Annotated in this window: 46 protein-coding genes, 2 tRNA genes and 1 pseudogene (2 of these 49 cut by a window edge); 26 read left to right on the plus strand and 23 right to left on the minus strand. The window is 62.9% G+C overall.

Features of this window, described 5'->3' with window-relative positions:
* Positions 1 to 2,582 carry the 3' portion of a proline dehydrogenase family protein gene (locus FW756_RS06295; protein WP_446429312.1) on the plus strand. It extends 1,060 nt beyond the left edge of the window, so only the last 2,582 of its 3,642 coding nucleotides appear in the window; the start codon falls outside the window, past its left edge; the stop codon is at positions 2,580 to 2,582.
* 32 nt (positions 2,583 to 2,614) lie between these two features.
* Here the strand turns inward: FW756_RS06295 and FW756_RS06300 are convergent, their stop codons facing one another.
* The gene (locus FW756_RS06300) at positions 2,615 to 2,986 is read right to left on the minus strand and encodes a winged helix-turn-helix transcriptional regulator (RefSeq protein WP_446429313.1); all 372 of its coding nucleotides are present in this window, start codon (positions 2,984 to 2,986) and stop codon (positions 2,615 to 2,617) included.
* Between the two features lie 152 nt (positions 2,987 to 3,138).
* On the opposite strand from FW756_RS06300, the gene FW756_RS06305 reads away from it, so the two are divergent.
* Positions 3,139 to 3,804, plus strand: coding sequence for an NADPH-dependent F420 reductase (locus FW756_RS06305; protein ID WP_446429314.1), 666 nt, complete (start codon positions 3,139 to 3,141; stop codon positions 3,802 to 3,804).
* A gap of 55 nt (positions 3,805 to 3,859) precedes the next feature.
* Positions 3,860 to 4,903 carry an LLM class flavin-dependent oxidoreductase gene (locus tag FW756_RS06310; RefSeq protein WP_446429315.1) on the plus strand — a complete coding sequence of 348 codons (1,044 nt, stop codon included), beginning with the start codon at positions 3,860 to 3,862 and terminating at the stop codon, positions 4,901 to 4,903.
* A gap of 122 nt (positions 4,904 to 5,025) precedes the next feature.
* On the opposite strand, the gene FW756_RS06315 is transcribed toward FW756_RS06310, so the two are convergent.
* Positions 5,026 to 5,673: a lipase gene (locus FW756_RS06315; RefSeq protein WP_446429316.1), complete on the minus strand. Its 648-nt coding sequence runs from the start codon at positions 5,671 to 5,673 to the stop codon at positions 5,026 to 5,028.
* A gap of 197 nt (positions 5,674 to 5,870) precedes the next feature.
* On the opposite strand from FW756_RS06315, the gene FW756_RS06320 reads away from it, so the two are divergent.
* The 4 genes from FW756_RS06320 to FW756_RS06335 all read left to right on the plus strand — a co-directional run bounded on the left by FW756_RS06320 (position 5,871) and on the right by FW756_RS06335 (position 7,751).
* Positions 5,871 to 5,958 (plus strand) — tRNA-Ser (locus FW756_RS06320).
* A 126-nt stretch (positions 5,959 to 6,084) separates the two neighbouring features.
* Positions 6,085 to 6,657 carry a GNAT family N-acetyltransferase gene (locus FW756_RS06325; protein ID WP_446429317.1) on the plus strand — a complete coding sequence of 191 codons (573 nt, stop codon included), beginning with the start codon at positions 6,085 to 6,087 and terminating at the stop codon, positions 6,655 to 6,657.
* A 192-nt stretch (positions 6,658 to 6,849) separates the two neighbouring features.
* Positions 6,850 to 7,338 carry a YajQ family cyclic di-GMP-binding protein gene (locus tag FW756_RS06330; RefSeq protein WP_446429318.1) on the plus strand — a complete coding sequence of 163 codons (489 nt, stop codon included), beginning with the start codon at positions 6,850 to 6,852 and terminating at the stop codon, positions 7,336 to 7,338.
* Complete coding sequence (locus FW756_RS06335) at positions 7,338 to 7,751, plus strand: DUF3151 domain-containing protein (RefSeq protein WP_446429319.1); 414 nt, start codon at positions 7,338 to 7,340, stop codon at positions 7,749 to 7,751. The genes FW756_RS06330 and FW756_RS06335 overlap by 1 nt, the downstream gene beginning before the upstream one ends.
* A gap of 73 nt (positions 7,752 to 7,824) precedes the next feature.
* Here FW756_RS06335 and selB read toward each other — a convergent pair whose 3' ends face one another.
* The 3 genes from selB to FW756_RS06350 all read right to left on the minus strand — a co-directional run bounded on the left by selB (position 7,825) and on the right by FW756_RS06350 (position 11,403).
* A complete protein-coding gene (gene selB, locus FW756_RS06340; protein ID WP_446429320.1) occupies positions 7,825 to 9,687 on the minus strand; it encodes a selenocysteine-specific translation elongation factor in 1,863 nt (620 codons plus the stop codon).
* A 2-nt stretch (positions 9,688 to 9,689) separates the two neighbouring features.
* Entirely contained in the window at positions 9,690 to 11,243 is a 1,554-nt protein-coding gene (selA, locus tag FW756_RS06345; RefSeq protein ID WP_446429321.1) for an L-seryl-tRNA(Sec) selenium transferase, read from the minus strand.
* 65 nt (positions 11,244 to 11,308) lie between these two features.
* Positions 11,309 to 11,403, minus strand: a tRNA-Sec gene (locus tag FW756_RS06350).
* 55 nt (positions 11,404 to 11,458) lie between these two features.
* Here FW756_RS06350 and selD point away from each other — a divergent pair.
* Positions 11,459 to 12,451 (plus strand): selenide, water dikinase SelD, encoded by a 993-nt coding sequence (gene selD, locus FW756_RS06355; RefSeq protein ID WP_446429322.1) that lies wholly within the window; start codon positions 11,459 to 11,461, stop codon positions 12,449 to 12,451.
* A 192-nt stretch (positions 12,452 to 12,643) separates the two neighbouring features.
* Here selD and FW756_RS06360 read toward each other — a convergent pair whose 3' ends face one another.
* The 9 genes from FW756_RS06360 to FW756_RS06400 all read right to left on the minus strand — a co-directional run bounded on the left by FW756_RS06360 (position 12,644) and on the right by FW756_RS06400 (position 25,126).
* Positions 12,644 to 13,786 carry a hypothetical protein gene (locus FW756_RS06360; RefSeq protein ID WP_446429323.1) on the minus strand — a complete coding sequence of 381 codons (1,143 nt, stop codon included), beginning with the start codon at positions 13,784 to 13,786 and terminating at the stop codon, positions 12,644 to 12,646.
* The gene (locus tag FW756_RS06365; RefSeq protein ID WP_446429324.1) at positions 13,783 to 14,430 is read right to left on the minus strand and encodes an ABC transporter ATP-binding protein; all 648 of its coding nucleotides are present in this window, start codon (positions 14,428 to 14,430) and stop codon (positions 13,783 to 13,785) included. Before FW756_RS06365 ends, FW756_RS06360 begins: the two co-directional genes overlap by 4 nt.
* Positions 14,431 to 14,447: 17 nt before the next feature.
* Positions 14,448 to 15,539, minus strand: a complete 1,092-nt coding sequence (locus tag FW756_RS06370; RefSeq protein WP_446429325.1) for a hypothetical protein — start codon at positions 15,537 to 15,539, stop codon at positions 14,448 to 14,450.
* A complete protein-coding gene (locus tag FW756_RS06375) occupies positions 15,532 to 16,167 on the minus strand; it encodes a hypothetical protein (RefSeq protein WP_446429326.1) in 636 nt (211 codons plus the stop codon). The genes FW756_RS06370 and FW756_RS06375 overlap by 8 nt, the downstream gene beginning before the upstream one ends.
* A gap of 236 nt (positions 16,168 to 16,403) precedes the next feature.
* Positions 16,404 to 16,727: a lactococcin 972 family bacteriocin gene (locus tag FW756_RS06380; protein WP_446429327.1), complete on the minus strand. Its 324-nt coding sequence runs from the start codon at positions 16,725 to 16,727 to the stop codon at positions 16,404 to 16,406.
* A 377-nt stretch (positions 16,728 to 17,104) separates the two neighbouring features.
* On the minus strand, positions 17,105 to 18,223 hold the full coding sequence (nrfD, locus tag FW756_RS06385; protein WP_446429328.1) for an NrfD/PsrC family molybdoenzyme membrane anchor subunit: 1,119 nt from the start codon (positions 18,221 to 18,223) through the stop codon (positions 17,105 to 17,107).
* Positions 18,220 to 19,251 (minus strand): 4Fe-4S dicluster domain-containing protein, encoded by a 1,032-nt coding sequence (locus FW756_RS06390; RefSeq protein ID WP_446429329.1) that lies wholly within the window; start codon positions 19,249 to 19,251, stop codon positions 18,220 to 18,222. The genes nrfD and FW756_RS06390 overlap by 4 nt, the downstream gene beginning before the upstream one ends.
* The gene (gene fdh, locus FW756_RS06395; protein WP_446429330.1) at positions 19,248 to 22,490 is read right to left on the minus strand and encodes a formate dehydrogenase; all 3,243 of its coding nucleotides are present in this window, start codon (positions 22,488 to 22,490) and stop codon (positions 19,248 to 19,250) included. The genes FW756_RS06390 and fdh overlap by 4 nt, the downstream gene beginning before the upstream one ends.
* A 224-nt stretch (positions 22,491 to 22,714) precedes the next feature.
* Entirely contained in the window at positions 22,715 to 25,126 is a 2,412-nt protein-coding gene (locus tag FW756_RS06400; RefSeq protein WP_446429331.1) for a choice-of-anchor Q domain-containing protein, read from the minus strand.
* Positions 25,127 to 25,403: 277 nt separating this feature from the next.
* On the opposite strand from FW756_RS06400, the gene FW756_RS06405 reads away from it, so the two are divergent.
* The 6 genes and pseudogenes from FW756_RS06405 (at position 25,404) to FW756_RS06430 (ending at position 31,278) form a co-directional block, all read left to right on the plus strand.
* Complete coding sequence (locus FW756_RS06405; protein WP_446429332.1) at positions 25,404 to 26,690, plus strand: adenylosuccinate synthase; 1,287 nt, start codon at positions 25,404 to 25,406, stop codon at positions 26,688 to 26,690.
* Between the two features lie 16 nt (positions 26,691 to 26,706).
* Entirely contained in the window at positions 26,707 to 27,018 is a 312-nt protein-coding gene (locus tag FW756_RS06410) for a chorismate mutase (protein ID WP_446429333.1), read from the plus strand.
* A 437-nt stretch (positions 27,019 to 27,455) separates the two neighbouring features.
* A pseudogene (locus FW756_RS06415) lies at positions 27,456 to 27,557 on the plus strand (type IV toxin-antitoxin system AbiEi family antitoxin domain-containing protein); the annotation flags it as partial.
* Between the two features lie 288 nt (positions 27,558 to 27,845).
* Positions 27,846 to 28,262 (plus strand): endonuclease domain-containing protein, encoded by a 417-nt coding sequence (locus FW756_RS06420; RefSeq protein WP_446429662.1) that lies wholly within the window; start codon positions 27,846 to 27,848, stop codon positions 28,260 to 28,262.
* 368 nt (positions 28,263 to 28,630) lie between these two features.
* Positions 28,631 to 30,514 carry a heavy metal translocating P-type ATPase gene (locus tag FW756_RS06425; RefSeq protein WP_446429334.1) on the plus strand — a complete coding sequence of 628 codons (1,884 nt, stop codon included), beginning with the start codon at positions 28,631 to 28,633 and terminating at the stop codon, positions 30,512 to 30,514.
* A 155-nt stretch (positions 30,515 to 30,669) separates the two neighbouring features.
* Complete coding sequence (locus tag FW756_RS06430) at positions 30,670 to 31,278, plus strand: hypothetical protein (RefSeq protein WP_446429335.1); 609 nt, start codon at positions 30,670 to 30,672, stop codon at positions 31,276 to 31,278.
* A gap of 120 nt (positions 31,279 to 31,398) precedes the next feature.
* On the opposite strand, the gene FW756_RS06435 is transcribed toward FW756_RS06430, so the two are convergent.
* The 4 genes from FW756_RS06435 to FW756_RS06450 all read right to left on the minus strand — a co-directional run bounded on the left by FW756_RS06435 (position 31,399) and on the right by FW756_RS06450 (position 36,147).
* On the minus strand, positions 31,399 to 32,676 hold the full coding sequence (locus FW756_RS06435) for a M20 family metallo-hydrolase (protein ID WP_446429336.1): 1,278 nt from the start codon (positions 32,674 to 32,676) through the stop codon (positions 31,399 to 31,401).
* Positions 32,677 to 32,744: 68 nt separating this feature from the next.
* Positions 32,745 to 34,400 carry an amidohydrolase gene (locus FW756_RS06440; RefSeq protein ID WP_446429337.1) on the minus strand — a complete coding sequence of 552 codons (1,656 nt, stop codon included), beginning with the start codon at positions 34,398 to 34,400 and terminating at the stop codon, positions 32,745 to 32,747.
* Between the two features lie 80 nt (positions 34,401 to 34,480).
* Entirely contained in the window at positions 34,481 to 35,836 is a 1,356-nt protein-coding gene (locus tag FW756_RS06445; protein WP_446429338.1) for an MFS transporter, read from the minus strand.
* 50 nt (positions 35,837 to 35,886) lie between these two features.
* Positions 35,887 to 36,147 carry a hypothetical protein gene (locus FW756_RS06450; protein WP_446429339.1) on the minus strand — a complete coding sequence of 87 codons (261 nt, stop codon included), beginning with the start codon at positions 36,145 to 36,147 and terminating at the stop codon, positions 35,887 to 35,889.
* Between the two features lie 26 nt (positions 36,148 to 36,173).
* On the opposite strand from FW756_RS06450, the gene FW756_RS06455 reads away from it, so the two are divergent.
* The 4 genes from FW756_RS06455 (at position 36,174) to FW756_RS06470 (ending at position 41,099) form a co-directional block, all read left to right on the plus strand.
* Entirely contained in the window at positions 36,174 to 37,124 is a 951-nt protein-coding gene (locus tag FW756_RS06455; protein WP_446429340.1) for a C-terminal binding protein, read from the plus strand.
* A gap of 85 nt (positions 37,125 to 37,209) precedes the next feature.
* Positions 37,210 to 38,424, plus strand: coding sequence for a helix-turn-helix domain-containing protein (locus FW756_RS06460; protein WP_446429341.1), 1,215 nt, complete (start codon positions 37,210 to 37,212; stop codon positions 38,422 to 38,424).
* 265 nt (positions 38,425 to 38,689) lie between these two features.
* Positions 38,690 to 40,315 carry a thiamine pyrophosphate-dependent enzyme gene (locus FW756_RS06465; protein WP_446429342.1) on the plus strand — a complete coding sequence of 542 codons (1,626 nt, stop codon included), beginning with the start codon at positions 38,690 to 38,692 and terminating at the stop codon, positions 40,313 to 40,315.
* 286 nt (positions 40,316 to 40,601) lie between these two features.
* Positions 40,602 to 41,099, plus strand: a complete 498-nt coding sequence (locus FW756_RS06470; RefSeq protein WP_446429343.1) for a hypothetical protein — start codon at positions 40,602 to 40,604, stop codon at positions 41,097 to 41,099.
* Positions 41,100 to 41,369: 270 nt separating this feature from the next.
* Here FW756_RS06470 and FW756_RS06475 read toward each other — a convergent pair whose 3' ends face one another.
* Entirely contained in the window at positions 41,370 to 42,581 is a 1,212-nt protein-coding gene (locus tag FW756_RS06475; protein WP_446429344.1) for a PucR family transcriptional regulator, read from the minus strand.
* Between the two features lie 193 nt (positions 42,582 to 42,774).
* On the opposite strand from FW756_RS06475, the gene FW756_RS06480 reads away from it, so the two are divergent.
* Positions 42,775 to 44,475: an amidase gene (locus tag FW756_RS06480; protein ID WP_446429345.1), complete on the plus strand. Its 1,701-nt coding sequence runs from the start codon at positions 42,775 to 42,777 to the stop codon at positions 44,473 to 44,475.
* A gap of 9 nt (positions 44,476 to 44,484) precedes the next feature.
* Here the strand turns inward: FW756_RS06480 and FW756_RS06485 are convergent, their stop codons facing one another.
* Positions 44,485 to 45,330 carry a Sir2 family NAD-dependent protein deacetylase gene (locus FW756_RS06485; RefSeq protein ID WP_446429346.1) on the minus strand — a complete coding sequence of 282 codons (846 nt, stop codon included), beginning with the start codon at positions 45,328 to 45,330 and terminating at the stop codon, positions 44,485 to 44,487.
* A gap of 297 nt (positions 45,331 to 45,627) precedes the next feature.
* Positions 45,628 to 47,340 (minus strand): PucR family transcriptional regulator, encoded by a 1,713-nt coding sequence (locus FW756_RS06490; RefSeq protein WP_446429347.1) that lies wholly within the window; start codon positions 47,338 to 47,340, stop codon positions 45,628 to 45,630.
* Positions 47,341 to 47,432: 92 nt separating this feature from the next.
* Here FW756_RS06490 and lysA point away from each other — a divergent pair, with 92 nt between their 5' ends.
* The 4 genes from lysA (at position 47,433) to FW756_RS06510 (ending at position 51,747) form a co-directional block, all read left to right on the plus strand.
* Positions 47,433 to 48,734 (plus strand): diaminopimelate decarboxylase, encoded by a 1,302-nt coding sequence (gene lysA, locus FW756_RS06495; protein ID WP_446429348.1) that lies wholly within the window; start codon positions 47,433 to 47,435, stop codon positions 48,732 to 48,734.
* Between the two features lie 261 nt (positions 48,735 to 48,995).
* Complete coding sequence (locus FW756_RS06500) at positions 48,996 to 49,925, plus strand: ABC transporter substrate-binding protein (RefSeq protein ID WP_446429349.1); 930 nt, start codon at positions 48,996 to 48,998, stop codon at positions 49,923 to 49,925.
* Positions 49,925 to 50,914 (plus strand): amino acid ABC transporter permease, encoded by a 990-nt coding sequence (locus tag FW756_RS06505; RefSeq protein ID WP_446429350.1) that lies wholly within the window; start codon positions 49,925 to 49,927, stop codon positions 50,912 to 50,914. Before FW756_RS06500 ends, FW756_RS06505 begins: the two co-directional genes overlap by 1 nt.
* The gene (locus tag FW756_RS06510) at positions 50,911 to 51,747 is read left to right on the plus strand and encodes an amino acid ABC transporter ATP-binding protein (RefSeq protein ID WP_446429351.1); all 837 of its coding nucleotides are present in this window, start codon (positions 50,911 to 50,913) and stop codon (positions 51,745 to 51,747) included. Before FW756_RS06505 ends, FW756_RS06510 begins: the two co-directional genes overlap by 4 nt.
* 577 nt (positions 51,748 to 52,324) lie before the next feature.
* Here FW756_RS06510 and FW756_RS06515 read toward each other — a convergent pair.
* The gene (locus FW756_RS06515; protein WP_446429352.1) at positions 52,325 to 53,560 is read right to left on the minus strand and encodes an MFS transporter; all 1,236 of its coding nucleotides are present in this window, start codon (positions 53,558 to 53,560) and stop codon (positions 52,325 to 52,327) included.
* The gene (locus tag FW756_RS06520) at positions 53,547 to 54,230 is read right to left on the minus strand and encodes a FadR/GntR family transcriptional regulator (protein ID WP_446429353.1); all 684 of its coding nucleotides are present in this window, start codon (positions 54,228 to 54,230) and stop codon (positions 53,547 to 53,549) included. Before FW756_RS06520 ends, FW756_RS06515 begins: the two co-directional genes overlap by 14 nt.
* 112 nt (positions 54,231 to 54,342) lie before the next feature.
* Between FW756_RS06520 and FW756_RS06525 the strand changes: the two genes are divergently transcribed.
* The 3 genes from FW756_RS06525 to FW756_RS06535 all read left to right on the plus strand — a co-directional run.
* Positions 54,343 to 55,401, plus strand: a complete 1,059-nt coding sequence (locus FW756_RS06525; RefSeq protein WP_446429354.1) for a cytosine deaminase — start codon at positions 54,343 to 54,345, stop codon at positions 55,399 to 55,401.
* A 120-nt stretch (positions 55,402 to 55,521) separates the two neighbouring features.
* Positions 55,522 to 57,168, plus strand: a complete 1,647-nt coding sequence (locus FW756_RS06530; RefSeq protein WP_446429355.1) for an ABC transporter substrate-binding protein — start codon at positions 55,522 to 55,524, stop codon at positions 57,166 to 57,168.
* Positions 57,169 to 57,170: 2 nt separating this feature from the next.
* On the plus strand, positions 57,171 to 57,671 hold the 5' portion of the coding sequence (locus tag FW756_RS06535; RefSeq protein ID WP_446429356.1) for an ABC transporter permease. 450 nt of this gene lie beyond the right edge of the window; 501 of the gene's 951 nt are visible here — the first part of the coding sequence; its start codon is at positions 57,171 to 57,173; its stop codon lies beyond the right edge, outside the window.

The following is a 57,671-nucleotide window of genomic DNA, read 5'->3' on the forward strand; positions in this document are numbered from 1 at the left end:
CGACGGAAGAGCCGCGCATTGCTGCGGCGGTGGTCGAGGTCGCCGAGGTGCTGGAGTCGACCGCGCTCTACAGCTTCCGGTTGCGCAGCGGCGTGAGCCCGCAGCTTGCCCAGGCACTCCGCGCCCACGCTGAAGTGCAGGTCGTGCTGCCCCTATTGCCGCGCGACGAGCATGCCGGAGCCGTCGAAACCCTCGTCGGCTACATCGCTGAGTTTGCGGCGGCGGATCTCGACCCAGATCCAGACGCAACATTCATGGAGTCCGCAGGTCTCGCGCAGATGCCTGCACCGACGTCGCATCGCACGCAGCATCGCGCGCGTGAGTGGGATCCGAGCGAGCGTGACAGTGCGCTCTTCTACAAGGCCCCCGATGAGACCACTCGCTTTGATACCGGCGGCCTGACCGCTGCCGTACTCGGACTCAACCAGCAGGAAACGGGCGAGGTCACCCTCGAAGAATTTGGCCCTGCACGCACCATTCCTGCAGTCTCGGCCTCCGGCTTCGCGAACGAACCACTGACGGACGCGAGCGTCACTGCCAACCGGGCCTGGGTACGGGAACTGCTCGTGCGATCCGCGACCCTGGCAGCCGGCTCAGATGCCGTCGACGCAACGATTGCGCTTTCAGCGGCGGATCTCGACCCTGCTGCAGCAGCTCAGGCCGCGCGCGAGGCCGCAGCAATGTGGGCGAGCCAGTCACACTCGATTCGTGCGGTGCGCCTGCGCCGAGCAGCGCTCGCGACCGCGGCCGCACGCGACCGTGTCTTTACCGAGCTTGCCGCTGCGACCGGCGCTCCCGCCCGCGTGCTCGACGCGCAGGTCAACCTCATCATTGACGCCGCAAGGTACGCGGCCCAGCTTGCCGAGGGCCTGCAAGCGATGCGCGGCGCAACCTTCGTACCTGACCGTCTCGTGCTCGTATTTGGTGACGAGCAGGCATCGCTCGGTGTGCAGTGCAGTGCGGTGCTTGCAGCGCTCGCCGCAGGCAGCGGCGTGTTGTGGGCGGTGCCCGCCGAACTCGTGTCCCCTGCACAGGCCTGCGTGGAGGAGTGGGAAGCTGGCGGCCTCACCCCGGGTGCAGTCAGGGTTGTTGGCTTGACGGTCGAAGATACGCTCGCCTCGCTCGGCGCGAGCCCCATGGTCGATCGGGCGGTCGTGTTTGGCCGTCGTTCGCTCGGTCGTTCGCTCGCGCGGCACCGCCCAGACCTACGGGTCGAAGGGCACTTTGTTTCTGGTTCTTCCATGTTGATCACGCCAACTGCCGAGGTTGAACGCGCGGTTGCTGACCTGATTGATTCCGCGTTCCGCTCCGACGGCAGCACCCTAGATTCCATGAACCGCGTGATCTTGCTGGGGAGCATGGGTCGCTCGAAGGTCTTCCGTGAGGGGCTCGCCGAGGCCGTTCGTGCGCTGCGGGTCGGCGACTCCGTGCGACCTGATGGTGGCGCGGATCCGCTTGCGTACGATGTCGGGCCGCTTCCAGCGCCGCCGTCTGCGGCTGGTCTGCGCGCACTGACGGAACTTGGCCGTGGTGAAGAGTGGCTCGTGCAGCCGCGCATGCTGAGCGAAGACGGCAGGCTGTGGAGCCCCGGCGTTCGGATGGGCGTATCGGCGAAGTCGCAGTTCTGGGATGACGCCGTTGGCATGCCAGTGGTTGGTCTCACCCACAGCGCTATGCTGTCTGACGCGATTGCACAGCAGAACGCGCTCGGCACCGGCGCTGCGGCTGGCCTGCAGTCGTGGGACGAGCGGGAGATCGAGACCTGGCTCGAAGACGTGAGCGCCGCGACACTGATGGTGAACAAGCCACTCGGCTCGCAGCTCATTGAGCGCCAACCGCGTGGCGGTTGGGACGACGCCGTGATGGGTCTGCCAGCACTGAGCGGCGGCCCGCACTGGCTCGTCGGGCAGGGGTCGTGGACGCGTCGCCGTGGCACCCGCAGCGACACCCTGCATCTGCGCGGGCTCGATCCTGAAATCGGTCGTCTCATCGAGATGCTCCAGGGTGACATCGCGTATGAGGAGTTCGATGAGCTTCGGCGTGCTGCCCTCGACGACCAGCTCACCTGGCGCACCGATCTTGGTGCTGTGCACGACGAGATCGGGCTCGGTATTGAACGCAACGTGCGCCGTGCATGGCCTGTTGCCGTGCAGGTGCGCCTAGCACAGGGTGGTTCCGTCGTTGGCCTCGCTCGTGTGCTCGTGGCTGCCTTCTTGACGCGTGCCCCCATCGAGGTGTCAACCGGCGAGGTGTTGCCGCCAGAGCTCACTGCGTTCTTGGGCGCTCAGCAGATCGACGTTTCCCGTGAAACTGATGACGACTGGCTTGCGCGCATTGCTGTCACTGGTCCGACTGCTGGTGAGGGGATTGTGGCGGATCGAGTTCGACTCATCGGAGGCGACCGTGTTCGCGTCGCAGAGTGGATGGGTGGTCTCGACCGCGCAGCACTCTGGGCCGAGCCAGTGACGATGGCCGGGCCGGTGGAGATGCTCGTGTTTCTGCGGGAGCAGTCGATTTCGGCTCGCGCCGAACGTCACGGACTCGCCTACGAGGTGCCTGGGCTCGACGAGCTGCTGGGCTAGAAAGCGCGCTACGCGGCGCGTTAGGAAGCGAGCTACGCAGCCGAGGTGACGGGCGTGACGTTTCGCGTGAGTGCTTCGGTGTGCTCACGACTCCAGTTCACGAGCGGGTGCAGTAGCGAGATGAGCTGCAGACCTGACTTCGTGAGCGTGTAAGTGATGGTCACGGGTGTGGTTGGCTGCACCTCGCGCAGTATGAGCCCTTCGCCTTCGAGCTCCTTCAGGCGTGCAGAAAGCAAGCGGTCAGAGATGCCGTTGATGAGGTGCTGGTATTCAGAGAAGCGCCGTGCACCGCGTGCGCCTGCGAGCAGGATCGCCGCATTCCACTTGCGACCTGCGAGCTCTGCTGCCGACTGAAAACGACGGCATTCTTCTTCGTTGATGTGCATCATGGTGTTCTCGGTCACGTCCAGCTCCTAACTATTAGTAAGTAGCTTACGTGACGTTCGCGCTTTTGTGAAGGCTGGGTCATTCTGGAGTGAGTCGTCAGCACCACTGACGACATAGACCGCTCGGCGAAGCCGAGCGAATGGTTCACAGACACGACGGAGCGTGAAACATGCAGCACAAGATCGGTATTCTCGGAGCGGGGCGCGTAGGCGCTGCCATTGCCAGGGTTGCGGTCGCCGCTGGGTACGATGTTGCGATTGCATCTTCCGGGTCGGCCGCCGACCTTGAGTTGCTTGCAGAGCTCGTGACCCCGGGTGCACGTGCCATGGACGCTCACGGAGCTGCGGAGCACGGCGACATCGTCGTCGTCGCTGTTCCGCTGCACAAGTACACGAGTGTGGATCCAGCGGCCCTACACGGCAAGATCGTTGTCGACGCGATGAACTACTGGGAACCCACCGACGGATCGCTCCCCGCCTTCGCCGCGGCTCACAGTGCAGGAGGAGCGGGCACGAGCTCGGTGGTCCATGAGCACTTCAGCGGATCCGCGCTCGTGAAAACCCTCAACCACATCGGCTATCACGACATCGAACTCGACGCGCGACCAGATGCGCCAACGGGCGACCCCGTGCGCAGGGCACTCGGCGTCGCGGGCGATGACGCAGGAGCTGTCAGTGCGGTCGCGAGCTTCATCGACGCGATTGGCTTCGACGCGGTGCCAACAGGGCCGCTCGCATCTGGGGTCTTGTTCGAGCCGGGATCGCCGCTCTTTGGCGCGCGTCATACGGGCCCAGAGATCCGCGCACAGGCCGATGATCTCTGTGCTGTGCACTGACCCCACACGCTCGGTGCAGCAAGCTCAACAACTCACTTCATACCGGGAGAACACCATGCAGATAGGCGCCTACAGTTTTGGCGACACCCAATTCACTGCCGATGGCGAGCAGGCTGACACCGCGGGTGCGATCCGCAATCTGTTCGATGCCATCGTGCATGCCGACAGCGTCGGACTCGACTACTTCGCGATCGGCGAGCACCACACGATGAGCATGCCAGCGTCATCGCCCGGCACGCTTATTGCGGCCGCCGCCGCCGCGACCAAGCAGATCATTCTTGGCAGCGGTGCGAGCATCATCAGCACGGACGACCCGGTGCGCGTGTACCAGCAGTTTGCGACCGCAGACGCGATCTCAGGCGGCGGACGTGTGGAGATCACTGCAGGGCGCGGATCCTCCGTCGAGACGTTCCCGCTCTTTGGCTACGACCTGGGAGACTACGACCGCCTGTACTCGGAAAAGCTCGACCTGCTGCTGAAGATCAACGAGAGCGAAGACGGGTACGTGTCCTGGCGCGGATCGGTGCGCCCGGAGCTCGATCACCTTGCCGTCGTCCCGCGGCCTGCATCGGGACGCCTCCCGATCTGGCTTGCGACAGGTGGCAACGCGCAGTCGTCAGCTCGGGCCGGTCGCCTTGGCATCCCCGTGGCGTACGGCATTATCGGCGGCGAACCGCACCGATTCGCGCCGCTTGCGAATCTCTACCGGAAGTCAGCCGAACAGGCTGGGCATGCGGGCGACCAGCTGCAGGTATCGGTCGGAGCCCTCGGCCTGATCGCGCCGACCAAGCAGGAAGCGCTGGATCGCTTCTACCCGGGTTGGCACAACCTGACGGTTGAAATGGGCAAGCTTCGAGGTTGGCCACCACAGCCGCGAAGTGCATTCGAGGCGCAGACTGGTCCGCTTGGCGGGTTCTACGTCGGCGCACCAGATGAGATCGCGGACCGCATCGTGGCGCTACACGGTCACATGGGCCACACGCGTCACTTCCTGCAGATGGATGTGGGTGGACTCCCGCAAGAGCACTTTATTGAGTCGCTGACGCTGCTTGCGACAGAAGTGGCACCGCGGGTGAAGAGGCTTCTCGCGAAAAAGTAATGCGGGTCGCGAGGGGAAAAAGAACGAGCCGCTCGGTTGGTGATGGCCGAGCGGCTCGTTTGCGTCTGCGTGCGTCCCGCAGCGACTGTGAACGCGTGCGTGACGCGTCTTGTTGTCTGGGCTTAGAAGCGCCAGGCGACCGCCTGGAAGCCCGCCGGGGGCTCAGGGGTCCAATTCTCGACCTTGGTGACAAGGCCTGATCCGCCAGGAACGTTCGACTGGATGATCGTGAAGGTGCCGTCGTCATTCACTCCGGTGATGAGCAGGGTGTGCACGCCAGATACCCACGAGGTGGGGGAGTCGATGCTCTCGTACTGGATGACGTCACCGGGCTGGGCATCTGACATGCCGAGGCGAACTGCGTCGCGGTAAGCGCTCACGGGGTCGCTGCCGCCATCCCAGTATGCGTTGCCTGCGAGCAGCCAGCGGCGAGCTGACTGAATGCACTCGCCTGGTGCGCTCCAGCCGGTAGCCCGGCTTGTGCCAATCTCTGACTCAGCGGCTGCAATGGCCTTGTCGACGTCGAAGTTGTGACCGGCGCTGCCGGAAATTGAGGTGAGCTCGAGAATCGAAGGCTGATCCGCCTCGAAATCAAACTGAGTGGTTTCAAACGTCTGAGTTGCAGGGGCTGCTGCGACCGTCGATGTGGGGATCGAAGCGTATTCTGCCGCTTCTGATGCGCCGGTCGTGCCGAAAGCTGGTGCTGCGCAGAGGGAGAAGGTGGTTACCGCGACTACTCCGACAATCAGCGGCTTAAACGGTGAACGCACCTGGTGGTCTCCTCAAGTTTTCGGTCCCCGCGGTCGCGGAAACAACTTGACTAGTATGCGTTACCTTTCTGTGATAATTCAAACTGAAATTTCAAAAAGGCCCGTGAGCAGGTACTTTGTGTTTTCTGTGACGGGCGATGTGCGCTGCTGGTGTGAGTTCAGGTAATGTGGTCTCCTGTTGGTGCACGCACCAGCAAGGAGGATTCGCATAGCGGCCTAGTGCGCACGCCTGGAACGCGTGTTGGGTTAACGCCCTCAGGGGTTCAAATCCCCTATCCTCCGCCACTGGGAAGAGCCCCTCGTTCGAAGTCTGACTTCTGCGAGGGGCTCTTATTGTGTTTGCGCGAGTGACCGCAACGGAAACGGTCCCGTTCTTGAACTACGTGACACCTGGCGAGTAGAAAGAGACGTATGTCTGCATCACCCAAGGCGATCCGAGAGGCCACGACGGCTGATATTCCCGCTGCTGCAGCGACACTGGCTGCTGCGTTTGCCGAGTACCCCTGGACTCGGTGGAGCATCCCAAGCGAGGGATACGAGTCTCGGTTGCGAGAGCTGCAGGCCGTCTATCTCGCGCACGCACTTGAGCACGGCACGGTGCTCGTGAGTGAAGATGTCTCTGGGGTCATTGCGGTGCTTCCTCCTGGCTGTCCCGAGCCGACGGAGGACAAGCAGTCTCGAGTCGCAGAGCTCATGGGGGACAAGCTCATGATGGTCTTCGGAACCGAGTTGCCCGCGCGGCTCCCAGACTCGTGGGACCTCGCGACCATCGGGGTGCATCCCGAGCACGCTGGCAAAGGCTTGGGGAGCGCCCTGCTTCTCGAAGCGCTGTCGCGGATCGCAGCGTCAGAGCATCCGCGAGTATCGCTTGAGACCTCAGCGGCGAGCAACGTTGCCCTCTACAAGCGGCACGGGTTCACCGTGACGCATCACACGCAGATCGCAGACGGTCCAGAGGTGCATACGATGGCCGCCGAACTGTGATGTAGAGACGCCAACGGGATCCTCTTTGGGTGGGGTGAGATCCGCGCCCGGATTTGCGACCCAGGACCGCGAAACAGCCGTTCCCTGCACAGAGGCCACTTTCATGCGCATGAACGGGTCGATCTCGGCAGAAACGGCTGATCTCGCGGGGTTACGGGGTGAGGCCGAGCCCAACAAGGTACAGTTTGAGACATGGCTGATTCTTCATTTGACGTAGTGAGCAAGATCGACTCGATGGAGGTCGAAAACGCTATCAACCAGGCCCGCAAGGAGGTCGAACAGCGTTACGACTTCAAGGGCGTTGGTGCTGACGTGTCGCTCTCGGGCGAGACGATCATGATCAAGGCAAACACCGAAGAGCGCGCAACCGCCGTGCTCGACGTGCTCCAGTCCAAGTTCATCAAGCGCGGACTCTCGCTCAAGGCACTCGACACCGGCGAGCCCTACCCGAGCGGCAAGGAATACCGCATTGAGTCGAAGCTCAAGGAAGGCATCGACCAGGCGACTGCGAAGAAGCTCAACAAGCTGATCCGCGACGAGGGTGCGAAGTCGGTCAAGAGCCAGATTCAGGGCGACGAGCTGCGCGTCTCCTCGAAGAGCCGTGATGACCTGCAGGACACCATCGCGCTCCTCAAGGGTGCAGATGTTGAGGTCGCGCTGCAGTTCGTGAACTTCCGCTAATGATCGGCCAGAACTTGCTCGGCCCTGAGCCGACGCTCCTCGCCGAAGACACCGCGGTGCAGACCGCGCTCGCGGCAGGCGATTCGCTCGAAGCAATCGTGCGCGCGCACCCCGAGTCACCCCTCGCATGGGCGCTGCTCGCTGACGAGGCATCGGCTGCTGGCCGCGAGATTGAGGCGTACGCGTTCGCCCGCGTCGGCTACCACCGCGGTCTCGACTCGCTGCGTAAGGCGGGCTGGCGCGGAGCCGGTCCCGTTCCCTGGTCGCACGAACCCAACCGTGGCGTGCTGCGTGCGCTGTACGCACTGCGTCGTGGCGCTGCTGCAATCGGTGAGACCGGCGAGGTCGACCGACTGACTGAGTTTTTGCATGGCGCGGATCCGGAAGCGATTGCCGCCATCGAAGCGCTCTAACGAGTTCAGCTCGTGCAGAAGCCCCCGGCGACAGCTATAGATGCTGTCTCCGGGGGCTTTTGTATACCTTGCACTAGCGCCGCACAATCTCGCGAAGCGTGCCATCGACGCGCTGTGTCCAGCCCTTCGCGTCGAGCAGTTCAAGCAGCGGGATCGCAACACGGCGTGTGGTGTCGAGGGTCTGTCTCGCTTCACTGGTCGTGAACGGCTGTGGCAGTGCTGAGAGGCGCTGCATCGCGAGCGCGGGAGCCTGAGGCAACAGAATGACCCCGTCAGCGAGTCGAATGAGTCGCCCTGCGCGTTCGGCTGTCGCGAGCTCCTTCGCGCCGAGCCGAAGTCGAGCGAGATCGTCGGCTTCTGGTGCCGCGAACGGTTGCGCACGAAGGCTGCGTTCCAGCGCCGCAACCCCCTGTTCTGCTGGACCAAGATCAATGGCGACCCCCGGCTCACGCAGCACGCCGCCTGCCGACTCGAGCTTCGCATGGTGCGCAACGACGGGGAGCAGCGAAGCATCAGGGAGCGGAGGCTGTGCGTCACGCATCAGCACATCGCGCGCCGCACCATGCGGCAGACCTTGACTCAGGGGATCGTTGCGCCGCTGCCGGGCCACAGCCTGCCGAAGTCGCGAAACCCAAGCGGTGAGTGCGGGGGCGTGGATCCACCAGCGAGTCTCGCCGATCCGCACCTCATGCATGCGTGATTCGGCCGGGGTATCGGCCGTGAGCTGTGGTGCGGCATCGAGCCCGGTATGTCCGAAGCGCCGCATGTCAGTGACACGCATGGCTCCGCGGCGGCGGACATCAGCGAGGGGCGATCCGCCCACCGGTAGCGCGGCGAGGGCCGTGGCTCGCGCGCGACCAGCTCCGCGGCGGCCGAGTGCCGGTGGGTCGAGGTCGAGCACGGCTGCCCCGGCAAACACCGATCGGCTGCCGGGTGCTCTGAGTACGAATCGGTCGCCCAGCTCGAGCGGGAGCGGACGCTCAAGCGTGAGCCGCGCATGATCGTCGTCGAATGGGCGCACGCGCGCGGTCACGGCGGCGGTGCCGATGTGGACGTTGAGTTCTTGCGGGCCGTCAGTAAACGGACGTCCCATGGTGCGGCGAACGTCGATCTGGTCGGTCAGGCACCAAGCGTCGGGGGTGATGAGCGCGTCACCGCGGCCCACTGAACCGGAACCCCCGTCTCGCAAGTTCACCGCGACGCGGGCGTACGGTGTGACGCATTCGGCCGCCGCGTTCTGGCTGTGGAGGCCGCGCACCGAGGAGTCTTGGATCCCAGACTCACTGCTCACGACACTCAGGCTGTCGCCTTTCGCGAGCGTGCCAGCGGTGAGGGTTCCGGTCACGACGGTGCCGGAGCCTTTGACCGTGAAGGCTCGATCAATCCAGAGACGTACGCGACTATCGGTGCGCGGCGCTGGGGCGTGAGCGAGCACATCGTCGAGCGTTGCTAACAGCTCAGTGAGGCCGGTCGGCTCGGTGCCGTTGGCAGGGATTCCAATTGGCAGGATCGGTGCGTCTGCCAGGGGAGTGCCCGCAAATTCGGCGCGGATCGCGAGCTCGACCTCGGGTACCTGGTCGGGCGCGCGGTCCGCTCTAGTAACCGCGAACACTGCCCGCGAGAGCCCGAGCGCGGCTACCGCATCGCGGTGATCGGAGGATTGTGCCTGCCAGCCCTTGTCAGCAGCGACAACGAACAACACCACGGGTGCCGGCCCAACTCCCGCGAGCATGTTGCCGAGAAATCGTTCGTGCCCGGGGACGTCGACGAATGCCAGATCGCGGCCGGAGGGCAGCGTTGTCCACGAGAAGCCGAGGTCAATGGTGAGCCCGCGACGCTGTTCTTCGGCCAGGCGGTCGGTCTGCATGCCGGTGAGGGCGTGCACGAGGGTGGACTTGCCGTGGTCGACGTGTCCAGCGGTGGCGACGACGTACATGGTTAGGCGGTGGGTGCGGCAGCGGTCTTGGAGGCGAGATCGGTTGTGGGGCCGGGCGCGGGCGCCGTCGCTGGCTCGACACCGTCGTGCGTGCCCAGGACTGCGATGATCGCCGCGGCGAGATCTGCGTCCTGATGCGGCGGGACACAGCGAACGTCAATGAGACAGTGGCCCTGTGCGGTGCGGGGAACTACTGCGGTAGCCCCAGCGCGGAGCGCTGCCGCACAGTGTTCGGGCAGCGCGAGCGCCCAACCGGGCAGTGGAACGCCCGGGGCGCCGCCGCCGCCAACTCGACCATCGTGCTCAACGATCTCAAAGCTGCGCCCGGTCACCTGAGTGATTGTTGTTGCTAGCGTCTCAAGTCGCGCACGCAGCTCGGAACGTTTCACGTGCAACGCTGCCTGGACTGGGGTTTCTGGCCCACGCAGTGTCGCTTCGAGCGCAGCGAGCGTGAGCTTGTCGACGCGCACTGCGCGCGCGAGAGGGTGCTTCGCAAGCCGCGCAATCGCTGCTTTCGTGCCGTACAGAATGCCTGCTTGCGGACCGCCGAGCAGCTTGTCTCCGCTTGCGATGACGATGTCGGCTCCGGCCTGGAGCGCTGCGGTGATGTCGGGCTCGTCCGGAATGACAGGCTCAGGATGGATGAGACCGCTGCCGAGGTCGACGATGAGGGGGATCCGCGCCGCGCCTGCCGCGTCGGTCCTTTCGGCGGCCGCATGCGTATCAAGCAGCGCACGCAGTTCAGCCACGCCGACCCCAGACGTGAAGCCTTCGACCTTGAAATTGCTCGGATGTACCTTCAAAACGCAGCCGACACCCGCGCCGAGTGCGCGTTCGTAGTCGGCAACATGGGTGCGGTTCGTCGCGCCGACCTCGCGCAGCCGCGCGCCCGTCGTCTCCATAAGATCAGGAAGCCGGAACCCCGCTCCAATCTCCACAAGCTCGCCGCGACTGACGACGATATCGCCGATAGCACCAGGGGAGCGCGGATCAGCCCCGCCTCCCAACGCCGTCACTGCCAGCAGCAGTGCTGCTGCACCGTTGTTCACAACCAGGGCGTCTTCCGCGGCTGGGCACGCCTCCAGCAGCGCGGATTTGGCACCGAGACCGCGCCCGCTACGCGAGCCTGTGCCAAGGTCCATCTCAATGTCGGCATAGCCGGCAGCCCGTGTGACCGCGCGGATCGCACCCGCTGAGAGTGGGGCGCGACCGAGATTCGTGTGAATGATCACCCCGGTCGCGTTGATGACCGGGGTGAGGGTCGCCGGTGAGGTTGCTGCAAGCGCCTCGTTGACAGCGTTGCTCACATCTTCTGGCGCAATTTCGCCCGTGCGGGCTCGTGCCTGAGCAGTGGTCACCACCGCGCGGATGGCCTGCTCGCCAAGCCACGCTCTGGCCTCGACGATCTCAGGCAGCGCAAGCAGTTGGTCCGTGCGCGGAATGCGACGGCGCGGGTCAATCTCGGCGTTCGCGTGAGCGCGCGCATCGGTGTCCGTGTCGGTATCCGCGTCGGTGCTCGCTCCAGTGCTCGACTCGGGGTTCGTCGTCGTGCTCATTCGGTCGCCACCTTGCGTACGATGATCCGCGCCCCGCGAAAGCGGCACCGGAACCGGGATAAAACTGGCGGAAGCGGACGGGAATCGAACCCGCCAAACCGAGATACTCGGTTTCACCGGTTTTGAAGACCGGGGGCACCACCAGGAACCAGACGCTTCCAATGAGGATCCTACACACCCTCGCGAGGTGCCGCGCCGCCCGATAAGGTCAGAGCATGACTGTTAATGGGGACAACATTCGACTGACCGGTTTTGCGCACGGAGGCGGTTGCGCCTGCAAGATTCCACCGGGAGAGCTCGAGAATGCGGTTCGCGGTCTGGTCGGCCAGACAGCGCCGAACGTTCTGGTCGGTCTCGATGACGGTGACGACGCTGCCGCCGTGCTCGTGCGCGAGGACCTCGCAGTGCTCTCGACCGCAGATTTCTTCACCCCTGTTGTGGACAACGCTTACGACTGGGGGCGGATCGCAGCAGCAAACGCGCTCTCAGACATCTACGCGATGGGCGGCACGCCGATCACCGCGATCAACCTCGTCGGCTGGCCCCGGGAGAAGCTCCCGATGGAACTCCTCACCGAGGTGCTTCGCGGCGGCCTCGACGTTGCCGCCGAGGCTGGCTGCCCCGTCACCGGTGGGCACTCGGTCGACGATCCCGAACCCAAGTACGGCATGGCGGTGACCGGTATCGCTGATCCGCGGAAACTCATGCGCAATGACGCAGCCGTCGCCGGGCTCCCGATCACGCTCACGAAGCCGATCGGCGTCGGCGTGCTGAACAACCGGCACAAGCAGACGGGCGAACGCTTCGAACACGCCATCACGAACATGACCCAGCTCAACCGCGATGCTGCTGCGGCTGCCGTCGCGGCAGGCGTGCGCGCTGCGACCGACGTCACTGGCTTCGGTCTGCTCGGCCACCTGTACAAGATGTGCCGCGCCTCGGGCGTCGGTGCGACCCTCGACATGAGCGCAATTCCGCTGCTCGATGGCGCACGGTCTTCCTTGGAAGAGGGCTTTGTGCCCGGCGGATCGCGTCGCAACCTCGACTGGGTTCGCCCCCATTTGACCGCTGATGCTGGCATCACCGAAGACGACCTCATCCTGCTCGCCGATGCGCAGACCTCGGGCGGCTTGCTCGTGGTTGGCGGGATTCCCGGGCACCCGGTGATTGGTGAGACGACGGCGGGGAGCGGGATCCGCGTTCGGTAGGACGCGCTGGCTGGGATGCATTGGCTAGGGCTGCGGCCCCTGCCCTGATCCTGCGGCTCCTTGCCCGCCCCTCTCCTGCGGCTCCTTGCCCCGCCCCTCGTCTGGACTTTTGACCTTCGTCTGCATGAATGCTGCCGAAAACGTCTTAACGATGGTCGATTTGCAGACGAGGCGCTCTGAACGCGCCCAACATCACTCGCGCTGCTTGAAGTACACGAAAAGCGCGCGCTCCCGGATCGTCACCGCCGCACCCACCACTCCTGCGAGCGCGCCAACAGCCCCCAAACCGATGACGCGTGCAGCGATCCCGAGTAGGCTGCCCGCGTCATCGGGATAGTAGCTCGCGAATACGGCGGTGGCAGCAAAAGTCACACCGCTTGCGAGCGCAATCCACACGCACTGCTGAAGGAGCTGCGTAAACGTGAGTGATCCGCGCCCCACCCCCGCGTGCAGAGCGGAAGCAAGCTCGAGTCGCCGCGAGCGCACCGCGAAGAAGCCGATCGTGGCACCCGTGAGGAGTGCGACGTACGTGTCGAACCTGCTCATCCGGTTGTTGAACATTGCTGCGCCATCAAAGGTGCGGCCGAGCGTGGTGTTGAGCTGACTGAGGTCGGGGGAAGCGGCATCGGATTTTTCCGAGGGAATGACCACCGAGTGCAGCAGGCCGTTGACCTCCGGAAGCTCTGGCCAAGACTTCACCCAGCACTCGTCGTACGGTTCTGAAGAGGTTGGCTCAGGAATCACCACCGCGAATCCGTACCCGGGTGTCCGACCATCGTCTGGGTAGGGATACACCCCAGCAATGGTGAGTTCCTCTGGATCGCCAGCGAGCATCCGTAGCCCCTCGCCAAATTGATCGAGCACTTGGCTGCCGACGAAGACACCGGTGTCTGATTCGCCATGCGCGCCAACCGCGCCGCCCGTGCCGCCCGGCACCCTGCTGCCCCGCACCCCGTCACCCGCGTCCCGCCGCTTCACACCGAGGACGCCCTCGATACTTGGTGTTGCAACGTACTGCGGCAGTGGCACTGAGCGCATTGTCGCCGCACGAAACTGCCCAGGTAGCTGCCGAACCGCAGCCGCAGACACGTCGTAATTGTCGGCAAGAGCAACGCAGGCGGCACCGTCAACCCTGCCGGCTGACGACACGATCCGCACATTGGCGCCAGCCTGTTGGAACTTCTGCGCCGAATCAATAGAAGCGGAAACCGATGTCACCTCGTGCGCAGTGAGTAGTCCAAGCAGCGCGAGATACACCAGGAAGTACAGCAGGAACTTTGAAGTTCCCGTACTGACATCGCGCGTGGCCTCGCGCAGTACGGCCTGGGGTCTCATGCAGACACCGCGGCGAACTCGGCAAGATCGATGATGCGGTCGCAGGCCGCCGCGGTGTCAGGATCGTGGGTCGCGATGAGCACGATCCCGCCCGCAGCCCCAATCGACGCAATCGCGGAGTTCACGGTTGCAGCACTCTGCCGGTCAAGCTGTGCGGTTGGCTCATCGACGAGCAGGAGATCTGGTTTCACCGCAAGAGCGCGGGCGAGCATGAGCCGTTGCGCCTCACCGCCAGACAGCATCGAGAACGGTCGCCGATCGGTGAGATGCGAGAGCCCCACAACGGCGCAGATCTCGGCGGCCTCGGCGTCGGCCGTTGCGATCCGCGCTCCGGCCGCGAGCAACGGCAGCGCAACGTGATCAATCGCGGCCCGCCGGGCCACCCCGTGCGGATTCTGGAATACCCACTGCACCCGCTCCAATCCCTCTTGCTCCACAGTCCCCTCAGTCGGATCGAGCCACCCGGCGACGATCGACAGCAGCGTGCTTTTCCCGCTCCCACTCGGGCCAACAATGGCGCAGCGCTCGCCGCCGAGAAACTTCGCCGAAAGCCCACGAAACAGCCAGGGGCTCGTGTCTCCAAACCGCTGCCCTAAGCCATCGAATTGCAGCGCCCGGATTGGCAGTGACTGTGCGGGCCTCATCCCCAGGAACTCCGACCTCACTGTGACGCGCATGTGCGATCCGTCGGCTTCGGCACGTCGACGCGAGCGGGCAGTGCTGTCCCGGCGTCTACCGGCGTGAAGTACGTCTTGCCGAGGCGCGAGCCAACGATGTTGATGGCGATGCTCACCCCCTGCGAGGTCAAGCACCCACCCGATTCGCTCACCCCAAACACCGCTGCTGGCGGCACTGCACTTACCGTGGAGTTTTCCACGAGCGCGAGCACGCCTGGGGCGCTCGGTTTCTTCGACTCATTCGAGTGGGCGGATCCTGACCCTGCGCCATCTGCCTCCTCTGTACCGCGCGAGTAGACACCCGAGAGCTCCTGCAGAGCGGCCGCATCTGTCACTGCGCCGGAACGATCGACCGGGACTGTCACTCCGGACAGCTTGAGGGTGCGGGCGCCGGGGGCGAGGTCGAGCGGAAGGGCGTCGATCCGCGCACTCGTCAGGTTGCCTGCGACCTTGCCGAATTCGGCGCCTGTCTCGACGGAGGCGCCGAGAGTGACGGCGCAGGTGCGCATGGTGACTTCAGGGGTGGGGAGCCACATGATCCGCGCGCTTGGTACCTCTGCGAACTCAGGGAGTTCGTCATCATCGACGTCTGGATAGAACTGCCGCGCGAGCGCTTCAAGCACAGCATCATTCACTTTCCCAGTTGCGTTGAGATCAGCGCCGAGTCGCGTCAATTCGACGCGGATCGCGTCAACATCAGCGCCCTCTGCTTCGGACGCGAGGTTCTGCCACAGCGGAATCGAAGTGTGCAGTGCGAGGACTGGCTGGCCATCAATGCTGGCAACGAGCTGGCCTGACCTGAGGGTGCCGTCGGCCGCACAGGCGCTGTGTGTGACGCGACCGCCACTGGGCAAGGTGAGCGAGGCGTCGTTGCCAGCCTCGAACGTAACCTGCACGGTGCGCGCATCGTCGAATGCTGCGGTCTCGACGGCGAAGGACTGTGCTGCGTTCGCTGGCTGCAGCGTCGCAGGTGGTCTTGGCGGGAGCAGGTATTGGCTGCCGATCGCGCCAGTGAGAAGGAGAAGAACTGCGCCGAGCGTCAGAGCAGTGAAGAGGCCGATTCGAGTTTCAGCCACGGAATGCTCCGTCCGGGTCATTGTTGCAGGTGTTCTCGGTTGTCTGGAGCTCATTCATCTCTACGAGTGCATACTCATCGATCCTGCCTTCCATGTGCCGTTCAACGGGGTAGCCCTGTGGGACCACCCCTGACCTGATGAGGCACGCCACGATTTCCGGAGTACGGTCTTCGTTGCTGGGATTGGCGCGTATCAAAAAGTACATCTGTACTACCTCGAAGACTCCAGTCTCGTTTTCGCAGTTGGTCGCAATCTCGTTAGCTTCATCTGCGCTGCTCACTGCTGCGATTCCGTACGTGTACCCTCCCCCGTCTTCGAAATCGTCGAAAGTGAGCCGGTGGGACACCATGCAGGTGCGGAACGCTTCGGTGACTTCTTGCTTCTCCGCTTCTGTGATCACCTCATCGCGAAGGTAGTCGCGAATCTGTTCAGTTGCGGCCCTGGCGTAGGCGTAACGGAACTCCTCTGCCCACGGGCCTGTGAAATGAGGCATGTCTGCGATGTCTGAGTAATCGACGTCGTCCGGAGCGTCTTGACCTGCGCCAGTTTCAGACCCGCTACATGCTGTCAGCGTGATTCCGATAGCCAGAAGTGTGATTGCCCCTAGTGCTTTGTGCACGCTAGCCACAGAGCAATCCCGCAGGGTCTTTCTTAGGCGCGCTTTCCGCCGACTTCGCTTCTTCAGGTTCATATTCGCCTGTTTCCACACTGGATAGTCCTCGTCATGTCCGAGGCTCTCCAAGGTGAGGTTCCGCGAGCAGTCCTTGCGGAAAACAACAGTCCCTGGTTTTGAGAAGTCGGACTTCATTTTGGATGCTTCTGTCTGGTGGCGTCCCTGCCGACCTGCCAGGCTGCCAATGCCATCTAATAGACGTAGTAGTAGGCGTAGTTGGTAGAACCGAAGCGCCAACCAGTCGCCTGAATCTCGGCCTTTGTCGTTACACCCGGGCCCGCCGTTCTCTGAACGCAGTCAAATCGGTTGCATGCTGTGGACCGGTGCGATCGTTTGGCATGGTCGAAGTATGAAAAGACAAAAATGGTGCTTGAGGGTTCGTAAAGCCCATAGCGCCACTTGCCGCCATCTACATAGACAGTGGCGGCCGAAGCCGCGGAGACGCCACCAAATACTGAGGTGCCAACGAGCACGAGACCTGCAGCGAGGGCCGCAGTTCGCCGTTTCTGTTTCATGAGTTCACTCCCTTGTAATCGTGTGGATGAAAGTTTCTAGGTCTGTCGATGTTCCTCCCATTTACACGCCTGATCAATGGGGTGACGCGCGATGAACGTCAGTTCGGTGTTGAGTGCCCCAAAACGACAAGAAGTGGCGCGGATCGCGGCAGCGAGGCGCCGATCCGCGCCCTGAAGTGGCCCTGAACCAGAGATTTGCCGTCGGTAAGACGTTTTTCGGCAAAAACGTCTTACCGACGGCCGATTTCAAGACGAGGGCAAATCGGTATGGGCCCGGGCCCGAGCCCAAGCGGGCAGACGCATGAACCCCCGAGGCCAAAGCCTCAGGGGTTCATGACGCAGGACGGCCCAGCAGCCGCAACTCCGCAGCTACCTAGCTACCCGGCGGTCGTGATCGAGTCGTCGACGATGCCGCGGCGGCGGCGCTCTTCGAGGCGGCGCTTCTGCGGCTCGATGACGTAGCGCGGATCCTTCGTTGACTCAAGGCCAGCCTCGAGCACGCCGAAGCGTGTCAACGCCGACGCTGCAAGCAGCGTCACGCCAGAGGCAACGGCGACTGCGCGGTTGCGTCCGCCGAGCAGGGTTCCGAGACCACCAGCCGCAGCGAGGTACTTACTCCACTTGAGCATCTTGCCAGGCGTGCCGTGGTGCAGGGGCTCAGCCGCGACGGGATCCATGCGGCGCTCCATGAGTTCTGAAGCGACGAGCTCTGCGGCAGAACCCGTAATGGCGAGCACGCGGGCAGGCTTCGCATCAGCGACAGGGGTTGTAATCATGCCGAGGCCACCAGACGCGAGGCTTGCCGAGCTCACGAAGACGAACGCGAGGTCTTCTTTTGCGGCGTTCCACGTCGGGTTCGCGGTGTCAGAGAGCAGTACGCCGGTATATGCAGCGAGGGGAGCGGCAAAGACGGCAGAAACGACGCCAGCAGGCTTCTCTGCAAACTTCAACAGCGGGCGCAGCGGGCCGAGCGGAAGCTTCCGCTTCGTCATGCGATCCACCTCGGCCACAGCGGCAACGCCAGCACCCGCGCTGAACGCGCCAAGAATCCATGAACCAACGCTCATGGGCGACGTCACCTTAAAGGTGCGGAACATATTGAGGAAGCGCTCCGGCCGACCAAGGTCGATGATGAGTGCGACAGCTCCGGCACCCGCTGCACCAATGGCGGCAAGACGGCTGTTCCGACGCAGTTTGTCATTCTTCGTGAACTGCGCACCGGCAGCGAGCAGTGAGGATCCGCCAGCCACGCCACCGAGGAATAGGTAGATGCCGATCGGCGCTTCCCACGGCGGAGCCTTGACGATCGGGCGATCGTAGTACGAGGTGAATTCGACCTCTGGCACCATGGCCATTTCGCGCGAACCGTCGAAACGACCGGCTCCGGTTCCCGCACCAAAACCGCCACTTCCCCCGCCAGCTCGCTGCTTCCGCTTGCCGCCGCGCTTGCGGGGTCCCTCGGGCGGACGATACGCGTCGTATTCAGAGATGCTCACTTACGTCCTCCCGCCATAAATGCCAGGGCGACAGCGCCCACCATACCGGCCGCAGCGATTGCAGCTCGCTTAAACATGCGCGGCAGATCGGCCGTCGCGACGCGCGGATCGGGCGGCAAGCCGTACACCTCTGGCTCATCGAGCAGCAGGAATACCGAGCCGGTTCCGCCAACGCCGTCCTGGGGATTCGCGCCGTACAGGCGGGCTTCGGTGAGGCCCTGCTTGTGGAGCTCGCGGACGCGAGCGCGCGCGATCTTCGCGAGGTCTTCCTTGCTGCCGAACTTGATCGATGTCGTTGGGCATGCCTGGGCGCACGCTGGCGTCTGATCGTCGGTCAGGCGGTCGTAACACAGGGTGCACTTCTGGGCGACGCCGACGTTTGGCGTCGCGACTTGCTCACCTGGTGTGAAGTCACGATTCGTCTTGGGCTGTGCGATGCCGTCCTTGCGACGTTCGATCACGCCGAAGGGGCAGCCAGCGACGCAGGTTCCACAGCCATTGCAGACGTCTTCTTGCACGACGACCGTGCCGAACTCTGTGCGATAGAGCGCGCCGGTGGGGCAGACATCGAGGCAGCCAGCGTTCGTACAGTGTTTGCAGACGTCAGAAGACATGAGCCAGCGGAAGTCAGGCGTATCGGGTGGCTTCGTGTCGAGACCGGAGAGGTCTCCTTCTCCGAGGTCGCCCCGTTCGAGAAACGCATTTGTGCCGCGCGGCTTCGGCCCACCGATGGAAGGCATGCCGAGGCCGATGAGCTTGCGGCCACTCTCGCGGGCGGCCTCGATTTTCTCTTTGCCCTGCTCGACAAACGCAACGTGACGCCACGTATCTGCGCCAAGCGAGCCGGTGTTGTCGTATGACGACTCTGACAGCTTCCAGTCGGAGTCTGCCGGGTTGCGGTTCCACTCTTTACACGCGACCTCGCAGGCCTTGCAGCCGATGCAGATCGAAGTATCGGTGAAGAAGCCCTTGTGGTTGTGCTCGTCACGGGTCTGATGGTTTGGCGACTCGGTGAGGTGTCCACTCATTCGCTGTCCCCTTCGACATCTGGCTCTTGCGGTTCAGCGTACGCCGCATCATCGTGCGGGCTGATCGCTGTCTCTACCGTAATACCTGCGCGCTGCTGATACTCGGCAACCAGGTCGAGCAGGGCTGCGCCGCGCGGTCGACGGCCAGGCACAATCGCGCACGCACCGACCTTCGACTCCTGGATGAGTACGTTCGGATCCATCGCGATGCCGAGCAGATCGTTCGCCGCGTCGCCCGTGACGACCGCGTCGTTGCCGACACCCCAGTGGTAGGGCAGGCCGATCTGGTGCACCGTTCGGCCACCAATCTCGAGCGCCTTCACGCGGTCGGTGACGAGTACCTTTGCCTCGATCGCGGCGCGCGGGGAGATCAGGGTCGCCCAGCCGTACGGCTCGAGACCGTATTCTTCTGCGAGCTCTGGTGAAACCTCACAGAACATCTCTGGCTGTAGCTCGGCAAGATACGGCAGCCAGCGGCTCATGCCACCAGCGGTGTGGTGCTCGGTGAGACGGTACGTCGTGAACGAGTGCGGGTAGACGTCAGCACCAGGCTCAATGTCACTCGGTGCGCTGAGGTTGTCAGAACGGTTCATCGTGACACGGGTCGGCGAACGTTGACGGTCATAGACCGGGTTCGCAACCTGCGACTCCTGCGGCTCGTAGTGCGCCGGAAGCGGACCATCTGCGAGCCCCTTCGGGGCGTACAGCCAACCCTTACCGTCAGACTGCATGATGAATGCGTCAGTGCCAGCCAAGCCTGCTGCGCCGGTCGCGCCAGGTTCTGGGCGCGCGTCGGGCGCGAGACCAACAGGGAAGTCAGGGTTATCGTGACCGACCCACTGCTGCGCGTCTTCGTCCCACCAGACGTACTTCTTACGCTCGCTCCACGGACGACCTTGCGGATCAGCCGAGGCACGGTTGTACAGCATTCGCCTATTTGCAGGCCAGACCCATGCCCAGTCGCCGCCGTCGGGTGACTGCTCGTTCTTCTGCGGGCGAAGAGCCGAATGGTTCACGCCGTCTGCGTACACGCCCGTGTAGATCCAGCAGCCGCCAGATGTCGAGCCGTCTGCGCGCATCTCGGTGTACGACGAGAGCGGCTTGCCAGCCTGCTCACCATCGATATGGAAGCCGTTAATTTCAGCGAGCACTGCCTCGGGATCCGGGTTGCCGTGTGCATCCGCCGGGTAATCCCAGGTGAGGTCAAGGAGCGGACGATCGCGCGGATCGGTGGAGTCTTTCAACCGCTCGCGGATCCGCACACCCAACTCATGGAAGAAATCAAGCTCGCTCTGCGCCTGCCCAGGCGGCTGAACTGCCTGGTGACGCCACTGCACCATGCGCTGCGTCTGCGTGAATGTGCCTGACTTCTCGACGTGGTTTGCGGCTGGCATGAAGAAGACCTCGGTCTCGATGTCTTCGGTGCGCAGCTCGCCCGATTCGATCTCTGGGCCGTCCTTCCACCACGTCGCAGACTCGATGAGGGCAAAATCGCGGACCACGAGCCATTTGAGGTGCGACATCGCCAAACGCTGCATGCGCCCGTGCGCCGAACCAACGGCCGGATTCTGCCCAAAGATGAAGTAGCCGTCAATCTCGTCAGCCATCATCTTCGCGACCGTCTGGTAGGTGCCGTGGGGGCCGTCGAGGCGCGGGAGATAGTCATACGCCCAGTCGTTCTCAGCGGTGGCCTTATCGCCCCACCACGACTTCATGAGGCTGACGGTGTACGCCTCGGCTTCGCTCCAGAACCCGACCTGATCGGGGGTGCGGATCGCGTCAACGTACTCAGTGAGCGACGTCTTCTCGACGGTCGGCATAGGGAGGTAGCCGGGAAGCAAGTTGAACAGCGTCGGAATATCGGTCGAGCCCTGGATACTCGCGTGACCACGTAGCGCCATGATGCCGCCGCCTGGACGACCCATATTGCCGAGCAGCAGCTGCAGGATCGCGGAGGTGCGGATGAACTGCGCACCCATGGTGTGCTGCGTCCAGCCGACTGCGTACGCGAAGCAAGTCGTGCGGTCGCGGCCAGAGTTTTCGGTGATGGACCGTGCGAGGTAGTCGAAGTCTGCCTCAGAGATGCCACAGGTCTCACGCACCATCTCTGGGGTATACCGAGCGAAGTGTCGCTTGAGAATCTGGAACACCGTGTGCGGGTGCTCAAGCGTCTCATCACGGAGGAACCGCTCGTCGCCAGGCAGCTCAGCCTCACCCTTTTTCTGGGTGCGCTGGTACGCCCAGGTCGACTGGTCATACTTGCCAGTCGTCTCGTCGTAGCCAGAGAACAAGCCATCAAGATCTTCCGTGTCACGGAAATCTGGGCTCACAATCGTCGCCGCGTTCGTGTACGCCACAACGTAGTCGTGCAGCCAGTGATCGCCTGCGATGACGTAGTTGATGAGCGCGCCGAGGAGCACGATGTCTGATCCTGCGCGGATCGACACGTGCTTGTCAGCCACTGCGGACGTTCGCGTGAAGCGCGGATCAATATGGATGATCTTGGCGCCACGAGCCTTCGCTTCAGTCACCCACTGGAAGCCAACGGGATGGCACTCGGCCATGTTGGAACCTTGGATGACGATGCAATCCGCATTGGCCATATCTTGCAGCGGCTGTGTAGCGCCGCCTCGGCCGAACGAAGCTCCCAAACTGGGAACTGTTGCGGAGTGTCAAATACGAGCCTGGTTCTCGATCTGGATCGCACCAGCCGCGGTGAAGAGCTTCTTAATGAGGTAGTTTTCCTCGTTATCGAGGGTTGCACCACCGAGGGCAGCAATGCCCATCGTGCGGCGAAGCGCCCGCCCCTTTTCGTCGACGTCTTGCCACCACTTCTTGCGGGCGTCGAGGAAGCGATCCGCGATCATGTCAATCGCAGTGTCGAGCGACAGTGGCTGCCACTCACGTGAGCGAGGCGCGCGGTACAGGATTTCGGTCTGCCTTGATGCGGAGTTTACGAGCTGCTCGCTCGCCGAACCCTTCGGACAGAGGCGGCCACGCGAGATCGGCGAATCAGGATCGCCCTCAATCTGAATGACCTTCTCGTCTTTCACGAACACTTTCTGGCCGCAACCAACGGCACAGAAAGGGCACACGCTCTGCACGACGCGGTCTGCGGTCGCTGTGCGCGGAGTCTTTTCGCGGGACTTTTGCGACATGACGGCGTCGCCCCGCCCGAACTTATCGTTCGAGCGCAGCTGCCGGAGAACCGGCCACTCAAGGGGACTAAACCGCGCCATGTGCGCCACACTATCCGATGTCGAAAGGAAATGGCCAGCATTTGTGAGCTGAATCACATGTCACCCGGCGTTTAACGGTCGTGCGCTGGTCACTTCAGGAAAATCTGTTGGAGTTTGCGACTCTCAGGGGACGCGGAAAAGCCCCAGGTGTGTGGCATGCGGTGCCATGTTCCTGGGGCTTTTCCTACGGTTAGTGAGGCATCAGTGCGCCTGCCGGTGCGTGTTTAGTTTCGGCGACGTCGCGCGAGCAGAATTCCGCCGCCTGCGAGGATCGCTGCAAACGCGACTGCAAACCAGATGCCTGCGCCAGCTTCAGCACCGGTGTTTGGTAGCTGGGTGGTCGGCTTGGGCTTCGGTTTCGGTAGCTCCGTTTCAGGGACCGGCTTCGGGCCTGGACCGGTCCCTGAGTCAGTGTCGACGATGGTCACCGTTATTTGCGCGGGCTCGCCCACCGTTGTTGCCGCACCAGTGTCCTGGATGCGCACGAGGAACGTGCGGTCCCCTTGCTTGCCGGGACGTTTGACTGTCGGGACCACGAGACGCACGGATTCTGCGTCGCTGCCCGGCTCGAACCTGAAGCTCCCGTCGATCTCCTGGTAATCAACGCCAGCTGTCGCGCTGTCATCGGAAGCACGTGCCGTGCCGACAGTGGGGGCTTCACTCGTTCCCGAGCGACGCACCTCAATGACGGCATCCTCGCCTTCCGTCACGCGCAGATCCTCGACGAGTGCCACGGTCGCCCCCTGCACCTCGACAGCGCCCGCATCGGCGGCGCTGCCCTGCGGGCGAGAGATACCGCGCTGGTCTGTCGCAAGTGGTGAGTTCGGAACCGCGTTCAACAGCACGGAATCTGGGCCAGGCAATCGAGTCCTCGTGGATCCGCCGTTGTACGCAAGGTCGCCGAGGGCGAGGTCTGCCGAAGTGACGACGGTTGCGGTTGGGAGCAGCGTTGCTGGCGTGGTGATGAAGACCGACTCAACGCGGTTGGGCTCACCGGCATTGACGGCGGCCCTCAGCGGCTCGTTCTCAGTGTCGATGACGGTGCCCACGAGGTCGGGGCCACGGTCCCCCTCGACCTCAATACTGCCGCCAGTAAGCGTCGTGTGTGTGATCGCGAACTGGGAATCCGCATCAAATCGCGCACCGTAGATTGCGGGACTGTCATTCTGAGGGAGTGCGATTGTCGAGTTCTCGATTGTCGCAGTTCCGCCGAGCACTGGCCCGTATGTAATCGCGCGCCCTGCCTCGATATCTGTAATGCTGCCGTTCTCAAAGGTGCTGTTGGTGATTTTTGCAGTGGAGCCGGCGTAGATTCCGTCAATTGAAAGATCGCCTGCGCCCTCCTGGCCTTCATTGTTAGAGAAGCTGGTGCGGTCGATGCTCAGTTCAGCCCCTGGGGACGAGCGAAGCCAACGCTCCACCATGATGCCGCCGACGGCGCCAGCATTGTTGTCAAAGGTGTTGTTCGTAATCGTAAACGTGGAGTCTGCGGCAGGAACGCTTGCGTCGAGGAACGCATGGACACCACCAGCGCTGGCAGCCGAACCGGAGTTATAGGAGAAGAAAGAGTCGGCAATCGAGACAGACTTCGCTAAACCTTGCAGCGTGACAGGTGCGGAGTAGGTCCGGTTATCCGTCACGATCAGGCCTTGCAGGTCAAACTGTGATGCTTCACTACTGTTGATGCCGCTCTGCAGACGCAAAGCTGCTTCGCCGCGGTTTCCGTTGAACATCGTGTCCGTGACGGTCGCGTGATTGAGGAAATAGCCGACAACACCGCCTCCATTGTTGTCGCTGACCGTGGTGTCTCGCATCTCAAATGATGAGACCCCGGCGGCCGCATCAGAGCGCTCGAGGGACAGTGCTGGACTATCTGAGCTATCCCGAAGCGTGCTCTGAGTGACAGTGACTGCCTGATCCGCCGTCCCCGTAAGCCCGACAATCATCGGGGCGTTCTGGAGCATGCTCTCGGACAGGTCAAAGCGATAAGGATCTGGGCGTGCGTCGAACGTGCGGATATCGATATGGGCGCCGTCGATGTTGACGTCTGACATCGAATCAGAAACGAGGCTGCCAAAGGAGAACGACTCGAAGTCGGTCATCGTGACATTCGACACGTTGGTTCGCTGTTGCATGTGTCCGAGATCGGCGGCGTACCCGTTGGTGAATGCAACGTTGCTGAGGGTTACCTGTTCGAGACTGGATTCCGGAGTGAGATAGAGCCCGTCTGCGCCGCCAAAGTCGATGACTGTGGTGCTGTCGTCATCACCGGTCAGTGTGAATGATGTCGCTGCGGGGCCGAGGGTGACATACAGTCCCTCAGTAATTGAGATTTTGCCTAGGGAAGCTGGGACCTCGACGCGGTAGTCGCCTGGAATCGTTTGTGACTCGTCTGTAACGGTTTCGAACGCCGCACGCAGTGTGCCGGGGATCGGGGTGTCGCCGTCCGCGTAGTCGCCCGGGTTCGTGACGACGATCGTGATCGGTTGTGTTGCTGCATCTGCCGCGGCTACTGTCCCTGCTGCGCCCGCTTCACTGGCCGCGTTCGCCGCGGGGGCGACCGGAAGCCAGAACCCGACGAGCGTGAGTGCTGCAGCAGCGGTGGCGGCCGTTATCGCGCGTGTCGGTGCGTTCATACGCGATGTCGTTGGTCGCGGTGTCAGAGCTTGACGTTGCGCTTCGTTGTCACAGTGATTCGTCACATTTCCCCAAATCGCTCACATTGCATTGTGCTCAATGGAGGGGATCCTCCATTGGACCTTCTATGAGTCTAACTGGATGATGTAATGAATTTGTAGATGATATTTGATGGATCCGCGCCCTCGACAGGCGTGAAAAACGTTTCAAACGCGCCAAAGTCGCTTGGCAGGTAGACTAGCTCGGTAACTGCTGACCGCAAAGGAAGGGGCTGAGATGCCCGCAGTGTTGATTACGGGTGCCCAGTGGGGCGACGAGGGTAAGGGACGCGCAACCGATCTGCTCGGTAGCCGCGTCGATTACGTCGTCAAGTTCAATGGCGGTAATAACGCCGGGCACACCGTCGTCATTGGTGACGAAAAGTACGCGCTCCACCTGCTTCCCTCGGGCATTCTGACCCCGGGTGTTGTGCCGGTGATCTCGAACGGCGTCGTCGTCGACCTTGCGGTACTCAAGCAGGAGCTCGACGCGCTCAACGGCCGTGGCGTCGACACCTCGCGTCTGAAGCTCAGCGCAAACGCACACGTCATCACGGCGTACCACCGTACGCTCGACAAGGTGACCGAGCGCTTCCTCGGCAAGCGCCAGATCGGCACGACCGGCCGTGGCATCGGCCCGGCATACGCTGACAAGATCAACCGCGTCGGCATCCGCATCCAGGACCTCTTCGACGAGAGCATTCTGCGTCAGAAGGTCGAAGCGGCACTCGACTTCAAGAACCAGGTACTCGTCAAGATCTACAACCGTCGCGCAATTGGCGTTGATGAGGTTGTTGAGGAGCTGCTGAGCTTCCGCGACATGATCGAGCCCATGGTTTGCGACACCGGTCTGCTGCTGCATGAGGCAATGCAGGCCGACAAGACCGTACTCTTCGAGGCTGGCCAGGCGACGATGCTCGACATCGACCACGGCACCTACCCCTTCGTGACCTCGTCAAACGCGACCGCAGGTGGCGCATCGACCGGTTCGGGTCTGCCCCCGCACAACATCGACCGTGTGATCTCGGTCGTCAAGGCGTACACGACCCGCGTTGGCGCAGGGCCCTTCCCCACCGAACTCTTCGACGAGATGGGCGAGATGCTCGCAACCGTCGGCCATGAGTACGGCACCACGACCGGACGTACCCGCCGTTGTGGTTGGTACGACGCACCGATCGCTCGTTACGCAGCGCGCATCAATGGCGTCACCGACTTCGTGCTCACCAAGCTTGACGTACTCTCGGGCCTCGAGACGATCCCCGTGTGCGTCGCGTACGACGTCAACGGTGTTCGCCACGACGAGATGCCGGTGAACCAGACCGACTTCCACCACGCGAAGCCGATCTACGAAGAGTTCCCCGGCTGGAGCGAAGACATCTCGGGTGCACGCACGATGGCAGATCTGCCGGTCAACGCGCAGAACTACATCAAGGCACTCGAGGCTATGAGTGGCGCTCGCATCTCTGCTGTTGGTGTTGGCCCCGAGCGTGAGCAAGTCGTGGTTCTGCACGACCTCATCGACTAAGCCTGTAGAGACACCCATGGATGAACTGACGCCAGCCGAGCAGCTCGGCCGCCTGCGGTCGACGATCGACAACATCGATGCCGCCCTCATTCACATGCTCGCTGAACGCTTCAAAGCGACGCAGCAGGTGGGTGAGCTGAAGGCTCGGCATGAGATGCCCGCATCTGACCCCGACCGTGAAGCGCGTCAGATCAGCCGCCTACGTGAGCTTGCGATCGACTCGCACCTCAACCCGGAGTTCGCCGAAAAGTGGTTCAACTTCGTGGTTGCAGAGGTGATTCAGCACCATAAGCACATTGCTGCGGGGGGCGGATCCGCCAAGGCGTAAGCGCCTAGGCATGATCCGCGCCCCCAGCGCGCAAAAGGTCGGTACGACATCGTTCGTGCCGGCCTTTTGCGTGTTCTGGGTCCTGCAGCTTGCGCCGCCCGTGCCGCCAGTGCGCTTAATGCTCCCTCTGCGCCGTCCTCTGGAAAACGGCCGTCGTCAGCATGTTTTGCGGCGTATTCGTCTGGACGACGGCCGTTTTCCAGAGCTGGGACCCGGGACCCGGGACCAGAGACCAGAGGCCGGGGACAGGGGACAGAACGGGACGAGCCAAGGAGCTGAGTCGGGCCGCTCGACCAGGGCAAGGCGCGGTGCGCACTGGGAGAACGTTGCTCACAAAGCGAAGAACAACGAAACCTATTCGATTCGTCCACATGTCCGGATGCTGAACCACGGAATGTGCCCCGTTCTGCGAGCGTTGGCTGATGGGTGTTCAACGAATGCGCGTAGAGAAGGGCATTGTCCGCACGAGCGAGTTGCAGGCGAAAGGCGTCAGCAAACACGCAATTGCCAAAGCAGTGAAAGCAGGTGAACTTGAACGCTTGGTCCGAGGATGGGTTGCGACGCCGGATGCAGACCCACAACTCAAACATGCTGCGAGCAGTGGGCTGACAGTGACGTGTGTTTCTCAAGCGACGAGGCTGGGGCTATGGGTAAGGGTGTCGGACGAGCGCCATTTTGCGGTGCCGCGGCCTGGGTGTGAGGTACGTGGGCAGCATGACCGGATTCACTACTGGAAATCAGTGGAAGTGCGAACGAAATACGCGCTTGAAGACTCTCTTGGGAATGTGCTGTCAAATATCGCCAGGTGCCAGCCGTTCGAGGATGCTGTGTCGGTCTGGGATTCGGCACTGAATAAGCGCCTGATTGGCCGTGGCTATCTTGAGTCCTTGTCGCTGGGAAAGCGGGCGCGAGAGGTGCTCGCTGCGACAAGTGAATTTGCAGACTCGGGCCTTGAGACGTTCTTTAGGCTTCGCATGCAGTGGCTGAGAGTGCCCCTACGTTCTCAAACCTGGCTCCATGGGAGACGCGTGGACTTCTTGCTTGGAGATCGGCTCGTGGTTCAAATTGATGGCGGATCACATGTCGGCGCACAGCGCGATGCCGACAACGCTCACGATGCAGTGCTCGCCGCGTCGGGCTACACAGTGCTGAGGTTCGGGTATGCCCAAGTCATTCACGAATGGCCAGCAGTGCAAGACGCGGTGATGCGTGCGATAAGCGCGCGGCTACACACGAGAAGATGACTTCGTAGTCGTGAAAAAAAGTTGAGAATGAGCCGCTGCTGTCGCTGCTGCCGTATCGCGCGCCTTCGTCTGGAAATCTGCCGTCGTCAGCACGAAACCTGATGAATTCGTCTGGACGGTGGCCGAAATTCAGTGCGGGGCTGGGAACCCGGGGCAAAACTGGGTGCGGGGGTTCAGTACGGGCGGCCAGCCTTGCCAACCCGAGGCTGCCGCGGCTGGGCGGGCGCCCAGCCTTTCCATTTGCATGTTGCCTGCGAACCGGGGGACTGGCGGGCGGCGGCGTTGACCCGAGGTCGAATCCGAACCCCAAAGATGACTCCCCGGGCGGCCTCGTTGACCCCGACCCACCCACAGACCAGGATGAAACTATGAACCTCCTGCGCAGCACCCTCAAGCGCTATCCGGCAGTGATCCTCACGCTGCTGGTGGGCGTGATCGGCCTCGTGATGCTTGCCACTCCGGCGCGCGACCTCGCCCCGCGCATGGTGGGCGTGTATGCGCTTGCGATCGCGCTGTGGCAGGCCCTCGAGATGGTGCGGTCGCTGCTGAAGGGGAACGCGGGTCTCGACATCCTCGCTGTCACGGCGATTACGGCGGCAGTACTCGTCGGGGAACCGTGGGCGGCGCTCGTGGTCGTGTTGATGCTTACCGGCGGAGAGGCGCTTGAGGGCTACGCAGAGAACCGTTCTCAGCGCGAGCTCACGGCGCTGCTTGATCGCGCCCCGCAACTTGCGACGCGGATCACCGGTGCGCAGCCACACGACAGCCTCGACAACATTGAAATCGCGGAGGAGCGCACCGAAACCGTCCCCGTCGCCGACATCGAGATCGGGGACGTTCTGCTCGTGCGACCCGGCGAGCTGGTGCCGGTCGATGCCGAGCTGTTGACTACCACCGCGCAGTTCGACGAGTCATCGGTGACGGGCGAGAGCCTGCCGGTCGAGCGCGAGGCTGGCAGCACGATCGTGAGTGGTGTGGTGAACGGCTCAAGCGCGGTTGTGATGCGCGCGCAGGCGAGCGCCGCAGATAGCCAGTATCAGCAGATTGTGAGCCTCGTGCGCGAAGCGCAGGAGAGCCGGTCGCCAATGGTGCGTCTCGCCGACCGGTATGCGATCCCGTTTACGCTCGTCTCGCTGACTATTGCGGGGGTGGCGTGGTGGATCAGTGGGGACCCCACCAGGTTCGCCGAGGTGCTGGTGGTTGCGACGCCGTGCCCGTTGCTGATCGCGGCTCCGGTCGCGTTCCTTGGCGGTATGAGCCGTGCTGCCAAGGCAGGCCTCATCGTGAAGGGTGGAGGCGTGCTCGAGCAGCTTGCCCGCGTGCGCTCAGCGGCGTTCGACAAGACGGGCACGCTCACCACCGGTCACCCAGAACCCCGACGCATTCTCGCAGAGCCGGGCTTCAGCGAAGATGAGCTCCTGCAGCTCGCGGCTTCTGCCGAGGTGTATTCCTCGCACGTGCTCGCGGAAGCTGTGGTGGAGACCGCGCAGGCGCGCGGCCTTGAAACGCTTTCCGCGACTGAGGCTGAAGAGCGTGCGACCAACGGCGTTGAGGCGAGGGTTGAGGCTGGGGTGATCCGCGTCGGAAAGCCGAGTTGGATTGCGCAGTATGCTCCCGCGCTCACCCGCGCCCCGCTCGAGGCAGGCGAGCTGGCGATCTATGTCTCGCTCGATGATCGCTTCGTGGGGGCGCTCATCATGCGTGACCAGCTGCGCGACGATGCTGCACCGATGCTTGCGAGCCTCGCAGAGTTCGGCATCACGCGGACGGCGATGATTACTGGCGATGTGGAGCCGACGGCACGTGCCATGGCGGATCAGGTCGGCATCGCCGAGGTCCACGCCGAATGCACTCCGAACGACAAGGTGCGTATTGTCTCTGAGATGCAGCCGCGCCCGCTCCTCATGGTGGGTGATGGGCTCAATGACGCACCCGTGCTTGCGGTTGCAGATGTCGGGTTCGCGATGGGAGCGCGCGGCTCGACTGCTGCGAGCGAGTCTGCCGACGTCGTGAACCGTTTTGACCGCATTTCGAGCGTTGCGGACGCGGTGCGGATTGGCCGTGACACCGTCCGCATCGCGCTTGAGAGCATCTGGGCAGGAATGATCATCAGCGTTGGTCTCATGCTCGTAGCCGCGGTCGGTCTGTTGCCCGCGCTGGCAGGCGCTTGGCTGCAAGAGGTGGTGGATCTGGTCGCAATTCTGTGGGCACTACGTGCGATCAAGGGCAGTCGAATTCTGCAAAAAAGGTAATTCAAAGCCAATTCATGCTGAAGTCGAAATAGCGTAGGTGTGTAGGCTCCCGAGATTTACGGGCTTCAACGGCCCACGGATTTCGTGGTGTACAGACCTTCGTAGCATACGAGTGATCGCGCTATGAAGACCGATCGTGAAATGGAAGTGATCCCATGAACGTACAGAAAATCTCAATTGTTGCGCTCGCTGCAGCGCTGCTTGCTGGCGTAACCGGGTGTAGCGCGCAGGCTCCTTCGACCAGCGGGGCTCAGACGAGTGAGACTCAGACGAATGAACCCACCGCTGCGCAAGGTGGGGCAGAGGTGAGCCGGGTGAAAGAGTACTCGACGCTCGACGAACTCATCGCCGATAGCGACCTTATTGCGGTTGTTGAAGTGACTGATGAACGAAAGACCTCAACCTGCGGTGACTTCGAATGCCTGAACGCCGTGGTGAAGCCGGTTGACGTGCTGAAAGGCGACGCTGCAGGTCCCATCTCGATCGTGAACGCTGGAGCGCCAGAATCATCTGAGCCAGCTGCCGCGGACAGCTCTTTGACCGTTGAACCGCTGACACCGGGAACAACATTCCTCTTGTTCTTGTCGAACTTTGAGAACACACCTGGCGATCCAACCGGTGAATACGTGCGGGTCGGAGTCTTCGCGGGAGACTACATCGAGAACGCACCTGGCACGTACGAGAGGCGTGACCCTGAATCTCCAAAACTCCCAGAACAGTTGAGCCTGGAAGAAGTGCGACAGGCGATCGCAGCGGGAGCGTAAGCCGCGGCGGCAACGCAACGACCCACAACGACTTCAACCAACAACAACTTCGGCCCGGGTGTCGGCAGTGAGCTACATGCTGCACTGCCGACACCCGGGCCGAAGCCGTTGAAGCGGTGGTTAGTTCACCAGCGCGCCGCCAGCGAGGCGGCGAATGACGCCCGCGAGGTGGTCGAGACCTGCAACGAGGTCCTCGTCGCGTGTGTACTCCTTGAGGCTGTGCGAGATGCCATCAACGCTCGGCACGAAGAGCATGATCGTGGGAACGTCATCCTTCATGTTGGTCGAGTCGTGACCAGCAACAGTCATCACGCGGTCGTGAGTGAGGCCGAGGTCTTCTGCGACCTCGCGTGCGAGCGCCAGGCCGTCCTCGGGGTAGGGGTTCTGATCCCAGCTGTGCTCGGCGACGATCTCGATGTCGACGCGATCCTGCGCCTTGACTGCCTCGACCTTTTCCATCACGCGAGCGTACGCGCGGTTGAGCACGTCGGCGTCAGGTGAGCGGAGATCGAAGAGCAACTGCACATCACTTGCCACGACAACAGGAGAGTTCGGGTAGACATTGATCTCGCCGCACGCGGTGTGCAGGATACCCGGCTCAAACTCGTCAACAAGCTCACGAGCTGCCACGATGAGACGTGCTGCACCGAGTAGCGCATCGCGACGATCGGCCATGATGGTGGATCCGCTGTGCGCCTGCTCGCCGGTGATCTTGAACTCGAACTTGCGTGCACCCCAGGTCGCGTTCACGAGGCCGATGGTGACACCGTCTTCCTCCATGCTGCGTCCCTGCTGCACGTGAATCTCAGCGTACGATGCGACGGTCATCTCAGCGAGGGCGGCAAGATCCGCCGCATCGCCAAGCTGATCGATTGCGCCGAGTGCGTCGCGCACGGTGATGCCGCGGGGGTCGGTCGTGGCGAGCGCGGTATCGAGATCGAGTTTGCCGGTGAAGACCGAGCTGCCCATCATCGAAGGCTTGAAACGCGAGCCCTCCTCGTTGAACCAGTTCACGACTGCCAGGTTGAAACGTGCCTTTGAGGGGTCGGCGCGCAGTTCCTCCGCGATGCGGAAGCACGCGTGGGCCGAAGCCATGACGCCGTATGCGCCGTCGAAGCGGCCAGCGGTCGGCTGCGAATCCATGTGCGAGCCGGTGAGGACGTAGGGTGCGCCGGGAACGAGCTCGAGCAAGCCGAACTGGTTGCCGATCGCATCGTGACGGACAGTGAAGCCGTGCTGCTCAAGCAGCTGAGCGAACCACTTGCGCTGCTCGCCGTCAGCGACGCTCGCTGCCTGGCGCTCGACGCCGCCCGTGCCCTCAACCGCACCGAAGCGTGAGTGGACTGCCCAGTCTGCAAGGAAAGCTTCGTGGGGCTGTGAGCTGATGTTCGCCGTCATTTTCTAGATCCTTTCGGCGGTGTTCAGGGGAATATGTGAAACGGTCAGCGGGACCGAAAACTGTGTGGTTACGCGCGGGCGTCGTAGCTGAGCTTGCCACCGAGAACGGTGGCAACAACGTCGAGCTGCGCAATATTGGGAGCGGTCAGCGGCGATGCCGAGAAGACCGCGAAGTCAGCAAGCTTGCCGCGCTCGAGCGTTCCCTTTTCGTGGATCTGGCCCGTAGCTTGTGCCGCCCACTCGGTGTGCGTGCGGAGCGCCTCTTCAGGGGTGATTCCCTCGGTTGCGCCGAGCACAGTGCCTGCCTCGGTGATGCGGTCAACCGCGGACTGCATGCCGCGGCGCAGGTTGTTGTCTGCGACGGGGAGATCTGAAGAACCAGCAAGAATGATTCCTGCGTCGATGACCGAGCGGCCACGGTAGAGCCAGTCAGCACGTTCAGCGCCGACCTGATCCGCCATCTGCTGACCGAACGCATTAATGAAGCCGGCCTGCGGTGTCACGGCAACACCGAGCGCGCCAGCGCGGGTGAGCTGTTCGGGACGTGCGATGCCGAAGTGCTCGACGCGGCACGGCTGCGGGAAACGACCGTAGGTGGTCTGAGCTTCCTCGATGAGATCAAGCGCGAGGTCGATCGCTGCGTCGCCGATTGCGTGCAGCGCGAGCGGCCAACCGGCACGGTAGGCGCCAAGCACCTGCTGGCGGTACACCTCGGGATCGTTGAGCAGGTAGCCGCGGTTGCCGTGGTTGTGGTGGCCGCAGAAGTCTTCGGTGACTGCGGCAGTTGCGCCAAGCAGCGAACCGTCCATGAAGACCTTGACGTGGCCGAAACGAACGTTGTCATCGCCGAAGCCGTAGCGAATGCCGAGGTCAATGCCGGTGCCGTTGCCCTCGCCGTGGAAGTCTGCGGCGTTCGCCGAGATTGGGTGCAGCGCATCAAGCGTTGGCATGAGCTGGGCGCGAGCGTGAAGTCGGCCCTGTTCAGCTGCCGACTGGTACGCGGCCACCTCGGCTGGGCTGTGGCCGATCCAGCCACCACCGATGCCAGCCTCGGTGAAACTGGTGATGCCCTCTGCCGCGTAGCGCGAGGTCGCAGCCTCAAGCGCTTCAACGAGACGGTCAGAAGCATAGGGGAGCAGCAGGCTCTGCACGAGCCCCTGCGCGGACTCCTCGATGAGTCCAGTCGGGTAACCGACAGCATCGCGCACCACTGCGCCGCCGACCGGGTTTTCAAAGCCCTCGTCAAACGCGCCTACGAGGCGAAGCGTTGCCGAGTTGGTGATTGCCGCGTGACCTGACGTGTGGCGGAGGTACAGCGCGCGATCGCCGGTGATCTCGTCGAGGCGCGCAATGTCGGGGAACAGGCCATCGTGGTGTGCCTGGTTGAAGCCCGTGCCGTGCACCCATGCCGTCTGGTCGCCTGCTGCATCGAGACGCGCAACCTCTGCCTCGATAGCGGCGTAGAGGCTGTCGAGTCCGCGCATGACGCTCAGATCAACGGCGGTGAGGCCGAGACCCCACCACGACGTGTGGCAGTGGGCATCAATGAGGCCAGGAGTCACGCATGCCGCACCGAAGTCGAGTACTCGATCTGCTTCCAGACCGCGTACCTCGTCATCGAAACCGACAATGCGGTCGCCGATGACACCAACTGCGGTGGCAGTGGGGCGAGACACATCCATCGTGAGGATCGTCTCTGCGGTGATGAGCATGTCGAGCTTCATGCGTGGCTCCTTGAAAAGTCTTGTGGGGAGTGAACCGTTGGGCGCCGTGTGGGATCGGCGCCCAACGGAGTCAGGGGTGTTTAGTGCTTGTAGCCTTCGTACTGCTGGCTGAGCTTCGGAGCCAGGAGGCCGCCGACGATGCTGAGCACAGCGAAGATTACGAGCAGCAGCGCCGCGGGCCACCAAGCGTCACCAGTCGCGGTGACGAGTGCGGTTGCAACGAGCGGGGTGAGACCCGAGATGACGTTTGCGCCGTTGAAGCCAACTGCAACGCCAGAGAGGCGAACCGAGCTCGGGAAGAGACCGGTGATAACCGGACCAACCGCTGCGAACGAGTAGGTGAGCAGCGAGACGCCGATGATGACACCGATGGTGACCAGGATCGGGTTGGTGGTCTCGATGAGCATGAAGCAGGGGAACGCCGCGATGATGGTGAGCACACCAGACCACACGATGACCTTGGTTGCGCCGTACTTCTGACCCAAGCGACCCGAGTGGATCACCGAACCGAGCTGGAAGACTGCACCGATGAGGGTTGCCATGAGGATGGTGTTGCGGTCGATGCCGAGCACGCGGGTGCCGTAGTTCATCACGAAGGTGGTGATGATGTAGAAGCCAGCGGTGCCGAGCAGGGTTGCTGCGATGCTCACGAGGAGCTGCTTCCAAGCGGTGACGAAGAGGGTCTTGAGCGGTGCCTTCTCGCGGTCGCCCGAGTCCTGCAGATCCTTGAAGACCGGCGACTCGTGCATTTGGTTACGGATCCAGACAGCGAGGACGAGCAGCGGGATTGCGAGGAGGAACGGAATACGCCAGCCCCACGAGTCGAAGCTGTCCTTGCTGAGGAAGAGTGCGAGGAGGAAGAAGCCACCCGACGAAAGCAGGGTTGCGATCGGCGAACCGAGCTGAGGCAGTGCTGCCATGCGTGCACGCATCTTCAGCGGTGCGTTCTCGACTGCGAGCGTCATTGCGCCCGACCACTCGCCACCAATGAAGAGGCCCTGTGCGAGACGCAGCACGATCAGGAAGATCGGAGCCCAGATGCCAATAGACACGTAGGTGGGCAGGATGCCGATGAGGCCGGTCGCGACGCCAATACCGATGACCGTGATCATCAGGACCGACTTACGGCCGATACGATCACCCAGGCGGCCGAAGAGCAGGCCGCCGAGGGGGCGCACGAGGAAGCCAACTGCGAGCGTTGCGAACGACGCCATCGCAGCGGTTGCTGCATTGTCGCTCACGAAGAACTGGACGTTGAAGACCAGCGCTGCTGCGGTGTTGAAGAGGAAGTAGTCGTACCACTCGAGTACGTTGCCAACGAGTGCACCGAATGATGCGCGCTTTGCATCACGCTCGGTGATCACGTTAACTGTCGCCGTTTCGCGGGCCGCGTGCGACTGCGGATCCACGTTCGCGGACTGTGCTGTTGAGCTCATGTCGAGATCAGTCTCCTTTGATTGAACAGGGAGGGCTTTCGCCGGCCCGCTCAAGCGTCGGTGCTGAGCGACTGGTGGCAGTGAGCCCCTGTTGCACGCGTTGCAGCGTGCTCCTCATCGATACTGTCTTGTCTTCGTCTTGCACGCAGGCACCATTTGCCGCCAGCATCACCCAGTTCAGTGTGCACACGCACACCGGCTGGTGTGAAACGCTGTGGGAGGCTCGGAATGTGTGGATCGGCATTGCTGCCTCGATCCGCGCCCATGTTCACCGCGGGCACCTGCAGCCGCAGCTGCGCACGAACCCGCATTCGCTCCCGATACGGAAGGCATCCCAATGGCGAAGATCGCAATTACCGACTGGGCAAATCTTGACCCCACCCCCGCAGTAGAGGTGCTTGAGCGCGCAGGCCACGAGGCTGTGCTGTTGAACAGCACAAGCGTTGAGAAGCTGCTTGCTGAGGCTGCAGACGCAGACGGCATCATCGCGAGCTTCACCGAGCTCTCGGCTGACACGCTGCGTGCGATGCCGAACCTGAAGGTCATTGCAACAATGGCGGTTGGCTACAACAAGATCGACACCGTTGTTGCGCGTGAGCTCGGCATCGACGTCTGCAACATGCTCAGTGCTGCAAGCGAAGAGGTCGCAACCCACGCGCTCGCTGGCATGCTCGGCATGTTGCGTGAGGTCGCTCCCGCGGTCGCGCAGGTGAAGGGTGGCGAGTGGGATTACTCGGTGCTTCCCCTGCCCAACCGTCTTTCGGAGCAGACACTTGGTCTCTTCAGCCTCGGCCGCATTTCGCGCGAGGTTGCTCGTCGCGCGCTGCCGTTCTTCAAGGACGTCGTCGCGTTTGATCCCTTCGTTCCCGCTGATGCGTGGGAGCCGGGTGTGACCCGCGTTGACTCGGTTGACGAGCTGCTTGCTGCGTCGAACGTGCTGAGCCTGCACGCGCTGCTCACCGATGAGACCCACGGCTTCTTGAACGCAGAGAACATCGCCAAGCTGCCCCGCGGCGCATACATCGTCAACGTCGCTCGCGGCGAGCTGATCGACGACGCTGCTCTGCTCGAAGGCCTCAATTCGGGTCAGCTGCGCGGCGCATTCCTCGATGTGCTTGATGTCGAGCCGCCCGCTGCGGACAACCCTGTTGTTGCGCACCCGCTCGTGCAGGTGACCCCGCACGTTGCGTTCCGCAGTGAGGTCACGCTGCGTGAGTACGCGACGATTCCGGCAGAGAACGTCACCCTGGTGCTTTCCGGCCAGAAGCCGCACACGCTTGTGAACTAAGTAGCGGATCGACGAGCCCGGACCTGCACTGTGTGCGGTCCGGGCTCGTTTCGTTTGTGGACGCGTGCCAGATAGTGTGCTGGGTATGAGCGATCCGAGTGCAACACCAGCGCCAAGCCAGCGTGAGTCTTGGGAAGCGTTGCTCGACAGCTTGGAAGCGGATCTCCCAATGCTGACCGAGACCTACCTGTCGCAGGTGAGTCGCGCTTCTGGGTACGAGCCAGGGGCGCTTGTCGGGCGCGAAGATCTGCACGCAATGGCGACTGGGTCGCTGAGCCTGCTGATCGAGAGCATTCGCACGGGTGAAACACCGCAGGCGCTCATGGAACTCGCAGAGACGCTTGGCCGTCGGCGCGCGCAACAGCAGGTGCCAGCTGACTCCCTGACGATGGCGATGCAGTCGGACTTTAATGTCATCTGGTCACGACTCCTCGAACTCGCAAGTGACGTTGATGACAATGACAGCACTGGCGGCGCGCACACTGTGCTCATGCTCGCGCAACAGGTCGAGCCAATCTGGCGTGCTGTTGAGGTTTTCTCGAACTCCACGATGACGCACTACCGAGAAGAGAAGGCGCGTCTCGCACAGGATCGCTTGAACCACCGCCAGGTTGCGATCGGGCGGCTGCTGTCTTTCCGGTCGCCGAGTGCGTCATCCGTTGCATGGGTCGCGAGCGAGCTGGACTGCAACAGTGCAGCCTCGTTCACCGTGCTTGTCGCCGACCAAGAGGAGACGCGCAGCGCATTGTTCGAGCTGGCCGCATCACTTCGCCGGTCTCGGTTCTACTTCTATCGCTCGCTCGGCAGCGTCGTCGCGTTCTGGCCGAGCGATGAGACACCACCACAGATCGAGCAGGCGCTCGTTGGCCTGCGGTGCGCCCGCGCTGACCAGGTCGAAGGTCTCGCATGCTTGCCGCGCACGGTCACCATGCTCACCACGCTGCTCGAAACCGTCGACCCCGAGGTGCGGCGCACGATCGACTTGTCGGAGGGATTCCCGCAGCTCGCCCGTCGAGCGTTGCTCACACAGGGTATTGATCTTGAAGGTCGGCTTGCGAATGCGCTCCGGGACTCCCCAGACGCCGAGCGCGAGCGGCTCCAGGAGACGGTCATCGCCTTCCTCGAGACCGGCAGCGTGCAGCAGACCGCGACGGCACTCTTCTATCACCGAAACACCGTGCTCAAACGGCTGAACAAGTTCACCGAGCTCACGGGAATCGACGTGACCGTTCCGGTGGAGGCTGCGACAGCGGTGCTCGCGTGGTCAGAAATCAGCGATCGTCCCGGTCGGACGCTGTAGGGGCTGCGGCTGCATCGGCTGCATCGGCTGCGGCTGCTTGGTCTTGGGGCTGCGTCGGCTGATCCACACCTGCATGCGCATGATCCACACCTCGTATGCAGGCCTGCACGCGGCGTGAGTGGGGCATCTGCGATCCGCGCCCAAATGTGCAGATGCACACGGGCGGCGAGAGAATCATGCGCGATTCGTCGTAGTTGTGCGCCGCATAAGTTGCGAATATTAGTGAGAACTCTACGTTCCAGTGGTTATTCAAGGAGGAATTCGTATGCGCTCGGCAGGACATCTCATCGTCGATCAACTCGCGGCTGAGGGCGTTACCCGCGTCTACAGCGTGCCCGGCGAGAGCTATCTCGACGTGCTCGACGGTCTCTACGATTCGAACATCACGAACGTTGTCTGCCGCCAGGAAGGCGGCGCAGGCTTCATGGCTCTCGCAGAGGGCCGTCTTACCGGTCGCCCCGGTGTTGCAATGGTGACCCGTGGTCCCGGTGCAGCAAACTTCTTCATCGCCGCGCACTGCGCGTACCAGGATGCGACTCCGCTCGTCTGCTTCATCGGTCTCGTGCCGTTCGCGGATCGCCGCCGTGAGTCGTTCCAGGAATTCAGCATCGACAACTGGTTCGACTCGACCGTCAAGCGCGTCTTCACGATCGAAACCGCAGATCAGGCTGCTGAGATCGTCGCTCAGGCATTCCACACCGCGGTTTCGGGTCGCCCCGGCCCGGTCGTTGTTGGCCTGCCCGAGGACCTCCTTCGCGAGATGACTGACGCAACCGCAGTGCCTTCGCGCGCAGTTGCACAGCCCGCACCTAGCAAGGCCGACCTTGACCAGCTGCGCGAGCGCCTGCTCAAGGCTGAGCGTCCCTTCCTCCTCGCAGGTGGCGACGAATTCTTCGGTGAGACCGGTCGCGAGCTCGTCGACTGGGCACTCGCAAACCACATCCCGGTTGCAGGCGACTGGCGCAACTACGACGCCGTACCCAACAACCACCCCGGATACATCGGTTGGGTCGGCTACGGCCGCCGCGACAGCATCGTTGACGCGCTGCGTGAGTCGGACCTCTTCGTCGGCGTTGGCGCAGTGCGCAGCGACGTCATGAGCGAGGGCTACACCGTCGGACTCGAGACCGAGACGGTCATCGTTGGCACCGACGCAGAGCTCCTGCAGCACGCGGGCCGCGTTGACCAATTCATCGCTTCGACTCCTGCAAACTTCGCTGCCGCACTCACCGAGCTCGGTGACGTTGCAGGCATCCGTGACGGGGCGCGGATCGCCGAACTTCGCGCAAGCCAGGACCGCTTCGTCGCGGTGACCGAGCACTCACCTGTTGCTGAAGGCGTCGACCTTGAACTCGTCTTTGATGAGCTCGAGCGTCAGCTCAGCGAAGATCGCGTCATCACCTACGGTGCAGGTAACGCCACCATCTGGGGCCACCGCCAGCTCACCCACAATGTGCCCGCAAGCATGGTCGGTTCGCGCAACGGCGCAATGGGCATGGCAGCTCCCGCAGCTGTTGCCGCTGCGCTCGTGTTCCCCGAGCGTCACGCGGTTGCAATCTGTGGCGACGGCGACTTCCTCATGAACGGCCAGGAGGTTGCAACCCTCGTCGCACAGGGTGCGCGCGCACTCTTCGTCGTGGTCGACAACGGCAAGTTTGCGACCATCGTCGAGCACCAGCAACGTCACTACCCCGGACGCCCCTCGGGCACCGACATGGTGAACCCCGACTTCGTCTCGTGGATCGAGTCGTTCGGCGGTCGCGGCGTGCGCCTCGACTCGGCAGAAGGCATTGCAGAAGGCGTTGCGTCGGTACTCGACTTCGACGGCCCCGCACTGCTGCACCTCGTCATTGACTCGGCGACTCCTTCGCCGAGCGGTGCTGGCTACTAAGTAGTCGCCTGCGGCCAGTCGTGTCTGGCCGCGGTGAGTGCATAGCTGCAGTAGCTGCTGGCGAGGCTTTCCCTCGTCTAGAGATTCGACCTTCGTCTCAACGAATTCTTGCGAAATCGTTGAGACGAAGGTCTTTTTTCATGCCCTAGGGAAGTGGGGGTAAACGCATAGGCTGGGGAGGGGAGCAGGCGCGTGGGCGTGCGCGTGAAGCAAGACCCCAGAACTGAGAACCCGCGCCCCCTGAGCACAGGACCCCTGAACCCCAGATCAAAGAAGAGAAGGCACCGTGCGGGATAGAAACTGGAAGCGCGAAGCGATAGCTTCGGCGATCTCCTGGTTGTTGCTGGGAACCATGATCTGGCTGGTGAACCTGAACCTCAACCGCAACGAGTTCGGGAACGGCGTGCTCGACGGCAGTGCCCTTGGTGAGGGCACAATCCTGCAGCCGCAGGACTTGCTCGGAATTGGTCCAATCGCTGGAATCATCGCGATCGCAGCGATTGCCTTTGTGAGCCGAGCCATCACGGTGAAGAAGTTCATCTCCCGCGGCGGATACTTCGTCGTCGACCTCGCCGTCTTGCTCGTGGGCACCGTATTGGTTTCTAGCGTGAACTTGCTCTTCGACTCCGGGCGGGTGGGTCCAATCTGGAACAACCTGGTGTTCGTCGTGTGGGTGGTGATCCATGCGATGATCCGGCTCGGACCCATCGTGTGCATCGTGGTCGTCATCTCCCTCTTCATCTCCAGCATTTGGGGCACCGGCACGCGCACTGAGACCGAGTAACAACTGTGGTGAGACGGTCGCGGTTGCACCCAACCGGCCGATGATGGGCGGATCAGTTTGCCTACATCTTGAAATCGGCCTTCACCATGCAGAAAACCTCTGAAAACATCATGTCGACGGCCGATTTCAAGACGAAGGTGCGCTCGGGGTGACTGGTGAGCGCTGACGCCTGAGCGCTGACGCCCGAGGGCCTGAGCGCTGATGCCCGAGGACCTGGGTGGCCGAGCGCTGCTGCCCGAGTGACCGGCCGAAGGGGCTGGGGCCGAGCCCCTACGCCCAGCCGACCACCAACCGTGCCGCCTGGTTCGGAATCATCGGGTCAACACCCGTAATCTCGCGAAACTGCTGCAGGTTCTTCGACAGGGTGTTGCGGTGACAGAACAGTTCGGCGGATGAGTCGGCGATGCTTCCGGTGCGCAAATAACTGAGCACAGACTCAAGCAGCCGTTCGCGCTTCGCGTCGCTACACGCAGCGAGCGCCGCATCAACGTCGGCGATGAGCGGGCGACCGGAGGCGGCGAGCTCACGAACCGCGAGGCGGGCCCAGCCGCGCTCCCACGTCATTGCGTCGGTTTCACCCGGTTCGATGACGAGTGCAAGGTCGCGTGCGATCCGCGCCCCTGTTGGCAGGCCAGCGAGGCCGTCAGCGACGGTCGTGAAACCGATGCGGAGCGATTCGAGCCGCGCGAGGCACATGGCATCGTGGGTGCGCGACTGGCTCGTCGCGGGAAGGAACGCGATGACGGCACCGTCGAGGAAGTGCGTGTGCACCGTGCATCCGAGCCGCTCAAGCTCGGCGAGTTCGACGCGCAGGGTCACCGCGTCCTCGCCGACGGCCGCGGCCACCAGCAGGGGAGCGGTGACCGAGAGCTGCAGCTCGCGGGCGAGCGCGCTCACCTGTTCTGTGGTGGTGTGCAGTCCGCTGAAGAGCGACTCAAGAAGCTCGCGACGCAGTGAGGCAGATTCTTCGCGAATGCGCTGTGCTTCCGCGAGGTAGGCATTCTGGGTCTGCGCGACGTATTCGTCGACCGTACGCAGCATCATGCGTGTGTGACGTACGAGCACCTGCGCGTCGTCTGCCTCGGCGACGGAGGTGAGTGCATCCCACATCACGGCGAAATCGAGGCGCACGGCGGTGAGAAGTGAACTGAGCGAGACTCCGGCGCGGGCCCGCGAGACTCCGACGTCGGTAGAGATGGAAACGGTCTCGTCGAGCTGCCCCGAACGGAGGCCGTCGAGAATCGCGATGAACGAGAGCACGGCGGTGCGGCGGATCTCGGACCGCGGAATTGGCGGCGCCTGATACCCATCAACCTCGACGATAAGCGTCAGGAAGCTTTCGGTCAGCGTCTCAGGGTTGAGTCTGTCGAGCAGCTCGAGCCAACGCGGTTCGACCGTGGGGGCGGCGTCTGTGCCGAGGCTCGGACCGGTGACGATTTTTGTTGCGCTCACATCATTGGGCGCGGTGCGTGACTGGGCCATTCCTTCATCCTAAGTGCGTTTGCACACAGAAGTTTCCGGGGACCGTTTCATTCGGCTCTGGAACCGCGGTGAACTGACTGCGAGACTGCGTATACCGGGCGTTGGGGCCTGGTGGGGCGCGGATCAGTTCATCCGATTCATGCCACCAACGTGCACTGTTGCGCGTCGAAGACGAAGACGAAAGTGAAGATACATGGCGAGCCACGACGAACCATTCGAGCCCGTCGAAGCGAACATCGCAGACACGCTTGACGCGATTGCCGCGGGGAGAATCACCTGCGTTGCACTCGTGCAGCAGTACCTGGATCGCATCGCGCGATACGACGCTGGACCAGACGGTCTGAACGCGGTCGTGGTGATGAACGACCGGGTGCTGGCTGACGCGGAAGCAGCTGACCAGCGGTGGGCTGCGGGAACGCAGCGCGCGCTCGAAGGCATTCCGTACACGGTGAAGGATTCATACATGGCGAAGGGGCTGACGGTCGCCGCGGGTTCGCCAGCGTTTGCCGACCTCGTCGCGCAGTGGGACGCGTTCACGGTGGAACGCCTCCGCGAAGCTGGCGCGATCCTCATCGGCAAGACCAACATGCCCCCGATGGCAGATGGTGGCATGCAGCGCGGCCACTACGGGCGCGCAGAGAGCCCGTACAATCGCAACTATCTGGCGGCAGCGTACGCGTCAGGCTCGTCGAACGGATCTGGCGTCGCGACAGCAGCGAACTTCGCCATGTTTGGCATGGGGGAGGAGACAGTGTCCTCCGGGCGTAGCCCCGCCTCCAACAACGCACTGTGCGCGTATACGCCGTCGTGGGGAGTCTTGTCGATCCGCGGAAACTGGCCGCTGTTCCCTGCGCGCGATGTTGTCGTTCCGCACACGCGCTCGATGCCTGACATGCTTCGTCTGCTCGACGTGCTCGTGCAGGACGACCCCGAGACGCGAGGCGATTTTTGGCGAAATCAGTCAGTCGTCGAGTTGCCGCTGCCGAGCGAGCACCGGCCCGAGTCATACATCGCGCTGGGTGCCGGTGCCGCCGCTGGCGCTGGGGCCAGTGCCGCCGCCGCTCCGCTGCGTGGCAAGCGCTTTGCTGTCCCGCGCATGTATCTTGGCACCGACCCTGCGTACCCGGTCGAGGTTCGGCCCTCGGTGTTGCGACTCTGGGAAGCTGCCCGTGCCCGCCTTGAAACGCTCGGAGCTGAGGTCGTTGAAAGCGACTTCCCGCTCATCACGCGGTACGAGGGCGACCGTCCCGGCACCAAGTACCTCGGCGCGCTGGGCGATCTGCCAGCTGACTGGTCGGCGACGGAGTTCAATCACTTCCTCGCATTCGGCTGGGACGATTTCCTGCGCGCGAACGGCGACCCGGCAATCCCGAATCTCGGTGTGGTCGATTCAGCCCAGATCTACCCGACACCTGCGGGCCAGCTGCCCGATCGGTACGAGCGGGTGGGGGACCATAATGACCGCTTCCGCGGGATTGTGGAGAGCGCCCGTGCTGGCCTCGCTGATCCGCGCACCCACCCCGATTTCGCGCGCGGCCTGCGAGCGATCGTCGCGCTGCGGGAAGAGCTTGTGGAGTCCTGGCTGCGAGAGAACGGCTTTGATGCGATCGTGTTCCCTGCGAACGCGGATGTCGGGGCCGCAAATTCCGACACCGATGAGCGGGCGGCGGATCGCGCCTGGACAAACGGCGTCTTCTTCTCGCACGGCAACTACGCGCTGCGCCACCTCGGGCTACCGACGGTGACCGTCGCGATGGGACTCATGGACGACATTCGGATGCCTGTTGGCCTGACCTTCGCGGGAGCGGCGTACGACGATCCAGCGTTGCTCACATACGCGACCGCGTTTGAGGCTGGCGGTGCGGCGCTGCGGGTGGCTCCGGTGTTTGGGTAGATCGCTACCTTAGAGCGCCGCAGCGAGGGCGGAGAGCACCTCGGAAGTGCCGGAATCGATCCGCACCCGCACCGAAGCGCGGTCATCGATGGCGGTCTTGCCGCGGTTGACGACCGCGAGCGGGATACCGAGGCGCTCTGCCCGGTGCACGAGGCGCATGCCCGTGTTGACCGCGAGCGATGTACCGGCGACGAGGAGGAGGCTCGCGCCTGTGAGCAACTCAAGCGCATGGTCGAATACCGGCGTCGGAACCGTCTCGCCGAAGTACACAACATCCGGGCGCAGGGTGCCCTGACAGATCGGGCAGACTGGCACGACGACCTCGGCAAAATCCTCGACCAGTGCGTCACCGTCGGGTGCGATCTCGGTTTCGGCGAGGCGGTGGCGTGCGGCGTATCCGGGATTTGCGCGGTCGAAACGGGCGAGAATTTCGGTGCGGGTCCAGCGCTCGCCGCAGTCGAGGCAGCGGATAACTCCGCCGTTGCCGTGCAACTCGGCGACCTGCCGCGAGCCCGCCTGCCTGTGGAGATTGTCGACGTTCTGGGTGATGACTCCGGTCGCGTGGCCAGCGGCCTCGAGCTGTGCAAGTGCAAGGTGGCCAGCGTTGGGTTCGAGGCGATCCATGCGCGCGGCGTTCACGCGGGCGCCTGCCCAGAACCGGCGACGGTACATCTCGTCGTCCATGAACTGCGAGATGCTCATGGGGGTGCGGGGTGGGGGGCCTGCTCCACGATAGTCCGGGATCCCAGAATCTGTGCTGATACCAGCGCCAGTCAGTGCGACGAGTGGGCCGCGTGCAGCCTGCTGCTGTGCGAGCGCGATGAGGTCATCGGTGGCGTGCAATGGTGCAGGCATGAAGGCTCCTAGGGTGCGGCGCTGGTGGGGTGTGGGGGTTGGCGTGTGTGCTGGTGCTGGTGTGGGTGCCTTCAGCGTAGCCGCGGTGGCTGGGCGAGGGATGTTCCTGCTCTCCGGGCCTTCCCCAGTCGCCTAGATCTGGAAAACGGCCGTAGACAAGACAAAAGTGGGCGAAAACGTCTGGACGACGGCAGATTTCCAGACGCGGGGCAATGGCTGGGACAACTGCCCGGGCACGCGCCTCACCAGCCGCTGAGCCAGCTGGTGGGGAGCAGTCACGGCGACCAACCCCAGCGCCTAGGGCAGCGCCCGCAACTGCAGCCAGGTCACGAGCAACATGTCGGGGTCTGCGAGTGGCAGCTCAGCGATTTCCTCGGCACGACGCAGCCGGTGGCGCACGGTGTTCTCGTGCACCCCGAGCTCACGGGCGGCGCGGGTGATGTTGCCAAAGGCTTGGCACCAGTGGAGGACGGCCTCGGTGAGCTGCGGATGCTCCGCGGCGAGCGTTGACAGGCGCGGATCGATGAGCGTTGCTGAATCCTCCCGCAACAGTCCGGCCACCCGATCGAGCACCAGCTGTGGGCGTAGCTGTGAGACGGTGAGGATGCGATCCGCGCCCCGTGAGAGCGCCCCGCCGCCGCTATCAGCACGACCGTCACCAGCACGACCGCCACCCGCACCCGCGCCGCCACCCCCGCCCGCGCCAAGTCGCGCCGCAGTTTCGAAGAGCACGTCCGCCTGCTCACGCAGGCGCGCAATCTCATTGGGGCGCTGCGCGCGCCCAGGAAGCGCGATCGTGATGCCCGGCCCGATGAGCCGGTCGAACATCGGAACCAGCGGATCCACGAGCCGACGCACCTGCTCGTGCGGGGCGTCGGCGATGATTGCGTAGACGCGTCCGCGGCGGGCGACCGCGACCGATTCAGGATGCAGCAGTGACAGCTGGCGCTGCAGCGACGAGCGCAGCTGAGCGAGGGTCGCCGGGTGATCGTTCTCGCCGAGGGAGAAGGCGAGCAGTTGGGCGCCGCGCTCATCGGGGATGCCGAGCTCGGTGAACTCGGTGCCGGTCACGTCTGCGCCAGAAAGGAGCGTGCGAAACCGTTCTTCGCGCGGGATCTGGCCGGCCTCACGCACGCGAATGTCGTCGAGCATGTGTGCTGCGGCAATCGCACCGGCGCTCTTCACTCGCTCGATTTGCTCTGGGGTGAGGTGATCCACCTCCGAGTCGTAGATCGCCCAGATGGTGCCGAGCGGCAGGGCTCCGGCACGGATCGCGTAGGCCACGCGGGGGAGCTCATCATCGAGCTGCGGATACTTGATCGGCTCCTCAGAGCGGATCACCGTTCGATACTGATCCTCATTGAATGGAGAGGCCGGAACGCGTCGCGCAAGGATGCCGCGCGTGCGGAGCGAGTCAATGGCCTGGCCAGGCACGGAGGAGTACGCGATGATGCGGCGTCCGAGGTCTTCGATGGCGACGGATCCGCCGAAGAGGCCCGCGAGCGAATTGGCGAGCGCGAAGAGCGGTTCGGCACCGCGATCAAAGTGCGCGTCTTCGCTTCGACGCTGCTCGCCAAGCAGTCGACCGACGAGCGCTTCGAACAGTCCCCAGCTCACGCGCGGAGCGACCCGCAAGATCGGGATTCCTGCGGTCTCGGCAATCGCCGCCAAGATCGGCTCGTGCTCATCGAGGCACTTCATGGCGATGGCGCAGTAGTCAAGGTCGGCGACCGAGGCCGCGAGCTCGGCGAGATGCGTGGCATCGAAGTGTGTGCCGGACGGAACGATCAAGAGACTGCTCGGGGCATCGGTGAGTTCATCGAGCGCGTCATAGAACTCGGTGCCGAGCACGCGACCAGTGGGATCTACGCGCCCGAGCGGAGTGACCGTGTGCCTGCCGAGGTGCTCAATCAGTTCGCTGAGCAGGAGTGATGGGGTGTCTGGACCCTCTGTGCCAAGCACCTCTGGGGTGCTGAGTGCTGACTCGGTTGGAGAAACCACTGTGTTCATGAAATAAATCTAACCGATTTCTCCAACACGGGCACGAAAAAGGCTGCGTAGGCTGAGGGGCGCACAACCACACCAGGCGCGAAGGAGCACCGATGACCGAACGCAACCAGCCAGCATTCGATGGCACACGAGTGGAAGAGCTCTGGAGCATCTTCCCCGAAGAATCCTCGTGCTCGGCAGACGGCGTCCTCGAAATCGGTGGCGTCTCGGTCACCGCACTCGCCGAAGAATTTGGCACACCGCTCCACATCATTGATGAGGAAGGCCTTCGCCGCCAGGCCCGTCGCTTCTCAGAAGGACTCGCAGAGCGCTGGCCTAACTCGCAGGTGCTGTTCGCCTCGAAGTCGCTGCCCATCGTGGCAATGTACAAGCTCGCTGCAGAGGAAGGTCTCGCAATCGACATCGCCGGTGGCGGTGAGCTTCAGCTCGCGCTCGCCGCGGGAGTCGATCCGCAGCTCTTGCACTTCCACGGCAATGCCAAGACCGACGCCGAGCTCAAGATGGCGCTTGATGCTGGCATCGGCACCATCATCGTCGACAACAACGACGAGCTCGACCGCCTTGAGCGTTTGCTCGAGCGCCCGCAGTCACTATTGCTGCGCGTCATTCCCGGTGTCGAGGCCGAGACTCACGCTTCGCAGGCGACGGGTGGTGACCGCTCGAAGTTCGGTCTTCCTATGGAACAGGCAAAGGTTGCCATCGCCCGCATGCAGGCACACCCGCTCATGAACTTCGAGGGCGTTCACCTGCACATTGGCTCGCAGATTCTCAACACCCGCCAGTTTGCGCAGGCCGTCGAGAAGATCTCGACCGTCGGTGAGTTTGAGACGTACGACGTCGGCGGCGGACTCGGCGTCAAGTACACCTACGACGAAACCGCCCCCGAGGTCGGCGCGTACCTTGACGCGATTGTTGCTGCGGCACGCGAGCATCTTCCTGCAGGGGCGCGGATCATGATCGAGCCAGGCCGTTCCGTCGTTGCTCGTGCTGGCGTCACGCTCTACCGCGTGGTGACGGTCAAGCGTACGGGCGATGTGTTCGTTGCGATCGACGGCGGTATGGCGGATCAGCTCGACGTTGCACTCACACTGCAGCGTTACGAGGGCGTGCTCGCGAATCGCATGTCTGAGCCCTGGACCGACACCGTGCAGCTCGTCGGGCGTCAGTGCGAGTCTGGCGACCTCCTCATTGACGGCCTCCCCATGCCAGCGCCGCAGGTTGGCGACCTCGTCGCGATGGCGACGACGGGTGCGTACTCGTACACGTTGGCAAATAACTACAACGGCGCGCTCCGCCCGGCAATCGTGTTCGTGCGTGACGGCGAGGCCCGCCTCGTTGCACGGCGCGAGACCTACGCTGACTTGCTCGCGTTGCACGCTCCGGCAATCGACTAGTCGGCGCTGCCTCCCAGCCTCTAGCTCACGAGCGCCCAGCGCCCAGCACCCAGCACCCAGCGCACGTGCTTCCCTTCGCCTGGTAATCGGCCTTCGTCATCATGTTTTGCAACCTTTTTGGCATAACGACGGCCGATTACCAGCCGAGGGCAAATCGAGCGACCCTTCCGAAGCTCGCTTGACCCCACCAGACCAAGACCAAGACCAAGACCAAGACCCAGACCAAGAATCTTCCCCCTACAACGACGTAAGGAACACCCAATGAAGACCCAGAAGAAAACCCTCACCCTGCTTGCGGCATCGGCTGCGATCGCGCTCGCGCTGACAGGTTGCTCGGGTGGCGGATCCGCCGACTCTGGCGCAGCGAAGGGCGGCAGCGACCTGCCGGTTGGCGATGAGATCTCGACGACCGTCGATAAGGATCTCACCGCGCTGCTTCCCGAGCGCATCGTCGACAAGGGAGTGATCAACATTGCGGTCGACATTCCATTCCCACCGATGGCAATGTACGACGAGAACAACCGCGCTATTGGCTTCGACCCTGAGCTGGGACGTCTGCTCGGACAGAAGCTCGGTGTCGACGTGAGCCTGAACAAGCAGGCGTTCGATTCGGTGATCCCGTCGCTGCAGGCAGGCAAGAACGACCTCATCATGAGCGGCATGAACGATACGACCGAGCGTCAGAAGGTGCTCTCGTTCGTTGACTACAGCTACGGCGGGTTCGCTGTCGCGGTAAAGGCTGGCAACCCCGAGGGCATCACCGGAGTCAAGGATCTCTGCGGTAAGACCGTCTCGGTGCAGAAGGCAACCATCCAGGGTGACCTGTTGCGCGCAATGGACTGCGGCATCAACGTCATGGAACTGCCGAGCGACCTCGACGCACAGACTGCGCTGCGAGCCGGCAAGAGCCAGGCCTACACCGCCGACGCAGTTGTCGCCGAGTACGTTGTCGCAACAACAGACGACGGCAAGGCCTTCGAAATCGTGCGTGATCCCGAGAACCCTGCTGGCTTCAACCCCGTCTACAGCGGAATCGGCATGCTGAAGAACGAAACCGAGCTGGCTGAAGCCGTCAAGCAGGCGCTGCAGGCGCTCATCGAAGAGGGCACCTACCAGGAGGTCCTCGACCGTAACAACATCGGTGCATACGCCGTCGAATCAGCAGAGATCAACCAGGGTAAGGACGCCTAATGAGCGCAACACTCACTGAGCGTTCCGTCGAATCGATGGCCCCGCTCTCCACCGAGGACGACGTCGACGCCGTCCCACTCCGCCGCCCCTGGCGCTGGATCAGCGCCATCGTCGTAATCGCACTCGTTGCTTGGTTCGTGTACGTTGTGGCGACAAACCCCAACCTCGACTTTGCAGCGGTGGGTGAGTTCCTGTTTGATCCGCGCATTCTCGAAGGCGTCGGACTCACGATCTTCATCACTGTCGTCTCGATGCTCGTCTCGACCCTGCTCTCGATCGTCATTGCAGCGATGCGCCTCTCATCGAACCCCGTCCTCACCTCGGTGGCGTGGTTCTACGTGTGGGCGTTCCGTGGCACCCCGGTGCTCGTGCAGATTGTGCTGTGGGGCTACCTCGGACTCTTGTTCGATCAGATCCGCCTGGGCGTTCCGCTCACAGACATCGTGTTCTGGTCGATTGACACCAACACTCTCGTCACGCCACTCATTGCCGGTCTGCTTGCGCTCACCCTGAACCAGGCAGCGTACTCCTCTGAGATCGTTCGAGCCGGCATGATGTCGGTCGATGAGGGACAGCGCGAGTCGGCATACTCGCTGGGAATGTCGCCGCTGTACACGTTCCGTCGGGTGCTGCTGCCACAGGCGATGCGCGTGATCATCCCGCCCATGGGCAACGAGCTCATCTCGATGCTCAAGAGCACCTCGCTATTGTCAGTCATCGCGGTACTTGAGCTCTACACGCAGGCATCGATCATCTCGTCGTCGAACCTCAAGCAGGTCGAACTGCTGATCGTCGTAAGTATTTGGTACCTCTTCATGACCAGCTTGCTCTCGATCCCGCAGTACTACCTTGAGCGTCACTTCGGGCGCGGATCGACCCGCAACCTGCCACCCACCCCAATTCAGCGGATCAAGGCAGCATTCAATTCACGCAAGCCGGGCCCAGAGCCCGCACCCCCAACCCAGGTAACGGAGGTGGTCGGACTATGACCAGCAAGGAGACCCTCGAGGCGGATCCGCGCACCACAGCCGCCCGCACCACGGGCGCGCGTGCGCAGGCAGCGGATCCACTCGTGCAGATTCGTCGCGTGCGTAAGAGCTACGGTGCGCACCAGGTACTGCGTGACGTCTCGCTCGCAGTGCCAGCTGGCACCGTGACCGTACTGCTTGGACCGTCAGGCTCTGGCAAGTCGACGCTGCTGCGCTGCGTCAACCACCTCGAGACCATCGACGGTGGCCGAATCATCGTCGATGATGACCTCATCGGATACCGCCGTTCGGGCGAGCGAAACCATGAAATGACCCCGCGCCAGATCGCGCAGCAGCGTCGCCATATTGGCATGGTGTTCCAGAAGTTCAACCTGTTTCCGCACATGACGGCGCTGGAAAACATCATGGAAGCACCCGTTGGCGTCGGCGGTAAGAGCCGCGCCCAGGCAAAGGCCCGCGCGCTCGAACTGCTCGACCGTGTTGGACTCGCTGACTTCGCTCAGCACTTCCCGGCACAGCTGTCAGGTGGCCAGCAGCAGCGAGTGGCGATCGCCCGTGCGCTCGCTATGGAACCCAAACTGATGCTCTTTGACGAGCCAACATCTGCACTCGACCCCGAGTTGGTCGGTGATGTGCTCGATGTCATGCGAGAACTCGCACGCGACGGCATGACGATGATCGTGGTCACGCACGAGATTGGGTTCGCGCGCAACGTGGCGGATCAGGTGGTCTTCATGGATGGCGGCGTCGTCGTTGAAGCGGGCCCGCCTGAGGAAGTGCTCGGGAACCCGCAGCGTCAGCGCACTCGCAACTTCTTGGAAAGCGTGAAGTAGGGGCTCAGGGATCTAGGCTTGCTGAGCTGGCTTGCTCCTAAGCTTTCCGCCCATATGTCATCGGCCTTCAATATGGTGAAATCACTCGTATTTCGCATATTGAAGGCCGATCGCATGTCTGCGGCAAATTTTGACTGGACTTGGTTGGGCCGGTTCTGAGTGCGGCAACAGCTCATGGCAAGGGCGAGCAATGATCGCCCGCGGCAGCGGTCGGCAGCGGTCGGCAGTGGTGGCGGCAGCGAGTGGGGCCTTGGCGGGCGGCGGGCTTCTTGACGGTGCTGCCGCGGTTGGGCTTGTGCCCAACCTTGCCCTTGCAGAGTTGCCCCACGCCCGGAGCTTGGTTGGGGTGGCCTGGGTCTGGGGCTGGGGTTGAATTTCGAGTTGGGCTTTGCCTTCGTCTGGAAATCGGCCGTTGTTAAGACGAATTGCGCCAAAAGCGTCTGGACGACGGCAGATTTCCAGATGAGGGGCGAACATTCAACCGCCTGAACCTCTGCCCGTATGATGCAGCCCTCCCGCAGCCCCTTTCGCCTGTCTGCGCTGAATCGCGGCAGGTTCGCGGAGCGGGGGGCGGGGGTTACCCCTGGGCGACCTGGCGTGAGGCGCGCGTGCTCAGTACGCCAAAGACGAGCTTGCCGATTGATGCAGCGACGAGCATGAGCAGGATCGCAGTCCAGGTGATGCCGGTGTCAGCGAGCAGGCCGAGACCGAGCGGGCCAACGGCGGCGATGAGGTAGCCGATGCCCTGGCTCACTGCGGAGAACGATGCCGTCGCCGCGGCACTGGGGGCCGTGAACACGATGAGTGCAATTGACAGTCCGAAGGCGGCGCTTTGCGCGATGCCGAGGACGGCGATCATGAGTGGCGCGAGTGCGATGGGGGCGAGGGCGAGACCGATGAGACCTGTTGCCGACAGTGAAGCAATGATCACGACGAGGGCAGTGCGGAACGAGGCCTTTGATGCGATTGTTGGTGCGAGCAGTGACGCGGGAAGCCCTGCGACGCTCAGCCACGCGAGCAACAGACCAGCCTGAGTTGGATCGATGCCACGCGCCGCGGCAATCGTCGGGAGCCATGCCGTCAACGAGAAGTAAATGAGTGCCTGACACGCGAAGAAGCCAGTTACTGGCCACAGGCCTTTGGCGCGGAAGATGGAGGCGCGAGGCTGATCCGCGCCCGGTTCCGTGCGTGCAAGTGCGGAGGCATGCGTCGGTGCCACGCCAGCGCCAGCGCCAGCGCCGCCACGCGGAGCGAGGCTCAACACGAGTGCGAACGCAATGAGGAGCGGCACGGTCCAGCTGGCGAGCGCGTAGGCGATGTTCTCGCCGAGCATGTTGTACACCGGTACGGCGAGTGCAGCGCCGGATGCGGCGCTGATACCGAATGAGGTCGTGTAAACGCCAGTCCAGAAGCCGCCACGCTTCGGGAATGACTGGCGAATCACCTGTGGAGTGACGATACCGACGAGCGCTATCGCTGCGCCGATGATGACCGTTCCGAGAAAGAGGGTCGGCGTGCTGAGCGGCCGGAATGCGGTTGCTGCCGTGAGCGCAGCGAGAAGCACGACAAGCGTGCGTTCGAGGCCGAGTCGCGAGACGAGCCATGGAGCGAGGGGTGAAGCGAGACCGAACAGCAACACGGGGATCGCGCTCAGCGCAGCGAGCCCCGTGTGCGAGAGGTTGTAGTGCGCGCCGATGTCGGCGAGCAGTGGGGAAACTGACGTAATCGGGAACCGGACGCTGAGTCCGAGAGCGATGACCACGACGCCGGCCGCGACTCCTTGTCGACGGCTCAGGCGGCTAGGGGCGTTCATCGAGGAGTTGCTCCTGCTGTTCAAGGACTCCCATTGCCGCGGCCTGTGCCGCTTCGGGGTCGGCGTTGATGATTGCTTGCAGGAGAGCAATGTGCATGTCTGCTTTGTCTGGGTCTGCACCCTCGGTGAGACAGGAGGCATCCGTCACTGATTCGCGAAGCGAGCCGTCGAAGCTCGCGTAGATTCCCGCGAGAAGTCGGTTGCCCGACGCTTCAGCAATACCGAGATGGAATGCGACGTCAGCCTCGGCAAACGCGTCGGGGTCGCCTGCCTTGATGGCGGCGCGCCGAGACTCGAGCAGGGTCGTGAGCTCATCGATCTCTTCCTGCGTACGCGCAATGGCTGCTTCACGCGCGGCAAGCGCGTCGAGCGCACGACGGACGCGGATCACTTCCCGGCTGTCTGCGGAGTCTAACGCGCGACGCAGCGCGACCGCGGTCGGGTCGGTTGCGATGACATAGGTGCCGTCGCCCTGTCTGGTTTCGAGCAGGCCGGTCTGTACAAGCGAGCGGATCGCTTCGCGCACTGAGGGGCGGCTGACTCCGAGCGTTGCGGTGAGCTCGGCTTCAGAGGGGAGGCGGTCGCCGATTACCCAGCGGCCGTCGCGGATTTCTTGCTCGATCTCAGTGACAACAGTGTCGACGAGAGAGCGTCGTTGTATTGGTCTCACGGATTCATCCTTGCAGATCGGTTAAGTTATATGGTTATCATATGTCTGACAAGTGGCTTTCCGCTATCTCGATTGCGACAAAACCCACTCAATTCACACGAAAGGGTCCCCAATGACGGTGAATCCCCCAGCAGATATGCTCCGTACTTCGGGCTGCGTCGACGCGCACATCCACCCAGACAAGACGTCATGGGGTGGTCCTTGGATGTCGCGCCGGCCGGCAGCGACCCTCGCTGACCTGATTGAGAATGATCGCGCAACCCAGTTTGCGTTTGAGCAGAGCGTTGAAGAACGCGCATTCGCGCTTCTCTCGAACGCGGTATCGCAGGGAACGTTTGCCATGCGCGCGCACGTTGACGTGTCAACAGCGCTGGGGGTGCGTAACGTCGAGGGCGTTCGAGCGGCGGCTGAGCGGCTTTCGTCGTTCTTGGACGTGCAGATCGTCGCGTTCCCACAGTTCGGTCTTCTCACTGACCCGGGCGCGCTCGAGGTGATGGAAGCCTCGCTGAGTGCGGGCGCGGATCTTGTCGGTGGCATCGACCCGATTGGAGTCGAGGGAGACCTGCACGGGCACCTTGACGCGATCTTTGGCCTTGCTGACCGGGCCGGTCGCGACCTTGATATCCACTTGCATGATGGTGGCGAGGAAGGTCTCGCGGAGATCCGCGAGATCGCCAGGCGCACCGTCGCAGGCGGCCGCCAGGGTCGCGTCACGATTGGTCACGCCTTCGCCCTGTGTGACGAGTCGCTGCCAAGCCTCGGCGAAACCCTCGATGCTGTCGCTGACGCTGGCATCTGGATTGCGACCTGCGCCCTAGGCCCCGACCCAGTGCCGAATATCGACCGCTTCGAGCAGCACGGCGTTCGTCTCGCCGCAGGTTCTGATGGCGTGCGTGATTCGTGGAGTCCGTTCGGGAACGGCAGCATGCTCGATCGTGCGCACCTGCTTGCGTACCGAACCGGCGCAATCACAGATGCCGAGCTCGAACGCGCGTTTGCGCTTGCCACCGTTGCGGGCGGCGAGATGCTCGGAATTTCTGACATCGCACGCGGCGGATCTGCTGAAAGCTTCCTCGAGTTTGCTGTTCCGTCTGTGGCGCAGCTCGTGGTTGACCGCCCAGCGCCAACGCGCGTTGTGCGTCACGGGGTGGGGGTGCCCGCACACCTCTAGTTCACCCGCTCACTGAGCGTGAGGTCACGTCACACCGTCGCGACGTGACCTCCTGGGTGGAGCAATGGTTGCTCCACCCATACAGATGTATTGCTTGATCACTGGAACAAAGGAGTCCTTGTGTCGAAACGATCTCTCGCCTTTCTGGGAGCTGTTGCGGTTACTGCCGTCGCAGTGACCGGTTGCTCGAACGGTGCTGGTGGCGGCGATGCCGCAGGAAAGCCCCTGTTCGATGTCAGTTCGGCTGACCTTGTCACCACAACGCCCGCTGGTACGCAGCCTGTTGATGCAATCACGTGGAACTTGCCGTACGAGCCGATGTCACTTGATCCGATGCTGTCGTTCAACTACGCGGAGAACACGGTTGATGCAAACACGTGTGAGGGGCTTACTCGCATCACGCCTGATCTCTCAATCGAGAATGCTCTTGCGGAGTCGGTGACCGCACCCGACGACCGAACCTACGTGTATACGATCCGTGACGATGTGAAGTTCTGGGATGGCACCCCGCTCACCGCTGACGATGTCGTCTACTCGCTCGGTCGTCAGGTTGGCCCCGAGTCGAGCACCTACTGGGGTGACTACTTCATGAATGTCACTTCGGTTGAGAAGACCGGTGATCGAGAAGTCACCGTGCGTCTGGGGCAGCCTGACGCACTATTCGAGCAGGGCATGTCGAGTGCCGCTGGCGCAATCGTGCAGAAGGCGGCGGCTGAGGCTGCGGGGGAGAGCTTCGGTACTCCGCAGGGCGGCATGATGTGCACCGGTCCGTTCAAGCTTGAGAGCTGGGAGCCAGGTAAGGCGATCACCCTGGTGAAGAATGCGGATTACTGGGATAAGAACCTCATCCCCAAGGTCGAAAAGCTGTCATTCAGCTTTATCGCTGACGAGTCGACTGCTATCAATGCGCTTCGCTCTGGTGATGTAGACGGCCAGTTCTTCTACCTGCCGCCAGCTGGTCTCGGACAGCTTCAAGACAGCGACGCGTCGATCGCGTTTGGTGAGTCCTACATCTTCTGGTCGTTGCGTGCGATCCAGCAGACCGGCACCTTCTCTCACCCGGAGGTGCGTGAGGCACTGCTCGCAGCGATTGACAGCGAAGCGATCTCCGACGTTGTTTTCCAAGGTGCCGCGATTCCGTCGGCCGTGCTGACTGGTCCGGCATACTTCGGCGAGGGCGAATCAGCGAAGATGTATGAGGAAGCATTTCAGAGCTTTGCGGTGAAGCCCGATATCGAGGCAGCAAAGAAGATCCTCGCAGACTCTGGCGTCGACACGAGCGCACCGATTGTCCTCGGCGTGCAGGGGTCCTCAGCCGTTCACGAGCAGACTGCAAACCTCATTCAGGCTGCGGGTCAGGCGATTGGTCTCACGATCGAGACCAAGGTGATCCCGGTCGAGCAGTTCGGCAACCTGTACTTCGATGAGAAAGCGCGTGAGGGTCTCGATGGCTTCTTCACGACCTACTACGGCAACGTCAGTGATCCGCTTGATGTGTACACCACGTTCACGCCAGAGAGTACGAACAACTTCATCCAGTACGACGGCGCGGCAGCAGAGCTGAAGGCCGCACGTGCAGAACTCGATCCGGTCAAGCGCGCGGAGTACACCATCGCAGCGCAGGAGAAGATCACGACGGATCTGCCCTGGTTGCCGATGGGTGATCTTCCCGTGATCCTCGTGCAGAACAAGGCGATCTCGGGTGCGACGGCATCGTCGGCGTACCTCGGTTACCCCTGGGCCGCCACCATCGGCGGTGTTGAGTAACCGTGTCACTCCCCTTATTCCTGCTGAAGCGGGCAGGCAGCTTGCTGCTGGTGCTGTTTGTCACATCGTTCGCGGTGTTTGGCATGATGTACCTCGCACCGGGCAGCCCGCTGAGCTTCGTTCTCGGGCCGCGCGGCGGTACGCCAGAACAGGTCGCTCGTCTCACGGAGCAGTACCACTTCGATGATCCGTTCCTCGTGCGGTATTTCTCCTGGATTGGCGACCTGTTCCAAGGCAACCTTGGCGACTCAGTTGTCTACCGCCAGCCGGTGCTTGACCTGATGGGCAGCCGCATCGGTACGACGGTGGCGCTCATCGCACTTGCTACGCTCATCATCGCGGTCATCGGTGTCGGCCTTGGCCTGCTCGGCGCGTTGAAGGGCGGCTGGGTGGATCAGATCGTCACGACGGTTGCGACGCTCGGGCTCGCAACCCCCGCATTTGTTATTGGTGTCGCACTCATCAGTGTCTTTGCGGTTGGTCTTGGTTGGTTCCCAACGAAC

It is taken from the genome of Leucobacter sp. 1207-22 (genome assembly GCF_052850455.1).

Excerpts from the sequence above, each read along its gene's own strand:
- FW756_RS06460 (WP_446429341.1), top strand. The coding sequence starts at position 37,210 with ATGAGCGATCCGAGTGCAACACCAGCGCCAAGCCAGCGTGAGTCTTGG.
- FW756_RS06390 (WP_446429329.1), bottom strand. The coding sequence starts at position 19,251 with ATGAGTGGACACCTCACCGAGTCGCCAAACCATCAGACCCGTGACGAG.
- FW756_RS06450 (WP_446429339.1), bottom strand. The coding sequence starts at position 36,147 with ATGCGGGTTCGTGCGCAGCTGCGGCTGCAGGTGCCCGCGGTGAACATG.
- FW756_RS06445 (WP_446429338.1), bottom strand. The coding sequence starts at position 35,836 with ATGAGCTCAACAGCACAGTCCGCGAACGTGGATCCGCAGTCGCACGCG.
- FW756_RS06400 (WP_446429331.1), bottom strand. The coding sequence starts at position 25,126 with ATGAACGCACCGACACGCGCGATAACGGCCGCCACCGCTGCTGCAGCA.
- FW756_RS06500 (WP_446429349.1), top strand. The coding sequence starts at position 48,996 with ATGAAGACCCAGAAGAAAACCCTCACCCTGCTTGCGGCATCGGCTGCG.
- FW756_RS06325 (WP_446429317.1), top strand. The coding sequence starts at position 6,085 with ATGTCTGCATCACCCAAGGCGATCCGAGAGGCCACGACGGCTGATATT.
- FW756_RS06365 (WP_446429324.1), bottom strand. The coding sequence starts at position 14,430 with ATGAGGCCCGCACAGTCACTGCCAATCCGGGCGCTGCAATTCGATGGC.
- FW756_RS06490 (WP_446429347.1), bottom strand. The coding sequence starts at position 47,340 with ATGAACACAGTGGTTTCTCCAACCGAGTCAGCACTCAGCACCCCAGAG.
- FW756_RS06425 (WP_446429334.1), top strand. The coding sequence starts at position 28,631 with ATGAACCTCCTGCGCAGCACCCTCAAGCGCTATCCGGCAGTGATCCTC.
- selB (WP_446429320.1), bottom strand. The coding sequence starts at position 9,687 with ATGTACGTCGTCGCCACCGCTGGACACGTCGACCACGGCAAGTCCACC.
- FW756_RS06405 (WP_446429332.1), top strand. The coding sequence starts at position 25,404 with ATGCCCGCAGTGTTGATTACGGGTGCCCAGTGGGGCGACGAGGGTAAG.
- FW756_RS06335 (WP_446429319.1), top strand. The coding sequence starts at position 7,338 with ATGATCGGCCAGAACTTGCTCGGCCCTGAGCCGACGCTCCTCGCCGAA.
- FW756_RS06430 (WP_446429335.1), top strand. The coding sequence starts at position 30,670 with ATGAACGTACAGAAAATCTCAATTGTTGCGCTCGCTGCAGCGCTGCTT.
- FW756_RS06435 (WP_446429336.1), bottom strand. The coding sequence starts at position 32,676 with ATGACGGCGAACATCAGCTCACAGCCCCACGAAGCTTTCCTTGCAGAC.
- FW756_RS06360 (WP_446429323.1), bottom strand. The coding sequence starts at position 13,786 with ATGAGACCCCAGGCCGTACTGCGCGAGGCCACGCGCGATGTCAGTACG.
- lysA (WP_446429348.1), top strand. The coding sequence starts at position 47,433 with ATGACCGAACGCAACCAGCCAGCATTCGATGGCACACGAGTGGAAGAG.
- selD (WP_446429322.1), top strand. The coding sequence starts at position 11,459 with ATGACTGTTAATGGGGACAACATTCGACTGACCGGTTTTGCGCACGGA.
- FW756_RS06515 (WP_446429352.1), bottom strand. The coding sequence starts at position 53,560 with ATGAACGCCCCTAGCCGCCTGAGCCGTCGACAAGGAGTCGCGGCCGGC.
- FW756_RS06310 (WP_446429315.1), top strand. The coding sequence starts at position 3,860 with ATGCAGATAGGCGCCTACAGTTTTGGCGACACCCAATTCACTGCCGAT.
- FW756_RS06510 (WP_446429351.1), top strand. The coding sequence starts at position 50,911 with ATGACCAGCAAGGAGACCCTCGAGGCGGATCCGCGCACCACAGCCGCC.
- FW756_RS06305 (WP_446429314.1), top strand. The coding sequence starts at position 3,139 with ATGCAGCACAAGATCGGTATTCTCGGAGCGGGGCGCGTAGGCGCTGCC.
- FW756_RS06480 (WP_446429345.1), top strand. The coding sequence starts at position 42,775 with ATGGCGAGCCACGACGAACCATTCGAGCCCGTCGAAGCGAACATCGCA.
- FW756_RS06465 (WP_446429342.1), top strand. The coding sequence starts at position 38,690 with ATGCGCTCGGCAGGACATCTCATCGTCGATCAACTCGCGGCTGAGGGC.
- FW756_RS06410 (WP_446429333.1), top strand. The coding sequence starts at position 26,707 with ATGGATGAACTGACGCCAGCCGAGCAGCTCGGCCGCCTGCGGTCGACG.
- FW756_RS06440 (WP_446429337.1), bottom strand. The coding sequence starts at position 34,400 with ATGAAGCTCGACATGCTCATCACCGCAGAGACGATCCTCACGATGGAT.
- FW756_RS06525 (WP_446429354.1), top strand. The coding sequence starts at position 54,343 with ATGACGGTGAATCCCCCAGCAGATATGCTCCGTACTTCGGGCTGCGTC.
- FW756_RS06505 (WP_446429350.1), top strand. The coding sequence starts at position 49,925 with ATGAGCGCAACACTCACTGAGCGTTCCGTCGAATCGATGGCCCCGCTC.
- FW756_RS06330 (WP_446429318.1), top strand. The coding sequence starts at position 6,850 with ATGGCTGATTCTTCATTTGACGTAGTGAGCAAGATCGACTCGATGGAG.
- selA (WP_446429321.1), bottom strand. The coding sequence starts at position 11,243 with ATGAGCACGACGACGAACCCCGAGTCGAGCACTGGAGCGAGCACCGAC.
- FW756_RS06475 (WP_446429344.1), bottom strand. The coding sequence starts at position 42,581 with ATGGCCCAGTCACGCACCGCGCCCAATGATGTGAGCGCAACAAAAATC.
- FW756_RS06380 (WP_446429327.1), bottom strand. The coding sequence starts at position 16,727 with ATGAAACAGAAACGGCGAACTGCGGCCCTCGCTGCAGGTCTCGTGCTC.
- FW756_RS06455 (WP_446429340.1), top strand. The coding sequence starts at position 36,174 with ATGGCGAAGATCGCAATTACCGACTGGGCAAATCTTGACCCCACCCCC.
- FW756_RS06485 (WP_446429346.1), bottom strand. The coding sequence starts at position 45,330 with ATGCCTGCACCATTGCACGCCACCGATGACCTCATCGCGCTCGCACAG.